General features: G+C 43.0%; 51 protein-coding genes, 2 tRNA genes and 1 pseudogene (2 of these 54 cut by a window edge). 25 read left to right on the top strand and 29 right to left on the bottom strand.

Going from position 1 to position 57,671, the window contains the following annotated elements:
* The 12 genes and pseudogenes from ABDW02_RS06045 to ABDW02_RS06100 all read right to left on the bottom strand — a co-directional run.
* A protein-coding gene (locus ABDW02_RS06045) for a DUF1015 domain-containing protein (protein WP_343633137.1) crosses the window boundary here: on the bottom strand, positions 1–486 show its beginning. It extends 750 nt beyond the left edge of the window; the window shows 486 of its 1,236 coding nt (coding positions 1–486); the start codon lies at positions 484–486; its stop codon lies off the left edge, out of view.
* A 14-nt stretch (positions 487–500) separates the two neighbouring features.
* A complete protein-coding gene (locus tag ABDW02_RS06050; RefSeq protein WP_343633139.1) occupies positions 501–1,466 on the bottom strand; it encodes a D-2-hydroxyacid dehydrogenase in 966 nt (321 codons plus the stop codon).
* Positions 1,467–1,675: 209 nt separating this feature from the next.
* On the bottom strand, positions 1,676–2,746 hold the full coding sequence (serC, locus tag ABDW02_RS06055) for a 3-phosphoserine/phosphohydroxythreonine transaminase (RefSeq protein ID WP_343633141.1): 1,071 nt from the start codon (positions 2,744–2,746) through the stop codon (positions 1,676–1,678).
* Between the two features lie 146 nt (positions 2,747–2,892).
* On the bottom strand, positions 2,893–3,156 hold the full coding sequence (locus ABDW02_RS06060; RefSeq protein WP_343633143.1) for a 30S ribosomal protein THX: 264 nt from the start codon (positions 3,154–3,156) through the stop codon (positions 2,893–2,895).
* A 149-nt stretch (positions 3,157–3,305) separates the two neighbouring features.
* Positions 3,306–3,983 (bottom strand): RNA methyltransferase, encoded by a 678-nt coding sequence (locus tag ABDW02_RS06065; RefSeq protein WP_343633145.1) that lies wholly within the window; start codon positions 3,981–3,983, stop codon positions 3,306–3,308.
* A gap of 274 nt (positions 3,984–4,257) precedes the next feature.
* Positions 4,258–5,655, bottom strand: coding sequence for a serine hydrolase (locus ABDW02_RS06070; RefSeq protein ID WP_343633147.1), 1,398 nt, complete (start codon positions 5,653–5,655; stop codon positions 4,258–4,260).
* 134 nt (positions 5,656–5,789) lie between these two features.
* Positions 5,790–8,249, bottom strand: a complete 2,460-nt coding sequence (locus tag ABDW02_RS06075) for an outer membrane beta-barrel family protein (protein ID WP_343633149.1) — start codon at positions 8,247–8,249, stop codon at positions 5,790–5,792.
* A gap of 106 nt (positions 8,250–8,355) precedes the next feature.
* Positions 8,356–9,264: an AraC family transcriptional regulator gene (locus ABDW02_RS06080; RefSeq protein WP_343633151.1), complete on the bottom strand. Its 909-nt coding sequence runs from the start codon at positions 9,262–9,264 to the stop codon at positions 8,356–8,358.
* Positions 9,265–9,809: 545 nt separating this feature from the next.
* Positions 9,810–10,085, bottom strand: a pseudogene (locus ABDW02_RS06085) (HU family DNA-binding protein); the annotation flags it as partial.
* Positions 10,086–10,261: 176 nt separating this feature from the next.
* Positions 10,262–11,215, bottom strand: a complete 954-nt coding sequence (gene fmt, locus ABDW02_RS06090; RefSeq protein ID WP_343633153.1) for a methionyl-tRNA formyltransferase — start codon at positions 11,213–11,215, stop codon at positions 10,262–10,264.
* A complete protein-coding gene (locus ABDW02_RS06095) occupies positions 11,208–12,545 on the bottom strand; it encodes an MATE family efflux transporter (RefSeq protein WP_343633155.1) in 1,338 nt (445 codons plus the stop codon). Before ABDW02_RS06095 ends, fmt begins: the two co-directional genes overlap by 8 nt.
* Positions 12,545–13,714: a class I SAM-dependent rRNA methyltransferase gene (locus tag ABDW02_RS06100; RefSeq protein WP_343633157.1), complete on the bottom strand. Its 1,170-nt coding sequence runs from the start codon at positions 13,712–13,714 to the stop codon at positions 12,545–12,547. The genes ABDW02_RS06095 and ABDW02_RS06100 overlap by 1 nt, the downstream gene beginning before the upstream one ends.
* Positions 13,715–13,892: 178 nt before the next feature.
* Here ABDW02_RS06100 and ABDW02_RS06105 point away from each other — a divergent pair, with 178 nt between their 5' ends.
* The 4 genes from ABDW02_RS06105 to ABDW02_RS06120 all read left to right on the top strand — a co-directional run bounded on the left by ABDW02_RS06105 (position 13,893) and on the right by ABDW02_RS06120 (position 17,450).
* On the top strand, positions 13,893–14,312 hold the full coding sequence (locus tag ABDW02_RS06105) for a hypothetical protein (RefSeq protein ID WP_343633159.1): 420 nt from the start codon (positions 13,893–13,895) through the stop codon (positions 14,310–14,312).
* Positions 14,312–15,250: an ATP-binding cassette domain-containing protein gene (locus tag ABDW02_RS06110; protein WP_343633161.1), complete on the top strand. Its 939-nt coding sequence runs from the start codon at positions 14,312–14,314 to the stop codon at positions 15,248–15,250. The genes ABDW02_RS06105 and ABDW02_RS06110 overlap by 1 nt, the downstream gene beginning before the upstream one ends.
* Positions 15,219–16,154: a YihY/virulence factor BrkB family protein gene (locus ABDW02_RS06115; RefSeq protein ID WP_343633163.1), complete on the top strand. Its 936-nt coding sequence runs from the start codon at positions 15,219–15,221 to the stop codon at positions 16,152–16,154. Before ABDW02_RS06110 ends, ABDW02_RS06115 begins: the two co-directional genes overlap by 32 nt.
* Positions 16,155–16,628: 474 nt before the next feature.
* Positions 16,629–17,450, top strand: a complete 822-nt coding sequence (locus tag ABDW02_RS06120) for a helix-turn-helix transcriptional regulator (protein ID WP_343633165.1) — start codon at positions 16,629–16,631, stop codon at positions 17,448–17,450.
* Here the strand turns inward: ABDW02_RS06120 and ABDW02_RS06125 are convergent.
* The gene (locus ABDW02_RS06125) at positions 17,419–19,311 is read right to left on the bottom strand and encodes an ATP-dependent DNA helicase RecQ (protein WP_343633167.1); all 1,893 of its coding nucleotides are present in this window, start codon (positions 19,309–19,311) and stop codon (positions 17,419–17,421) included. The two genes, ABDW02_RS06120 and ABDW02_RS06125, sit on opposite strands and share 32 nt — an antisense overlap.
* A gap of 62 nt (positions 19,312–19,373) precedes the next feature.
* Positions 19,374–20,522, bottom strand: coding sequence for a hypothetical protein (locus ABDW02_RS06130; RefSeq protein ID WP_343633169.1), 1,149 nt, complete (start codon positions 20,520–20,522; stop codon positions 19,374–19,376).
* 130 nt (positions 20,523–20,652) lie between these two features.
* Here ABDW02_RS06130 and ABDW02_RS06135 point away from each other — a divergent pair, with 130 nt between their 5' ends.
* Together ABDW02_RS06135 and ABDW02_RS06140 are read left to right on the top strand one after the other, a co-directional pair.
* The gene (locus ABDW02_RS06135) at positions 20,653–21,702 is read left to right on the top strand and encodes a branched-chain amino acid aminotransferase (protein ID WP_343634251.1); all 1,050 of its coding nucleotides are present in this window, start codon (positions 20,653–20,655) and stop codon (positions 21,700–21,702) included.
* A gap of 104 nt (positions 21,703–21,806) precedes the next feature.
* The gene (locus ABDW02_RS06140; RefSeq protein WP_343633171.1) at positions 21,807–23,186 is read left to right on the top strand and encodes a hypothetical protein; all 1,380 of its coding nucleotides are present in this window, start codon (positions 21,807–21,809) and stop codon (positions 23,184–23,186) included.
* A 191-nt stretch (positions 23,187–23,377) separates the two neighbouring features.
* Here the strand turns inward: ABDW02_RS06140 and ABDW02_RS06145 are convergent, their stop codons facing one another.
* From ABDW02_RS06145 to ABDW02_RS06185, 9 genes are all read right to left on the bottom strand, one after another.
* Positions 23,378–23,965, bottom strand: a complete 588-nt coding sequence (locus tag ABDW02_RS06145; protein WP_343633173.1) for a WbqC family protein — start codon at positions 23,963–23,965, stop codon at positions 23,378–23,380.
* 9 nt (positions 23,966–23,974) lie between these two features.
* A complete protein-coding gene (locus ABDW02_RS06150) occupies positions 23,975–25,843 on the bottom strand; it encodes a S26 family signal peptidase (RefSeq protein ID WP_343633175.1) in 1,869 nt (622 codons plus the stop codon).
* Between the two features lie 9 nt (positions 25,844–25,852).
* Complete coding sequence (dapB, locus tag ABDW02_RS06155) at positions 25,853–26,575, bottom strand: 4-hydroxy-tetrahydrodipicolinate reductase (RefSeq protein WP_343633177.1); 723 nt, start codon at positions 26,573–26,575, stop codon at positions 25,853–25,855.
* Between the two features lie 40 nt (positions 26,576–26,615).
* Positions 26,616–27,173 carry a DUF5683 domain-containing protein gene (locus ABDW02_RS06160; RefSeq protein WP_343633179.1) on the bottom strand — a complete coding sequence of 186 codons (558 nt, stop codon included), beginning with the start codon at positions 27,171–27,173 and terminating at the stop codon, positions 26,616–26,618.
* Complete coding sequence (locus ABDW02_RS06165; RefSeq protein WP_343633181.1) at positions 27,173–28,099, bottom strand: ParB/RepB/Spo0J family partition protein; 927 nt, start codon at positions 28,097–28,099, stop codon at positions 27,173–27,175. Before ABDW02_RS06165 ends, ABDW02_RS06160 begins: the two co-directional genes overlap by 1 nt.
* Positions 28,089–28,901 carry an AAA family ATPase gene (locus tag ABDW02_RS06170; protein WP_144331368.1) on the bottom strand — a complete coding sequence of 271 codons (813 nt, stop codon included), beginning with the start codon at positions 28,899–28,901 and terminating at the stop codon, positions 28,089–28,091. Before ABDW02_RS06170 ends, ABDW02_RS06165 begins: the two co-directional genes overlap by 11 nt.
* A 108-nt stretch (positions 28,902–29,009) precedes the next feature.
* Positions 29,010–29,321 (bottom strand): DUF3276 family protein, encoded by a 312-nt coding sequence (locus tag ABDW02_RS06175; protein WP_343633185.1) that lies wholly within the window; start codon positions 29,319–29,321, stop codon positions 29,010–29,012.
* Between the two features lie 71 nt (positions 29,322–29,392).
* Positions 29,393–30,481 (bottom strand): hypothetical protein, encoded by a 1,089-nt coding sequence (locus tag ABDW02_RS06180; RefSeq protein ID WP_343633187.1) that lies wholly within the window; start codon positions 30,479–30,481, stop codon positions 29,393–29,395.
* Positions 30,482–30,566: 85 nt separating this feature from the next.
* Complete coding sequence (locus ABDW02_RS06185) at positions 30,567–30,914, bottom strand: 4Fe-4S dicluster domain-containing protein (protein WP_343633189.1); 348 nt, start codon at positions 30,912–30,914, stop codon at positions 30,567–30,569.
* Between the two features lie 101 nt (positions 30,915–31,015).
* Between ABDW02_RS06185 and ABDW02_RS06190 the strand changes: the two genes are divergently transcribed.
* From ABDW02_RS06190 to ABDW02_RS06200, 3 genes are all read left to right on the top strand, one after another.
* Entirely contained in the window at positions 31,016–32,062 is a 1,047-nt protein-coding gene (locus ABDW02_RS06190) for an acyl-CoA reductase (protein ID WP_343633191.1), read from the top strand.
* Positions 32,063–32,231: 169 nt separating this feature from the next.
* Positions 32,232–33,233: a glucosaminidase domain-containing protein gene (locus ABDW02_RS06195; RefSeq protein WP_343633193.1), complete on the top strand. Its 1,002-nt coding sequence runs from the start codon at positions 32,232–32,234 to the stop codon at positions 33,231–33,233.
* A 269-nt stretch (positions 33,234–33,502) separates the two neighbouring features.
* Positions 33,503–35,035, top strand: a complete 1,533-nt coding sequence (locus ABDW02_RS06200; RefSeq protein WP_343633195.1) for a hypothetical protein — start codon at positions 33,503–33,505, stop codon at positions 35,033–35,035.
* Here ABDW02_RS06200 and ABDW02_RS06205 read toward each other — a convergent pair.
* Complete coding sequence (locus tag ABDW02_RS06205) at positions 35,026–36,519, bottom strand: hypothetical protein (RefSeq protein ID WP_343633197.1); 1,494 nt, start codon at positions 36,517–36,519, stop codon at positions 35,026–35,028. The genes ABDW02_RS06200 and ABDW02_RS06205 overlap by 10 nt on opposite strands.
* Positions 36,520–36,528: 9 nt before the next feature.
* Positions 36,529–37,476, bottom strand: coding sequence for a hypothetical protein (locus ABDW02_RS06210; protein ID WP_343633199.1), 948 nt, complete (start codon positions 37,474–37,476; stop codon positions 36,529–36,531).
* An 87-nt stretch (positions 37,477–37,563) separates the two neighbouring features.
* Between ABDW02_RS06210 and proS the strand changes: the two genes are divergently transcribed.
* The 7 genes from proS to fabG all read left to right on the top strand — a co-directional run bounded on the left by proS (position 37,564) and on the right by fabG (position 43,056).
* Entirely contained in the window at positions 37,564–39,039 is a 1,476-nt protein-coding gene (gene proS, locus ABDW02_RS06215) for a proline--tRNA ligase (RefSeq protein ID WP_343633201.1), read from the top strand.
* Between the two features lie 123 nt (positions 39,040–39,162).
* Entirely contained in the window at positions 39,163–39,843 is a 681-nt protein-coding gene (locus tag ABDW02_RS06220; RefSeq protein ID WP_343633203.1) for a hypothetical protein, read from the top strand.
* A gap of 69 nt (positions 39,844–39,912) precedes the next feature.
* Positions 39,913–39,987: transfer RNA gene (locus ABDW02_RS06225), tRNA-Glu, on the top strand.
* Positions 39,988–39,995: 8 nt separating this feature from the next.
* Positions 39,996–40,067, top strand: a tRNA-Glu gene (locus tag ABDW02_RS06230).
* A 29-nt stretch (positions 40,068–40,096) separates the two neighbouring features.
* Positions 40,097–40,348 carry a 30S ribosomal protein S20 gene (gene rpsT / locus ABDW02_RS06235; protein WP_294672238.1) on the top strand — a complete coding sequence of 84 codons (252 nt, stop codon included), beginning with the start codon at positions 40,097–40,099 and terminating at the stop codon, positions 40,346–40,348.
* A gap of 74 nt (positions 40,349–40,422) precedes the next feature.
* Entirely contained in the window at positions 40,423–42,132 is a 1,710-nt protein-coding gene (locus ABDW02_RS06240; protein WP_343633208.1) for a putative porin, read from the top strand.
* 177 nt (positions 42,133–42,309) lie between these two features.
* Positions 42,310–43,056, top strand: coding sequence for a 3-oxoacyl-[acyl-carrier-protein] reductase (gene fabG, locus ABDW02_RS06245; RefSeq protein ID WP_343633210.1), 747 nt, complete (start codon positions 42,310–42,312; stop codon positions 43,054–43,056).
* Positions 43,057–43,216: 160 nt separating this feature from the next.
* Here fabG and ABDW02_RS06250 read toward each other — a convergent pair whose 3' ends face one another.
* Genes ABDW02_RS06250 through ABDW02_RS06260 form a run of 3 tightly spaced genes read right to left on the bottom strand, consistent with a single transcriptional unit; the run spans position 43,217 to position 47,644 of the window.
* A complete protein-coding gene (locus tag ABDW02_RS06250; protein WP_343633212.1) occupies positions 43,217–46,294 on the bottom strand; it encodes an ATP-binding cassette domain-containing protein in 3,078 nt (1,025 codons plus the stop codon).
* 28 nt (positions 46,295–46,322) lie between these two features.
* Positions 46,323–46,745 (bottom strand): hypothetical protein, encoded by a 423-nt coding sequence (locus tag ABDW02_RS06255; protein WP_343633214.1) that lies wholly within the window; start codon positions 46,743–46,745, stop codon positions 46,323–46,325.
* Between the two features lie 11 nt (positions 46,746–46,756).
* Complete coding sequence (locus ABDW02_RS06260) at positions 46,757–47,644, bottom strand: hypothetical protein (RefSeq protein WP_343633216.1); 888 nt, start codon at positions 47,642–47,644, stop codon at positions 46,757–46,759.
* A gap of 344 nt (positions 47,645–47,988) precedes the next feature.
* Between ABDW02_RS06260 and hemB the strand changes: the two genes are divergently transcribed.
* Positions 47,989–48,963: a porphobilinogen synthase gene (hemB, locus tag ABDW02_RS06265; RefSeq protein WP_343633218.1), complete on the top strand. Its 975-nt coding sequence runs from the start codon at positions 47,989–47,991 to the stop codon at positions 48,961–48,963.
* Positions 48,964–49,015: 52 nt separating this feature from the next.
* Here hemB and ABDW02_RS06270 read toward each other — a convergent pair whose 3' ends face one another.
* Positions 49,016–49,579, bottom strand: a complete 564-nt coding sequence (locus tag ABDW02_RS06270; RefSeq protein WP_343633220.1) for a hypothetical protein — start codon at positions 49,577–49,579, stop codon at positions 49,016–49,018.
* Between the two features lie 581 nt (positions 49,580–50,160).
* Between ABDW02_RS06270 and ABDW02_RS06275 the strand changes: the two genes are divergently transcribed.
* The 8 genes from ABDW02_RS06275 to hisIE form a co-directional block, all read left to right on the top strand.
* Positions 50,161–50,421 carry a hypothetical protein gene (locus ABDW02_RS06275; RefSeq protein ID WP_343633222.1) on the top strand — a complete coding sequence of 87 codons (261 nt, stop codon included), beginning with the start codon at positions 50,161–50,163 and terminating at the stop codon, positions 50,419–50,421.
* A 512-nt stretch (positions 50,422–50,933) separates the two neighbouring features.
* Positions 50,934–51,791, top strand: coding sequence for an ATP phosphoribosyltransferase (gene hisG / locus ABDW02_RS06280; RefSeq protein WP_343633224.1), 858 nt, complete (start codon positions 50,934–50,936; stop codon positions 51,789–51,791).
* 2 nt (positions 51,792–51,793) lie between these two features.
* Positions 51,794–54,112: a histidinol dehydrogenase gene (hisD, locus tag ABDW02_RS06285; RefSeq protein WP_343633226.1), complete on the top strand. Its 2,319-nt coding sequence runs from the start codon at positions 51,794–51,796 to the stop codon at positions 54,110–54,112.
* Positions 54,109–55,245: a bifunctional histidinol-phosphatase/imidazoleglycerol-phosphate dehydratase HisB gene (hisB, locus tag ABDW02_RS06290; RefSeq protein WP_343633228.1), complete on the top strand. Its 1,137-nt coding sequence runs from the start codon at positions 54,109–54,111 to the stop codon at positions 55,243–55,245. The genes hisD and hisB overlap by 4 nt, the downstream gene beginning before the upstream one ends.
* The gene (gene hisH / locus ABDW02_RS06295; protein WP_343633230.1) at positions 55,245–55,862 is read left to right on the top strand and encodes an imidazole glycerol phosphate synthase subunit HisH; all 618 of its coding nucleotides are present in this window, start codon (positions 55,245–55,247) and stop codon (positions 55,860–55,862) included. Before hisB ends, hisH begins: the two co-directional genes overlap by 1 nt.
* The gene (locus tag ABDW02_RS06300) at positions 55,859–56,587 is read left to right on the top strand and encodes a 1-(5-phosphoribosyl)-5-[(5-phosphoribosylamino)methylideneamino] imidazole-4-carboxamide isomerase (RefSeq protein WP_343633232.1); all 729 of its coding nucleotides are present in this window, start codon (positions 55,859–55,861) and stop codon (positions 56,585–56,587) included. The genes hisH and ABDW02_RS06300 overlap by 4 nt, the downstream gene beginning before the upstream one ends.
* On the top strand, positions 56,574–57,329 hold the full coding sequence (hisF, locus tag ABDW02_RS06305; protein WP_343633234.1) for an imidazole glycerol phosphate synthase subunit HisF: 756 nt from the start codon (positions 56,574–56,576) through the stop codon (positions 57,327–57,329). The genes ABDW02_RS06300 and hisF overlap by 14 nt, the downstream gene beginning before the upstream one ends.
* Positions 57,326–57,671, top strand: partial view of a bifunctional phosphoribosyl-AMP cyclohydrolase/phosphoribosyl-ATP diphosphatase HisIE gene (gene hisIE, locus ABDW02_RS06310; RefSeq protein WP_343633236.1) — the 5' portion only. 239 nt of this gene lie beyond the right edge of the window; the window shows 346 of its 585 coding nt (coding positions 1–346); the start codon lies at positions 57,326–57,328; its stop codon lies beyond the right edge, outside the window. Before hisF ends, hisIE begins: the two co-directional genes overlap by 4 nt.

Below are 57,671 nucleotides of genomic sequence, written 5' to 3' on the forward strand. Positions count from 1 at the left end.
ATCCAGGTATTTATCCAGTTCCGGAAGATGCTTATGCGCCAAAAGGACCGGTTCTGCATTAAACCCTGTGATATTCAGGTAATTCGTAAACATGGATTCGCGGGAAGTGATCGTTGCTTCGTGCTTTTTGATCAAATTGTTTTTGTACTCATCCACGCTTACTCCCGCAATCACCCCGGTAAACTGATGCGTTCCTTTCGTTTGCCTGTAAATATAAAAAGATGCTTCCTTGTCCTGGAAAAGTATTCCCTGTTCAATAAAGGCATCGTAACGTTCTTTCACTGCTTCGAAACGTTCCACGGAGTTGGCTTTCGAATGGTGTTCTTTATCTCCTTCCGGGTGAATGATGTGCAGGAAAGTATAAGGGTTTTCGTCCAGTTTAGCGCGCAGAATATGCTTGCGATAAGCAGCCAATGGCCTTGTTGAAACCAACTGTGCTTTGTCTCTGGTAGGACGAATTGCCTTAAAGGGGTGTATTACAGACATTTATTTTTAATCACTTAAGCAGGAACCTGAACTCCAAACTGTTTAATAATCAGATCAGCCAATTCCAAACCAATCCGGTCCTGAGCTTCATTTGTCGCTGCCCCGATATGCGGAGTTGTTCCGATTTTTTCGTTGTTCAATAAATCCGCACGCGGGTTTGGCTCGTTCTCAAAGACATCTAATCCGGCGTATGCTACTTTACCGGCCGCAATTGCTTCCAATAAGTCGGATTCGTTGACAACTCCGCCACGCGCTGCATTTACCAGGACAACACCTTTTTTCATCAGATCGAATTGTTCTTTCTGAATAACAGCCGAACCATCTGCTTGTTTCGGGATATGAAGCGAAATAAAATCAGCTTCTTTCAAAGCACCGTTTAAATCGTTGGTAGACTGAACCGGAACTTTTACTTCTCCGAAACCGGGGATTTCCAATGGGATTTCAACATTAATCGCGTGATTGTTCACCGCCAGGACTTTCATTCCGCAACCCAAAGCATAACTCGCCAATGATTGCCCGATGCGACCGAAACCTACGATAGCAATTGTTTTTCCGCGCAGTTCGATTCCTTTTCCGTATTTCTTTTTCAATGTGGAAAAATCTCCTGTTTCCATTTGCTTGAACGAATCGTGCAGGAAACGCGCTCCTGCGAACAAATGTCCCATAACCAATTCCGCAACCGATTGGGAAGAAGAAGCCGGTGTATTGATCACGGTCAATCCTTTTTCGCGGGCATAAGCCACATCAATATTGTCCATTCCCACACCACCTCGTCCAAGCAATTTCAATCCCGGACAGGCATCAATCACCACTTGACGGATGGTTGTAGCGCTTCGAACCAAAATAATTTCAATGTTGTTTGCATTGACATAAGAGATCAGGTCGTCCTGGTTTACTTTATCCGTAATAACCGTATAACCTGCTTTTTCAAGTGCAGCTTTTCCTTCGTTTGAAATTCCGTCGTTTGCTAGTATTTTCATATTCTTTATTTCATTTTTGTCCTGAATCCTGAAGTTTTTATCCGGAACCGTTTTTGTTTGTTCAAATGTTCAAATGTTCAAATGTTCAAATGTTCAAATGTTCAAATGTTCAAATGTTCAAATTTCATTTAAACACCTTTCAATGGTTCCACTCTCCATTTTCAATTCCCTTGAACCCTTTGAATAATTTTGAACCTTTTGAACAATTCTTACCCGTGTTTTTTAGCGAACTCTTTCATAACATCCACCAATACCTGAACACTTGACAGTTCCAATGCATTGTACATAGACGCGCGGTATCCGCCCACACTTCTGTGTCCGTTCAACCCGATAATCCCTGCTGCTTTCCATGCGGCATCGAACTCGTCTTTCAAAGCATCATTGGTCAGTAAGAAGTTGATATTCATTTCCGAACGGTCTTCTACTGCAACTGTTCCTTTAAACAATGGGTTTGAATCAATTTCCGCGTAAATCAATTCTGCTTTTGCCTGGTTTCTGACAGCCATGGCTGTAACGCCTCCGTGAGCAAGCAAATCCTGTAAATTCAGCATTGCAACATAAACGGAGAATACCGGCGGTGTATTGAACATGGAATCTTTTTCTGCATGAATCTTCAAATCCAGGTAACTCGGCATGAAGGAAGAAGTCGATTTTCCAAGTGCTTCTTTTTTTACAATGTATAAAGTAGCTCCGGCCGGCCCTAAGTTCTTTTGAGCTCCCGCGTAGATCAGGTCGAAATCCGAAACGTTGATTTCTTTGGAGAAAATATCCGAAGACATGTCACAAACCAACGGTAGATCTGTTTTGGGATATTCCTTGAACTGTGTTCCGAAGATTGTATTGTTGGAAGTGAAGTGGATATAGTCCACGTCCGTCGGAACCTGCAGGTTTTTAGGAATGTAGCTGAAGTTCTTGTCTTCCGAAGAAGCAAACACATTTACATCAACACCCACTTTTTTCGCTTCCTTGATTGCTCCGGAAGCCCAGGTGCCTGTATTGATATACCCGGCTTTTTTGGTGGAACGCATCATATTCAACGCAGCAATTGTAAAACCAAGTGTTGCTCCACCTTGTAAATAAAGCACTTCATAATCATCTGAAATGTTCAATGCTTTTTTTACCAATTCGCGGGCATCGTGCATCACAGCTTCGTAATCTTTGCTTCTGTGGGAAACTTCAAGAATGGATAACCCGTTGAAATCCAATACAGCATCTGATGCTTTTTTAAATACGTCTTGCGGAAGAATACATGGTCCTGCGCCAAAGTTGTGTTTTTTCATTTTTTGCTTTTTTTACCCTCTAGTTTGGAAGTACACAAATTTCGAGATTTTTGAACTAAAAGAGAAGCCTTTTGGCTTAAAATATTTACAAAAAAAGCCCCGCCGATTGGCAGAGCTTTTAATATGTTGAAGGATTATTCATTCGATTATTCTTCAGTTTTTTTCGTTGCTTTTGCAGCTGGTTTTTTAGCGGCCGGTTTTTTCTCAGCTGCAGGTTTCGCAGCATCTGACGCGGCAGATTTTTTAACAGCCGGTTTTTTTGCAGCTACTTTTTTCTCCGTTGCTTCTGTTGTTTCTTTCTTAGCAGCTGCAGGTCTGGAAGTTGTAGTTGCTTTTTTTCTTTTACGGGTATTACCATAGGAACCGTTTGTACGTTTTCCCTTTGCCGTCTTGATATCACCTTTTCCCATAATAGTCTATTTGTTTTTTTAGTTCGAAAAGTCATACAAATATAACTTTCTCTTTGACTTAGGAAGTATAAATTGTTCAAAAGGTTCAAAAATGTTCAAAAGGTTCAAACTGATGGCTTTGACAAATACTCATTGAACGATTAATCGTTTTAGTCGTTTGAACCCTGTAAACGTTTTTCCAGTTCTCTTCGCACTACATCGCCATTTCGCATGTACCGCTGGCACCATTTCAGTTTGATATCGGTTTGGTCCTCTTCACTGAGTTTCCAGTCAATATCCGATTCGATCAGTCGCTGTCTCAAAGCCTGTAAAGTCAATGCCACGGAAACAGAAACATTGAAACTTTCCGTAAAACCGACCATGGGAATTGCAACCTTGTAATCGGCGATTTCACGGATTTCATCGGAAATGCCTTCCCATTCTGTTCCAAAGGAAAGCGCAACCGGCTGATCGAGCGGTAAATCGAAAATGGAAAGTTCTGCATCCGGAGTCAACGCGGCAATCTTATATCCGCGTGATTTCAATTTCGAAACCGCATCCAGTAGCGGCGCAGAGCCTTCATTGTAATTAAACAAATCGACCCATTTTCCCGCGCCGCGTGCAATGTCACGCTGAACTTTGTATTGGTTCTTGCTTTCAACCACATGCAATTCCTGTATCCCGAAACAGTCACAACTTCTCAAAACCGCACTGGCGTTGTGTTCCTGGTAGATTTCTTCCAGTAAAACGGTCAGGTAGCGTGTTCGATTGGAAGCAATTTCTTCAAATAATTGACCTTTTTCTCCCGGAATCAATTCATAAAATGCGTGAAGCAATTCGTTTTTCATGCCGCAAAGCTAACGATTTTAAAGCGAAAGCAGCGATTTGGCAAGTTAGAATAGTGAATCTGGCCATGTTGAAATTTGGGCATATCCATGAATTGAAAAACGCCCTGAAGGGATGCTGGCAGGGCGTTTTCTTCGTAAATCGAGCAGTTCTGAATTCATGCTACGGGTTATTTATCCGTTCTTTCCGATTCGTCCGCCACAAAGCCAAGGGCCCGAATCTCTTTTGCGCAACTGTAAATAAGCTGTAAATCACCTTCAGAACTTTTACAAGCGGTTACTTGAGCACTTTCACCGTTTTTGTCCAGCCGCTTTTTCCGGTGATTCGTATAAGATACACTCCGCACGGAAGCGGCTCAAGGCCTGCTAGTTGCGATTGAAAATGGGTGTCGTGTTGAGTTTGTTCCGTCCGGATATCCAGATTTCTTCCCGTAGCATCTTCCAGTGTTATGTTGACTTCACCGGAACCGGCATTGTCCCACGAAACGGTTAACTGATCACTAAAAGGCACCGGATTCACCGAAATACTATTGACCAGGTCTTCATCCAAAGAAGCAGTTTGATGATCCACATAAGTTCTAAGCAATTCACGCACCACCGGAATAAGAGTCCAGGAATTTTTGTTGTTGTCATTGGTGAAAACCGTGATGCTTTGATCCAGCGCAGGGAAATACCAGGAAGAAGCATGATAAGCCAGATCTCCGCCGTGCCCGTAAGCTTCATAGCCCAGGAAACCATTGGTTTTGCGCATTAATCCCAGTCCGTACCGTTCCATGTTTCCACCGGCCTGAACCGTTGTTTTAGCTTCGTTCATCATGGAAGTTGAGAGTAAATCCCCGCGCATGTATTTTCGCATCCATTTCGTACAATCAGTTGGAGTAGAGAAGTAGCCTCCTGCAGAACCTGCTGTGGAATTCAGCGCCATATAGCTCATGTAGAAATTGTTTGCATCATCCAGAACGCCGTCTCCGGTAATGTCGAGCCACAAATGTGCAACCGGAGCATTCAGGGCTTCAAATGCTGGAATAAAGAAGGTGCTCAGTCCCAAAGGATCAAAGAACCGGTCACGCAGTTCCGTGTAATACGCGTTACCACTTGCTTCACGAATAATCATTCCGAGGAGAAAATAGTTGGTATTGCAGTATGACCAGGAAGCTCCGGGCTGAAACAGCGGAGGAGCAATGAACCGGTCAATGAGTTCTTCAGGTGTCCAGATCCGCGACATATCTGCCATCAAAGAATCCTGGTGGTGCGGATGACTCAGCACATCATAAATTCCGCTGGTGTGATTCAATAACTGTCGAATCGTGATGTTCGTATCGATATACGGCATGGCCGGAAGCCATTCATGTAAGCTGTCATCGAGGTTCAACACGCCTTCGTCTGCCAATTGCAGGATACACGCAGCAGTAAATGTTTTTGTAACACTTCCTATCAGGTAGGCATCATCGGGAGTGACATCATTCGAAACGGAAGAAACACCGTTCGCGTGCGCCCAAACCGAACCGTCGGAAACCTGGATGGCTGCGCTCAATGATTTTGCCCCGAGAACCATGCGCATGCTGTCGAGCGTGTGCTGTAATTCCGCGTCCAACCCGGCTGATATCTGTGCTTTGGCCGGACTTGCATGAAAAAGCAGCGGAAGCGTGAAAACTAAAAAGTAGAATAGTCTCATAAACCTGATTTTAATAGTATGAGATAAAGCTACGGATGCCTGCAGCGATCTGTTTGTCGAAACCTGCTAATTTTCATTTCCCAACGGTAGTGGCGAAAAATTTTTCGCCACTACCAAATAAAATCGTTGTTCAATTAATGCGCATTCACACGCTGCTTCTCGGAATCTGACGCGCCTGATTGGCGGGCATTCAATGCTTTTCCTTTGCTGAAACGGTAAGAGAAACTTATTGTCAGAACCCGGGTGTCCAGTTTACTCAGCCAGTTTGCTTTGGAATTGGCAATGTTGCGGATATCTCCTCCCGGCTGATTCGTGTAAAGCACGTCGGAGAGATTCAATTTCACAGAACCCTGGTCTTTCAGGATTTTGTATGCTAAACCAACACGCACCGAACCAACGGGAATTGTGAGGAACTGACCAGATAAAATGCGGGTTTGATAAGATCCGGCAATATCTGCAGAGAATTTCGGGGTGATCGTGAACCGGAAAGCAGGGCCAACATACCAATACCAGCGATTTTCCACCAACGGCTGATTGTAAATCGATGTGTTGTAACCGATATTCTGTAATTCCGAATAGTATTGCACATTCCACCATTTTGTGATGTTGAATTCACCGCTGACATTCAATCCATATGAGGTTTGATTGCCATAATTTCCCGGCCTGCTGTAGTAGATGTTGTTTACCTGTTCATTGGTCTCGTTGATGAGATTGTGAACAAGGCTGTAATTCAGCGTTAAAGCAAAAACACTCTTATAAGCGTAAGTCAGGTCGAAATTATAGGAGAATGTCGGTTTCAAGTAAGGATTTCCTGCATAGTACGTATACGCATCCATCGGGTAGGTGAACGGGTTCATGTCCTGGTAATTCGGATAATCAATCCTTCTCCCGAATGACAAATTGAACTGGTGTTTTTTCAAACTGTCGGGAGAGTAGGAGAAATAAGCTGTTGGAAACAGACTGTTGTACATGCGTGTAAAACTGGAATCACTAACCAGGGCATTTCCCAATTGATGTCCGTTCATTTGGATGCTTTCAAAACGTAAGCCGAGTTGCATACCGAACTTTCCCCATTCCTGGCCATAATTGACGTAAGCTGCATTGTTGTTTTCCCTGTAAAGAAAGCGGTTGGAAAAAGTGTAATTCGGAGTGTGGTTTCCGTTTGCATCCACATCGTAGAAATCTGCCGTGTTGTCTGTGTTCACGAATGCAGTTTTGATCCCTGCTTCCAGGCGGTTATTGTTTTTAAAAGGGTTGACATAATCTATTTTGGCTGTTTTAATGTCAATATCAGCAGGCAGGGAAGAATAGAGATTCAATTGACTGAGAGGAGTTCCGTCTAAGGTTCGGACTTTATTATCCAAAGTTTGTTCCTGGCCGGATGTGTAGCGAATGTAATCCGCATTCACGGAAAGCTCTTTTCCGAGGCTGTCGATTTTCAGGGTGTAATTGACATTCGCGCTTCCGTTGTACCAGTTGTTCTCGGCCATGGTGTAAGCCGAAACGAGCGCGGAAACCGAGTTGTCAGCAGCCAAAATGGATGCCTGGCTATCGTGACTGGTTCTGGAAGGATTGTAAAACCCGGAGAATACAACGCCGATTGTGGATTTTTTACTGGCATACCAATCCATCCCGATTTTAGCGGATCTTCCGCCGTGTTCCCGTTTGATGTAGGAATTTTGCAGGAAAGAAGAGCTTGGCTGATTATCGGAAGTGTAGTAATATCGGTTGATATCCAGGTCCTGGTAAGAATTATTCTGGCTCCATCCAAGTGTTGAAAACAGGTTGATCTTATTGACCCGGTAATTGAAATTAAAACTGTTATTGGTGCGGTAATACCTTCCTTGTCCGTAACTGAGCGTAATCCCGCCGTTAAAACCTTTTTCTTTCAGCTTTTTCAGGATAATGTTGATGATTCCGGCATTTCCGGAAGCATCGTAGCGCGCCGGCGGATTGGTCATAATTTCAATGGAAGCCACCGAATTAGACGGAAGAGAACGCAGATATCCCGCTAGGTCTTCCTGTGACATGTAAGTCGGTTTGTTGTCGATAAATACCTGAACACCTGCTTTTCCTTTCAGGGAGATGTTTCCGTTGAAATCAACCGTAACTCCGGGTGCTTTTTCCAATAAATCAAGAACGGTTGTCCCGCTTGCACCAACCAATGCGTCAGGGTTGACAACTACACGGTCAATTTTCCGCTCGATGAATGGTTTTTTCACCGTGACTATCACATCATCGAGTTTTGTAACCGGGGCACTCACGGAAATCACCGGTAATTCAACGCGTGAAGTGATTGAATCCAGTTCAAATGGAGCACTTACTACCTTTTGATAATCGATCTGGTCAATGATGATCATGAATGTTCCTGTTTTCGAAATCTCCAACTCAAAATTCCCCAACGAATCACTGATGGCTGCTTTCACCAGGGATGAATCACCGGCATGGCATAAACGCACAATCGGAGGTGATTGCGGATCGATACCAGTTATTTTTCCTGAAACGGTTACATTCTGAGCAGCAATGAACTGGAAAGACTGTAGGATCAGAAATAAAAAAAATAGGATACTTGGTTTAAATCGCGTATTGGTCATAGGGTTTGGGAATAGAACTGTGTCACAAAGATGTTCTATTTCGTGAAAAGTTGCGTGTAAAAAAGTGCTAATTGGTGTAAAGGAGTTTATTCCGTGTTGAACGGTATCAGGGCGTGTTGGAACTGTAAATTGTTGGTGAAACCCCGAAGTGTTTTTTGAACATTTTACTGAAGGAATGAATATCCGCAAAACCGGTTGTGATTGCAATATCCGAAACCGAATAGTCTTTTTTCAATAAGAGTGCAGCCTTGTTTAACCTGTTGGAAAGAATGTACTGGTAAGGTGTCAGTCCCGTCATTTGTTTGAATAAACGGAAGAAATGGTACTCCGACATCCCTGCCATGCGCGCAATGGATTCGATAGATAGGGTTTCCGCAAAGTTTGAATCCATGAACTCTTTTCCCCGGAGAACGCGCCTGCACAAATCCCGTTGCGTTGCTGTTTTTACCGTTTTGATCGATTGAAGCTGTTTGAAAACCCGGACCTGGTCGCTTACCAGCGATTCTGCAAGTTGGAAGAAGAATTCCTGGTTAACCTGTTCATTGGAAAAGGAATGATTGGTTACCTGTTCGCTGATTTGCTGCAGTTTTTGTCCCAATTGCGTGTGGGAAGCCCGGTATTGATTCTCCAGGAAATCTTCGGTGTAGAAAAACTTCGCAAGATCGGGATCTGAAACAGCTGTGTCGGGTACCTGTAGCGTTGAAACAACCTCCGTGATCAGGTCATTGGAAATATTCAAACACATTCCTTTGACGGGGCGATTGCTGTCGATGACTACTTTTCCTTCTTTCTGGCCGTTCATCAGGAGATACGAGCCGGAATTAACCGTATACGAATGATTGTTAATGGTATAGCGCTCAATTCCGTCGCGCACAAATTTGATGGCAAAACAATGCGAAACCATCGAATGCTCAAAATCGGTTAAGGATGACAGGTTGAAGACATTTCCGGTATTACCGACGCGAACGATCATCTGGCCGTTTTTGTAGAGCGAAGGGTTGTCGTAATGTGTCATTGCATAGTAATAATCGGATTACCAATGTATTCAAAATCGCAGGACCGGGAAACAGAATCAGGCGGTTATTTCCTGAAGTGTAGGAATAAGCGAACGAAAGGTGCAGAATAGGAATTTAACGACTTAGGACACATTCGAATACATAGTTTTTGTCATTTTGATACGAAGGGTGATTGAAGTTGGATGTTTTCAAGGTGGAGATTTGTAGTTTCGCTCTGCTCGCGGGTTTTGAACCACATAGGACACAATAGAACACATAGTTTTTTTCCATTTTGACACGAAAGGTGATTGAAGTTAGATGTTTTCAAGGTGGAGATTTATAGTTTCGCTCTGCTCGCGGGTTTTGAACACATAGGTTATTTCCCTAGACCCCGAACGGTCGAGACATGCGAGGACAGAAGAATAGATATTAAACGTAGAAGGAATGGAATAAACTTGGATATTAAGATATTTCTTGTTGTTCGTTAATTATCCTATGCGATTATAATCAAAAAAAATCCCCTCGCCGCTAGACGAGAGGATCTTTTCTCTAAAGAATATCGTTCTTAGTTAACTGCTGAAGATAACTCAGCCCCAGCTTTGAAACGTGCTACGTTTTTTGCTGCGATTTTGATTTCTTTCCCTGTTTGTGGGTTACGACCAGTTCTAGCTTCACGCTTAGAAACTGAGAAAGAACCGAATCCTACTAAAGAAATACGTTCTCCTTTTTTCAATGCTCCAATTGTAGCACTTACAAATGCATCCAATGCTTTTTTAGCATCAGCCTTAGACAATCCTGCTTCAGAAGCAATCGCATCAATTAATTCTGCTTTGTTCATAGTTTGGTTTTTTTTGAATGATTTCTAATAATTAACACAACAAAAATATATGAATATGCTTCTCTACCAAGGCTAAACACTAAAAAGCGCCGATTTTGTTGATAAATAAACGCATTTGTTGATAAGCACCCCTGTTTTTAGGGGTTTTCCGACCAATTTGGGCTTTTGTTCGATGAAATTTAGTTGGAACTAATTGTCCAATCGGCCGCATGATTCCCCACCAGCCACTCTTTTGCGGTCATTTTTTTCTTTCCTTCCACCTGGAATTCCAAAATTTCGAGTTGCTTTCCGTTCGTGTCGACAAACAATTGGGTTTTGGTAGCCGATAAATCCACCGAGCCTGTTCCTTTCTGATCCGTAAGGCCTGTTTTGAAAATCTTTACGTTCTTGATTTCTCCTTTTGAATTTTTCCAGCTTGTCCATGCTGCAGGATACGGATTCAATCCGCGGACCAGATTATGGATCGTTTCCGGCTTGGCTTGCCAGTCGATTTGGGTATTCTCCTTGAATAATTTCGGGGCAGGACGCATTGAAGTCCCCAATTGGGATTGCGGGATCGGGTTGACTTCGTTATTTGCAATGCGGTTCAAGGTGTCCACAACCAATTCTCCTCCGGTAATAATCATGCGGTCATGCAGTTCTCCTGCGCTTTCGTTTTCAGAGATCGCCATTTCTGTCTGACCGATTACATTCCCGGTATCAATCGCTTCATCAATAAAGAAAGTGCTGACCCCAGTTTTGGTGTCTCCGTTGATGATAGCCCAGTTAATTGGTGCGGCACCGCGATAATCGGGCAGGAGGGAAGCGTGCAGGTTGAATGTTCCGTATTTGGGCATTTTCCAGACTTCTGTGGGAAGCATCCGGAATGCAACAACGACAAAAACATCTGCTTTCAGTGCTTCCAATTGCGCTAAAAACTCCGGATCTTTCAATTTCAAGGGCTGAAGTACGGGGATCTGGTTTTCAAGGGCAAATTGTTTGACCGGGCTCTCGTGCATCAATTGTCCGCGCCCTGCAGGTTTGTCTGCAACGGTAACAATTCCTGCCAGGTTCATTCCTGAAGCTTTGATCGCTTCCAGGATTCCAACTGAAAAATGGGGAGTCCCCATGAAAACAATGCGTAAATTATTCATAAGCTATTTCTTTCTCTGTCCGATTGACCCATTTCAAATATAGAAAGGAAGCAGATCCCATCGTGATAAAATAAACGTATTCAACCAGCCAAACCCATTGCACGGGCCAATTCCAGACCTTAATAAACAGGTAAGCTGAAATGATGTACAAACTGGTAGCTAAACATTCGATTAAAAAATTAATACGCGTTTTCCCGATTCCACTGATGGTTTGGAAATAAACGCTTCCCACTCCATAGATTAAAATAGAACCACTTACAACGCGTAGGATTTGTGCGCTTTTAGCCACGTGTTCTGTGTGATCCGAAACCAAACGGATCAATGCTTCCGGGTAAAGGAGTGATCCGTGGAAAGTCAGCACCAGGAATGAAATGGTAAGGAATTGCATTCTGCGCTGAATAACCGGGATCCGGTTGAATTCTTTTGCTCCGAAATATTGTGCGATATAAGTTTTGGTTGCTGCGGCAAATCCCCAGATCGGGATAAATGCCAGGAAATAAACGTAGCGAATGTTCAGGGAAACTGTCAGGTTGTCGCCACCCATTTGTTCGATCCAGATAAAGAAAATGGTCCAGATGGAAAGTGCTACCATTCCCTGGAACAATAAAGGAACTCCGATCTTCAGGTTTTCTTTCAACTGGAATTTAGTGATGAAATTCTCTTTCCAGATGGGGTAGAGCATACGCAACTTTCCGCCGAGCAACGTGGCCAGCAGGAATAACATCGCTAAAAACTCAGCGCTGGTAGATGCAATTGCTGCTCCCTCCAGTCCCAAACGCGGAAACGGCCCGATCCCGAATACCAGTAAATAATCCAATACGATATTCGACAGTGCGGCAATTAAAGAAGCAATCAGGACCAGTGTTGTTTTCCCGACCGCTAAATAAGAAGACTGGATCGTGAGGGTAATCGTAGCTGCCCAGAAAGAATAACTCCGGATCTCCAAAAAGGATTGTTCCGCTTGAGCCAGTTCATTATTGGTAACCAGGTAGCTCATCAATGCGGGCATGCAGAATTGGACCAGTATCGTCAAAACAATCGCTGCAAGGAAAAGGATCACAAAATTCGACTGGAAAACAGCGGCAAATCCTCTGTCATTCTTTTCCCCGACTTTTTGAGCCATGGCAATTTGAGCCCCGTCGCCCAATCCCAGGAAAACCATGTACATGGTAATGTACCACAATCCGGCACTTCCGGAGGCATCATAGGCCAGTTTACTGAAACGGCTCAGGAAAGCGGCGTCAGTAATGGAAATGACGGATTGAATGAATCCGCTGAGCATCATTGGAAGAGCAACTGTGAGAATGCTCCTGTAGCGTATATCCAGCATTAAATGATCTGTAAAAGCAGTCCTTTTAAATATTCTCCTTCCGGGTGAAAAGCATTAATCGGATGATCTGCCGGTTGGTGCAATTGCTCCAGGATCTTAACGGTTCTTCCGGATTCAATTGCCGCGGCAATGATCGTATTGGTAAATAATTGTTTGTCAACAACCTGCGAACAACTGTAAGTCATCAGCAATCCTCCCGGACGAATGTGCTGAATGGCCATTGCGTTCAAACGTTTGTACCCCTGAACGGCTTGGTGTCTTTTATCACGGTGTTTCGCAAAAGCAGGCGGATCCAAAATGATAATGTCATATTCTTCGCCGGTTTCCCGGATAAAGTTCATCGCATCGGCCACAATGGATTGATGGTTTTTGAATCCGTTCAGTTCCACGTTCGCATCCGTCAGTTCGATCGCTTTCTTAGAGCTGTCCAGCGAGTGAACTTCTTTTGCGCCTTGTTTTAAAGCCGCCAGACTGAATCCTCCGGAATAGCAAAATGTATTCAGGATTTTTGACCCTTCGGCATATTTTGCAAGCAATGCACGGTTTTCACGCTGATCGATAAAGAAACCTGTTTTCTGGCCTGTGATCCAATCCAATTGATATTTCACCCCGTTTTCCAAAGCTACGTGCGGCGTTTCGCAAGTGCCGTGCAAATAACCGTCTTCTACCGGAATTCTTCCCGGCAGCGTTTCTTTCGACTTGTTGTAAATAGCTTTCAGGTCTTTTCCCAAAGCGTGAATCAATGCGTTTTTGATCAGGTCGATCTGGAGATACATTCCCAAACTGTGACATTGAATAACCGCTACTCCGCCGTAATAATCAATCACCAATCCCGGCAATTCGTCTCCTTCGCCATGAACCAGCCTGCAGATCGAATTATCTTCCCGGAACAGGTGCAGTTTTTTGCGCAGTTCAACGGCATCTGAAATGCGTTTATTGAAAAAATCCTGATCGATCAGTTCCTGGTTGAAAGTCAGAATACGCACTGCAATGGATCCGTGCTGAAAATGTCCTTTTGCAATTTCATTGTTCCGTGAGTCCAAAACCACAACCACTTCACCATCCTCTATGGATTTCGGCATCTCTTTTAAAGCACCTGAAAAGATCCACGGATGTCTTCTTTCCATTGATTGCGTTTTGTGGGGAAGTAATTGAACACTGGAGTACATAAACTGAATTTTGCGCAAAGATAGCTTATTAATTACGAATGACGAATTCCAAATGACGAATTGAAAGCTTGACAGTTTTTAGTAAGTCCATCGTTAAAAACAGATCAAAACCTTTTCAATGATAGCATTCTACATTTTCAATTATCCCTATCTTTGTGTTGGACCTCAAAAAAGAAAAATGTCTTATTCAATTCAAGTATTTCTAAAAAACAATTCTTTTTCAGAAGAATATGCCCAGGAAAAGCATGAAGGAAAGGATTCTCCTGAAAATATCCGTTACGAGTGGGAAGATGAATTCCGCTTGACCGATGCATCGGATGTGTTGGAAATTGTTCGTGACCAGCCTTTTGTTCTGGCAGGAGAAATCGGTGAAGGAAAGGCTTTCCATTACGAGATCCACGATGTGATCCAGTTTATTTTCCACGGGGAAAACGGTCCTACGGCTATTGTGTTTTCAGAGAAATGCCTGGATGAATACATCATTGACCACGATCATCAAAAACTGAAAGTTTACCTGAACGATGATGAAGTGGTGGAAAACCCGGTTCCGGGAGTTTATATCGTTTTAAGTGCATTTCCCAAGGAATTACGGAATTAATGCTCTCCATCCGGCAGGTTCATTTTTCATACAGCGAACAGAAGAAAATTCTTCAGGGAATTTCTGTTGACTTACAGCCCGGTGAAATATTCGGGATTGTAGGGGCAAGCGGTGGCGGAAAATCAACACTGCTGAAAATTGCAGCAGGCCTTTTGGATGCTTCCAAGGGAAGTGTTTACTGGAATGGTGAACGCGTTCCCGGACCAAGTGAGCGATTGATTCCCGGGCATCCGGAGATCCAGTTGGTCAACCAGGATTTCAACCTCGATCTTTTTCATACGGTCAGAGAAAATGTGCGGGTAAAGATCCTGCATTTACACGAAAAAGACCGCGAGCGTTTTTGCGATGAATTGTTGGATCTGGTCGAACTGACGGGAGTTGCTTCCCAGCAGGCGCGTTACTTATCCGGTGGAGAACAGCAGCGTTTGGCGATTGCCCGCGCTTTGGCATTGGAATCGGAAGTATTGCTTCTGGATGAACCTTTTTCCCACCTGGATGCGCATTTAAGGCTGAAAATCGGTGCTTACATCAAACAATTGGTTGAAATCCGGAATACTTTATGCATTTTGGTTTCCCATGAAGGAGACGAAGTGATGCAGTGGTGCGGGAAAATTGCCTTTCTGAACAAAGGGAAATTCAACCGTATTGATACCCCGGAAGCCTTTTATTTCAATCCTTCCAGCTTCAATGAAGGAGCTTATTTCGGAGAATTAAATGAATTGAAAACAGGGAAAACTAAAATTTTATTTCGACCTTGTGAATACAAAGCCGTTAAAAAAGGTGGTTTCGAAGTGGAATTTACAGATGCCGTTTTCTTTGGTGCTTACTGGAAATCCTTTTTTAAAACACCTGATAAACAAATCATTATACTCTATGCGGATAAGCCGCTTAAAAAAGTAACACGTATTGAGCTCAAAAGTAAAAATACCAACCCTTAGCTGGAAAGAGGTCTTAATCCTCTTCAAACGGACCTTTATAGAATTCTTCCAGGAGAATTCGTTTTTTCACGGTGCCGCATTGGCTTATTATGCGGTTTTTGCTATTATCCCGATTATTTACCTGGCACTGATCAGCTTCGGGAAGATCATGGGACAAGAGGAAATCCTGCGTTTGATTAAAGTATTGTTGGAAGAGCAGGTCGGTTTGAAAGACAGTTCCGGACTCTTGTCATTTTTATCTGAAGTTCACTTCGAAAAGAGCAGTGTTATTTTGAATATTATCGGGATCATCGCCTTGATGTTCTCCAGTTCTGCCTTGATTTCTTCCCTGCGAATGAGTATCAATGAGTTCTACGATATTCATGTGAAAATCGATGACCGCCGGACAAAATTTTTCTACACGATACTCACCAAACTGATTTCCGTTTTCATGCTGGCGGTTTTCGGTGTTTCGATCGTATTGCTTTATACGGCAGAGACTATCTTTTTGTCACTCAGCGGGGAACTCTTCGGTTGGCTTCATATCGAATCGAAATGGGTCATGGAAGCCGTTGGTCAGCTGGTTTCCGTAGGAATCAATACGATTTTATTTGCATTGGTTTATAAATTCCTGCACGATGGAAGAGTGCTCTGGAAACTTGTTCTTTCAGGCGGTTTACTTACTGCCTGTTTGCTGCACGTAGGACAAATCGGCCTAAAGTTTTACCTGACCAACTTCTTTTTCGGGAGCCAGATGGGAATTGCGGGAACTTTATTGATCTTCCTGGCGTGGATGTACTATACTTCCCAGATTATCTTCCTGGGCGCGAAATTCGTGAAGGTCTATTCAGAGTTAATAGGCAGGCCGATTATTTTTGAAGTACATCAATTGCTACAAAGCCTTCAGAAACGGAAAAAGGAATAATTTTTTTTGTCAGACAGCAAATGGAAAAGCCTTCAGACAAACAACGTTACAAACCTAATTCGTATCCGCTCAATTTTCGGATTATCTGCTTGTTTGCTTCCGTTGCGCTGATAATATACGCATCGATATGTGTCTATTACGACGATTTTTCAATTCCCAGTAGGCGAAGAGGAGGGTCGCATATAGGCAAGGTTCTGCACATACACGGATATTCCGTTTGGATATTGTCGCTGGCCTGTTTAACAACCGCCGCCAATTTGTTGTCTTATTTGATCGATCATTATGACGAACGCAATAACGAGCACAAATACGAACGCTTTTCAAAACTGAGCGCAAAAGCAGGATGGTTCTTACTGTTTTCGGCCATTATACTGGAACTTACACGAGCAATTTCAAAATCGTTTTAAATTTATTTTTGTCAAAAAGTTTTGAAGATTAAAAAATAATCATACTTTTGATTAAATTTTGATCACCATGAAGTTAGGGAACAATTTAAAACTTATTCGCAAAAGCAAGAAAAAATCCCAGGAAGAAGTAGCTTCCGATTTGGGTTTGACACGCAGCAGTTATTCCGGTTATGAAAATGAGATCGCAGAACCCGGAATCGAAACACTGATTGCTTTAAGTCAGTATTATGCTGTTCCTATTGATGATTTGCTGACCAAAGATTTCTCCACTTTTACGGAAAGCGACTGGACAACCATCAGTTCCGGTTTGTACGCAGACATCAACGGAAATAACTTGCGCGTTTTGACATCTTTGGTAGATGCCGACGACAATGAAATGATCGAGTTGATTCCACAGCAGGCGAGAGCAGGTTATACAACCGGTTATGCAGATCCGGATTATTTGAAAGTACTTCCGACCTTCAGCTTACCTTTCCTGTCCAAAAACAGGAAATACCGTTCTTTCCCGATCATGGGAGATTCCATGCCGCCGGTAGACGAAGGTTCTTTCGTCGTAGCAGAATACATTCAGAATTGGGGAAGTGTCCGCAACGGAACTCCTTGTATCGTCGTTACAAAAGACGACGGGATTGTGTTCAAGATCGTAAACAACTTCATTGAAACGCAGCAATCATTCGAATTGTGCTCGACCAATCCGTTGTATTTGCCTTACTATGTAAACGTCAACGAGATTGTGGAAATGTGGAAGTTTGTCAATTACATTTCTCCGAGCCTTCCGGAAATGCGCATTGATGATTCGACACTCACAAAAAGCATCCAGGATTTACAGCGTGAAATCATTGATTTGAAACGAACGGTTACCGGGGGAGCGAAAAACGTTGTTCATTAAACACGACACGTTCTTCGGTGATCAACTCGCGCAGTACGTTTTTGATCTTTGCTGAAAAAGACGTGTCGAATTGAGCGATAATCTCGGATAAAGTTAACGCTTTGCCTTCCAGCAGGGCAACTAATTCCAGTTCCAGTCGCGGATGCTTTTCCAGCAGGTTTTGCTCCAGGCAATAGTCACACTTTCCGCAAGGATCGCTTTTTTGCCCGAAATAAGCAATGATAAACTGAGGCCTGCAGTGTTTCTCTTCAATGAAGCGTTTCATGACGTTCATGCGCTCCAAAGCACGTTCTTTCCTGAAATGATAAACTTCCGGTTTTAATTCTACGTAATCATCCGGGAAACGCTCATGCAGGAAAGTAACCATCGGAAGATCGGTTCGCCAGGTAATGTCAATAATCCCATGCTCTTCCAGGTATTTCAACTGGCGTTCCAGTTCCTGGGGCGAGATCTTCAATCGCTGACAAGCTTCTGTTTCGTCGAGTTCGCAAAAAGAATCGAAAACTTCACTGTGATTCCTGCAAACCCAGGTAATCAAAGGATCCAAAACAGGATTCTTCAACTGGAATCCGTATAAATGCGTATTGTCGATGCTGACCTTAATGCGTGATCCTTTCAATCCTTGTTCTGAAAAAAGAATACTTCCGTTCATTTCAAGTAATTTGAAAGCCGGATAGACTTCCTGGATGTTCAAATTGAACTTTTTGACAAAATCATTGAAAGGAAGCACATAGGATTCATGTTCACCGGAGCCAATGGCCACTTTCAGGTAATTGCACAAAGCGCGATAGATCAGTTTGATCCGGTCTGTAGACGGGAACTGCGCCATTACCCGCTCAGCAATTTCGTTAATATCGGCAGGTTCTATAAACGCAAAAGTCCGGGATTCATTTCCGTCACGTCCGGCTCTTCCCGCTTCCTGGAAATAGGATTCCGGATTGTTCGGAACTTCATAATGCGCTACAAAACGCACGTTCGGTTTGTCGATTCCCATTCCAAATGCATTCGTAGCAACCATGATCGGCGTTTTTTCCGAAAGCCAGTTTGCTAACGCCAGGCTCCGTTCTTTGGCATTCATTCCACCGTGATACATGTTGGCTTTGATATTCCGTGCCTGCAGGTAAATCATCACGTCTTTCACGCTTTTACGCGTTTGACAATATACAATGCCTACATCTCCCGGGTTCTTGTGAATCCATTTCGTGATCGCATCCAGTTTATTGGAGACGTGGTAAATCTCATAACTGACATTCGTACGTTCGAAAGAAGCTTCAAAAACTTCCGGGTTCTTCAGTTTCAGATGTGTAATGATGTCTTCCTTGACTTTCGGAGTTGCAGTGGCGGTTACAGCAATCATGGGCACTTCCGGATGGAATTCCCTCAATTTGGTCACTTCCATGTAAGCCGGTCTGAAATCATGTCCCCATTCAGAAATGCAATGCGCTTCGTCAACAACAAACAAACCGACTTCCATTTGCTTTACTCTTTCCTGGAATAACCGGGTTTGTATCCGTTCCGGGGAGATGTACAGGAAGTCAATCCCGCCGAATTTGGCATTGTCGAGCAGAATATCGATTTCCCGGAAAGAAAGTCCGCTGGTCAGTGCTTTTGCGCGAATTCCTCTTTTTTGCAGTTGATTCACCTGGTCTTCCATCAGAGCAATCAAAGGCGAAACTACGATCGTAATTCCTTCACGGGCAATTCCCGGAACCTGGAAACAGATGGATTTCCCACCACCGGTAGGCAAAAGCGCAAGTACATCCTTCCCGTAAATAGCAGCATCAACAATTTCCTCCTGCAAAGGACGAAACTGAGAATAACCCCAATAATTGGAAAGAATTTCAACGCTTTTGTTTGACATGCTTTATTAAATTAAAAAGGAAACTGAGCGGAGTCGAAGTGTCCTTTTTTGAACGTGTAAAATTACTGCTTCAACTTCATTAATTTGCTGTAGTATTCCGGTTTTATCACAGATTTCAGTTCCGAATAGGGGATTACAGCCCATTCCGGATCGAGGCAAGGCGCTTTGTAGTGCGGGAACAAAGGCAAAAGCCTGATTCCTTCCGAAGTAAATACAAAATTGCAATCGGTGGTCCATAATTCCTGATCATTGTACCCGCACTCAAGTACATCATCTGGCGTGTCTTCGTCAAACTCTCCGGGATTTTCTTTGGACAAATACTTGTAAATGCGTTCTTCAAATTCCGCCTCTTTTCCGGGCAATAAATAATCTTCGGATTCGATTTTTTGGTGCGTGTTTAAATGGTAGTTAATCCCGTAACTGCTCTCACCCGGATGTGCGCCTCCACAATAGAATACCTCAAAAACAGAGAAGCACAGGAGGTCATTGGAAATGGCAAGATTGGAAAAACTGTAATTTAAATCGGAGCCATAGTTTGAGTAGGAAGCACATTCCAGGCTCGTGAGAAATTCAGTGAGTTGCAAATATTCCAGGTATAAGTTGGCATCTTTCTGTTTTTCCGCCACCAGGCCCGAATCAATGCGAAACAGGCTGATCCCGGTTAATACTTCCGTAAACGGACGGATTTTCACCTGATTGACCGTACGTACCGGCCCGTCTTGCTTCAGTTTGAAAAGCCCGATTTTCACTTTTGTCAAATCATTGTCGGCATGGCCTTCTTTCACGAGATAAGGGTTGGAGCATTTCGGACTTCCTGTTTCTTTGGTGGTTAATGCAGCCAATTTAACCGGAAGTGATTTTCCATTGTGAGACCACGTTCCCTCCAGTGCCTGGTTAGGCCATTTAAATTTGAAAATCTCTGGATTCTCAGCTATTTCCCCGTAAAAATCTCTTGAATTCAATGTAACAACTCCTGCCTTGTAGCTGCCGGTTAAGGAAATATCGACCAGCTTATTTTTATAAAAGTAGTAACCTTCAGCATGACTTCCACTCACGGAGAATTGAAGGTAAATCGGATACTTTCCGATCATTCCGCTATAGGAATGCGCTTGTCCGCAAACACGGACTGAAGAGAGGAATAAAAAACAAAAGCAAAGCAGTAGTTTTCTCTTGAAATGGCTTTTCAATGAAAGTGTTGTAAGTCCTGGCATTTTTATTTGGTTACATTAAAAATACATGTTGTTGCAAATATTGGAATTACTTCCGGATTGTTCGTGGAATCGTCAACTAATTTAGGTATATTCGCAATAACTATTAGTCGTTATGATATTACAAGACAACATGAAAGTTACTCTTACTCAAGAGTCGAAACTAAATGCTGTTGATTGGAATAATTTGCCATTCGGTAAGGTTTTTTCCGATCATATGCTGATTATGGATTATAAAGACGGCGCGTGGCAAGATCCTGAGATCATTCCATTCGGACCGTTATCCATGCATCCTGCAACGTCTGTGATCCATTACGGGCAATCAATTTTTGAAGGATTGAAAGCATACCGGATGGACAATGGCGAAGTGGCGATTTTCAGGCCTGACATGAACGCAAAACGATTCGAAGAGTCTTGTGAGCGTATGTGCATGCCGGTTATTCCTGAGAATTTATTCGTTGAACTGACCCGCAAATTGGTTGAAGTTGAAAGCAACTGGATCCCTAATAAAGAAGGATATTCCCTTTACTTAAGACCGTTTTTATTCGGAACTGATGAATACATCGGTATCCGTCCGTCTGATACGTATCGCTTTGTAATTTTTGCATGTCCGGTTGGAGCTTACTACAGTGAGCCGGTGAATGTAAAAATTGAAGAGTTCTACACAAGAGCATCAGTTGGCGGAGTAGGAAGAGCAAAAACGGCAGGGAATTACGCTGCAGCTTTGTATCCTGCTAAACTGGGACAATTGAAAGGGTATCACCAATTGGTTTGGACAGACGGAAAAACACACGAATACATCGAGGAATCGGGAACTATGAACGTGATGTTTGTGATCGACGGAAAATTGATCACTCCTTCCGAAGAGAGCGATACGATTCTAAGAGGTATTACCAAACGTTCGGTTATTGAAATCGCAAATCTTTGGGGAATGCCAGTTGAAGAACGCAAGGTTTCCGTAGCAGAAGTTGTTCAGGCGCATAGAGAAGGCCGTTTGACAGAAGCATTCGGAGCAGGAACAGCAGCAACAATTGCACACATTGCCAAAATCGGATACCGTGATGAAGATTTGATTCTTCCTCCGATCGAAACACGTACATTCTCATTGAAAGTGCATGCTTATCTGGATGATATCAAATCCGGTAAAGTAGAAGACAGCTTCGGCTGGCTTTTGAAATTGTAATGTTATTATCAGGTAATAAGATAAGTGGGCATGTGATTAATCGCGTGCCCACTGTTTTTTATGGAAAATTTGATAAGCCTGCATCCTTACAGAAATTAACAGTCATGAAGCCGATTTTCTACCTTGTGTTCCTGATCCTGTTTTCCTCACAGGCATTTAGTCAGACTACCGTTCGAATCATTGCAAAGGACAGAAGTAACGGAGATCCTGTTTCCCGGGTTTACGTTCGTCAGTACCAGGGAGATTCATTGATCAACGCTCAATATACTTCCCTGAAAGGAGTTGCTTATTTCCGGGTTTCTACCAAAGAAGCTACCAATTTCGAACTGGAACATGTTGCATTCAGTGCACTTGAAGAAATTCCAACCAAAATATTCTCAGGAAAACCAACCGATACACTGACCATTCAGGTTCGTATGCATTATTTCAAAGAAAAATTGCTGGACCAGGTTGTTATTAAACCTATCGGGATCCCGGATACCGTTTTTGAATCAGAACGTGTTTCTGTCACCGATTTTGAATTCATGCCCGATAACAACCTGCTGTTATTGACTTATCCTAAAAACCTGAAAAAAGGAACAGAACTGGTTCTTTATGACGGATTTAATTTATTGGGAGAAATTCCGCTGCCTGAAAAAGGAGAGGAGTTGATCAGGGATTATCGGGGAAATCCTCATGTATTGACGGAAAACAATGTGTATGGAATCAATCAGCGAAACAAACAGATTCAAATCGCTCAAATCCAAAAGGATTATTACATGACCTACATTGCTCCGATCGTAGACACTGCTTTCACCAAGTATTATTTTTCCAATTTCAATCCTAAATACCCTGCTTTCGATTATTTCACCTTTGATATTGTAGATTCGAGTTACCGCAAGATCGCCAAAGTACAGGATGATCTGATGATGGAGCTGTATCGTTCCGAATTCAAATGGGTGGACGTACGAACAAAACTATGGGCGAAAGAAAAAGAGAACGAAACCGGGGTCGACAAGGAAGTTTGGGTCGGAATGTACTATTTCACCAATTCCATCTACTACAAAGAATTATATGCACCGATTTTTGAACGCAACGATTCTATTTTCCTGTTCGACCATTACAAGAATTTGTTGTTCAAATATTCTTACCAGGGAGATCTTGTTGACAGCATCCCGATTTATTATCACTTACAGCCCAAAGAGAACGGATGGAAAAAGCACCTGATCCAGGATTATGAGACAGGCGAGATCTATATTCATTACGAACTTGCAGGGAAAGCGCAACTCAGACACTTTGATACAAAAACCGGGAAATTAAGTTCTCCTGTTCAGCTGCATTTCAAATACCCGGAAAATATCCAGATCAAAGGAAACAGTGTGTACTACATTTACCGACCTTTCGAATCGACGCAGAAAAAGTATTTATACCGGGAAAGATTGCCCTTCGAATATCCGTCTCAAAAGACCAATAAGGGAACTTTAGTGGAGTTAGCAAAGCCCTAAAAGCGTAAATGGAGCTAAGACGGGCGTCCTAACTCCATTCACTAATCAACCTAACCTAACCACCTAAATCATAACAAAGATACTACAAGTAATTTGATATGCAACTGATCAGGCGAAAAAAAAACAGATAAAAAATCGTTAAAAAAGTCAAGATGTTAGTAATCAGTATTTTAACTTTTTGAAAAATACCGTTAAATGATCAGCTTTCTTCCCATTGGTCCTTCACAGAACAATAGATCCAGGATAGAAACCCGGGTATTAAATTGAGTTTGATTGAACAATACCTGGTTATATACTCCCTGCATTTCCAATTGCTCATAATCCGATTCGCGGTAGTCTTCCTGGTATGAGGTTTCATACTTTTCCGTCAAAGAGAAATCAACGGACAATTGATACGTATCTAAAAAGAACTGAGTGATCTCCAAATCAAAATCGATCAGAAAGCGGTGTTTTTTGAAAAGCAACTTTTCGATATCTGAAGCGTAATGCTCGAAGTAGGGAGCAGAGGCATACGCAGTTTTCAAAGCTTTCCAATGAAGCAAAGGCCAATTTTGCTGGTACGAAACCAATACATCCTTCGTTACGGTCTTCGATCCGGAAGGTTTTTCGAGCGGCATCGTCAACACCTGGGCTCCCTGTGAACCCAGAATGACCATCCGGTTGCGGAAAGTTTGTTTCGGTAAATGATCCGAATTCTCGAAAACAAGCTGTTTAAACCGCGCCAGGTCCTGGAAATAACGAACACTTCCGAAATAGGCGATCGGGAAAACTGCGGACATAGGAAATGCTTATTGAATCTTGGTAAACATACGATCCCAGCGAATACCCGTGTAGGCACTTTTCGAGAACCAAACAACCGATGCTTTTCCAACCACGTGATCTTCCGGAACGTAACCCCAAACTCTTGAATCTGCAGAGTTGTAACGGTTATCTCCCATCAACCAGTAGTAATTCATGGCAAACTTGTAAGTAGTCGCTTTCTTCCCGTCGATGTAAATTCCGTCATTCTTTTCCTGTAACTTGTGACCTTCGTAAGCTGTAATTGCTCTTCGGTACCAGGCAATATTTTCTTTCGTCAGGTTCACAACCGCTCCTTTTGCCGGGATTCTGAACTTCGTAAAATCAGTCACTGTATTGTTTACATACAAGTCTTTCGGGAAGTTATCCAGGTTCCGGATCAATTCTGAGTAAGTTGCTTTGTGAGCTTTATCATCCGAATATTGAGGGCTTAAATACAGATTAAAAGAAGATTTCGGAGACATTCTCTTCAATTCCTGCAATCTCGCATGTGTCAGGTATACAATTTCTACTCCATTTGCATTCATCACATAATCACCTTCTTCCTGAGACAAGCCCATGGAAGTTAAATAACGCTCCAACAAAGGTTCTCCTGAAATGGTATAAGCCATGTTCTGGTTCGGATAAATTCTCGCAGGTTTCCCGTTGATATACAAAATAGAGTTTTTGATTTCAATTTCGTCTCCCGGAATAGCCACACATCGTTTGATGTAGTTTTCACGCTTATCAACCGGACGGTAAATAATTCCATAATGCTCGATGTAATTCAACCCTTTTTCAGGCATTCCTCCGCGAGAGTAAGTTACACCGCTTGCAATAGCAGTACGTGCTTTATTTCTCCATTTTTCGATATTCTGAATGAACTCTCCTCCAAGGCTATCCATGATCAGTGTTTCCGCATTTTCACCTGTTGCCATGGATTTCTGCTGAAGAACCTGGAAAGCTTCCGGATGTTTTTGGGATGCATCCTGGAACCAATACCACAATGCTTCGCTGTTTACCACCTGGTGGTAATCATGTCCCATCAAACCGTTCGGTACGCGCGGATCGTAGATCGCAGTATCACCGGAAGGATAGTTGAATACCATCACATCGTAGCGGTTCACCTTTCCGAAGCCCGGTAAACGGTAATAATTAGACGTTTCAATTCCCAGGTAAGATTTCACATTGATCCACGGAATGGTATTGTGAACCAACGGGAATGAAAGGGGAGTAACGGGAACTTTCGGTCCGTAAGCCAATTTGTTTACAAACAAGAAATCTCCGACCAACAAAGTTTTTTCCATGGATCCCGTAGGAATCTGGAACGGTTCAAAAACGTACGTACGAATGATGCTGGCGGCAACCAATGCGAAAATGATCGAATCCCCCCATTCCTTGATGGCTGATTTCTTCCCGATTCTTTTGGAACGGAATGACAATACGTAAGCCACTACGTGACCCAGAACCGGCAAAGCCAAAAACAAAGCAATGTGATCGCTATTCGTGCGTTTTGCCACTTCAACCGGACTTGCCCAGTTTGTTGGAGCCAATACCGGTAAGTTTTGATCGTTTGCAATCTTCCACAAGATCAGGTACGGAAAGAAAATTCCCTGGAGCGTATCTGCAATCGAAAAGAACCCGAATCTGCGGATATAGGAAACATTTGCAACCATCCACATTACAATATGAATTCCTGGAATGAACATCAGCAATGCCCACCATGGTTTTCCTGCCCCGAACTTAAATACGATGTAATAATTGTAAACCGGTACAAATGCCTGCCAGGATTTAGCTCCCATACGATCAAACGTTTTCCACCAAAGGGAAATGATCGGGTGGACAAGAAGCAGGAATAAGAAATAATAAAATACGTTCATAGGGTAGAATTAAAATGCTAGTACATCGCGCATGGTGTAAACTCCTTTTTTTCTATGAAGGAATTCGGCGGCAATGACGGAACCCAGTGCAAATCCATCGCGGGAATGCGCTTCGTGGCTCAAGGTTAAAGTGTCTATTTTTGAAGAATATGAAATCGTGTGTGTGCCCGGAACATCCGGCTCTCTCAATGCCTGGATAGGAAGTTCATGATCGGCATATTCCGGCCAGGAACCTGTTTCGGATTTCCAGGAAGTGTAGTTGTGATTATTCTGAATAATTCCCTGTGCCAAAGAAACAGCCGTTCCACTCGGAGCGTCCAGTTTTTGGATGTGGTGAATTTCTTCGATTTGTGCTTTGTATTCCGGATGTGCATTCATCAGTGTTGCAAGCTTCTCATTGATGTTGAAAAGAATATTTACTCCGATGCTGAAATTGGATGCATGCAATAAGGAACCGGTTTTCTCAGTAACCAGGGTAGCAACATAAGGCAAATGATCTTGCCAGCCTGTTGTCCCCACAACAACCGGAGTTCTTTGCTCCATACAAGCCTCAATGTGTTTGATCGCTAATCCGGGCTGCGTAAATTCAATAGCAACATCCGCCTGGTTCAAATCAACCTGGTCGATCGTTGTTTTGGAATCTACTTTATAAGCAATGATATGGCCGCGCTCAAGAGCAATGCGCTCAATCGCTTTTCCCATTTTTCCGTATCCGATTAGTCCGATTTTCATGTAGCGCAAAAATACTGTTTTCCCCTTCCGAATTTAACTTTTAACGAAATTTAAATTGAAAAGAAACTCCGTAAGCATTCGGGAAATAAGTTGTGGGATGAATGGATAATGACAAATCTTCGCTGATATCGAAATTTACAAAATGTGCTTCAACGCCCGCATCCACAATATTGAGGATATAAACGAGTCCTAGTCCCAATATGGCAAAGTCGCGCCGGTTGCGGTGCTGAGCATACAATGAAAGCAAACTCTGATCGTCGTAATCCAGGAAATTGCCTGGTGCATTTCCTACTTTTCGCGATTCATATTCCGCCCGGTAATCGTTCTTCAACATGTTGTTCTTTACCACGAAATAAGTCGTGGCAGTCAACCCTGCATAGATCAGCGGAACTTTCCAGTAAGCTTTCTTCTTGCCCTTTGGCATGGCAATGTGATTGTAAATCTGTCCCGAACCGGGTACCACAGCGGAGAAAAGACAGGCTCTTTTCCAGGAATGTGTTTTAACGGAATCCTGAGGCGGAGCAACAGCAAGCGAATCCTGGGCGTTTACATGAAGTGAAAACCAAACCAACGTAAAAACACCAAGGATTTTGTGCATTATTTTGTTTTGTTCAATAATTCGATGATGCGATTTAAATCTACTTCGGATGAGAAGTTAATTAAGATCTTACCACTTCCTGAATGAGTCTTCTTAATCTCCACTTTCGAAGAAATCCGATCGCTCAAATGGTTTTTGAACACTTCCTGGATCGAAGATAATTCGGGAGTAGAAGCTGTTTTTGGAGCATTCGGAGCTTCTTCGCTGGTACGTGACGTATTGGTGCGGATCAACTCTTCAATCTCACGAACAGAAAGCTGGAAATCAATGATCTGACGGTATAAGTCCAATTGACGGTCTTCATCACCGGAAGATACCAATGCGCGGGCATGCCCCATTGAAATGAGGTTATCACGAACTCCTAACTGGATTTCAGCCGGAAGTTTCAGCAAACGCAAATGGTTGGTAATCGTTGTTCTTCCTTTGGAAATCTTTTGGGACAATTGGTCCTGTGTCAAACCGATCTCATCAATCAGGCGCTGGTAGGAGAGGGCAACTTCGATTGCATTCAGGTCCTCGCGCTGAATATTCTCCACCAAAGCCATTTCAAGCATCGCCTGGTCATTCGCTACGCGGATATATGCAGGAACTTCTTCCAGTCCAGCCAATTGAGAAGCTCTGAAACGTCTTTCCCCTGAAATCAGCTGGTATTTATCTTTCCCCAGTTTACGAACCGTTAAAGGCTGGATAATTCCGTGGATCGCAATGGAATCTTTCAATTCGTTCAATGCATCTTTTTCGAAATTCGTACGCGGATTGAACGGATTGGCTTCAATCGAACCGATCGGGATCAATGCCACACCACCGGAAACGGCAGTAGCGGTCGCCGCAGGCGCAGTTGTTGTTGTAATATCAGATGAGGAACCTTCCAATAAAGCTCCCAATCCTTTTCCTAAAGCTGAACGTTTTTTCGGATTAGATGTCATTTCCTACTTGAAATTGTTTGTCGTTATTACCGATTTTTGTCAAATCGTTTCGTTGAAGAATTTCACGGGCGAAATTCAAATAATTAATAGCTCCTTTGCTGGTAGCTTCGTGCATGACGATTGTTTCACCGAAACTAGGAGCTTCTCCCAATTTCGTATTTCTGTGAATCACCGTATCGAAAACCAAATCCTGGAAGTGTGTTTTCACTTCTTCCACCACCTGGTTTGCCAGGCGCAAACGCGTATCGTACATCGTCAGGACAATTCCTTCGATTTCCAATTCCGGGTTCAGTCTTCCCTGGATGATTTTAATGGTATTCAGTAATTTCCCCAAACCTTCCAGTGCGAAATATTCACACTGAACCGGAACCATTACGGAATCCGCAGCTGTCAGGGCATTTACAGTAATCAATCCCAAAGAAGGGGAGCAATCGATGATAATGAAATCGTATTGATCTTTGATTTTGTCAAGCGCCTGCTTCAGCATTTGCTCGCGGTTAGGCATATTGATCATTTCCAGCTCAGCACCAACCAGGTCAATGTGAGAAGGAATAATATCCAGGTTCGGATTGCTTGTAGGAATAATTAATTCCGACGGATGCACGTCATTGATCAGACAATCGTAGATATTACGGGAGTTTTTCGGGTCCAGACCGACTCCGGACGTGGCATTTGCCTGCGGATCAGCATCGACCAACAATGTCTTGTACTCCAAAACACCAAAACATCCACCCAGGTTAATGGCTGTAGTTGTTTTGCCAACACCACCTTTTTGATTCGCTATTGCGATAATTTTACCCATAAGAGCACTGTAAATTTGTGGATAAAGATAAGTTATTGAAATGACCTAAGCGGTATTTCCTCCTGCTATTTTTTCAACGAATAAGATGTTGAAAGATTGTTTGAAAGTTTACAGGTCGTCAAACTGAACATCGCTACTGTAAGTGGGATTCGAACTTCCCCCGGTGTTCAATTCATTTGCTTTGTTCATGACTTCCAATAAGGTCTCCGAAAATTTATCGAAATCTTCCTTGTAAAGGAATACTTTGTGCTTTTGAAAAACTTCTTTCCCGTTGACGGTTACCTTCTTGCTTTCCGTAACGGTAATGTAATGATCCTGGCCTTTTGTGGCTTTGATATCGAAGAAATAAGTGCGTTTTCCGGCTTTAACAATTTTAGTAAAGACTTCCCGCTGAGAGTCGTAATCCAGTTCGTTTTGCATAGTTTAATAAGGGTTGCAGCAAAACAAATATGAATGATTATTATTGATATACAAAATTTTGAGGCAGAAATTTACTTTTTCGGTTTTCGTTTCTTCCCGGAATTGAGCGTAGCAGATGGCTCTTCCTCTTTTTTGTGCTTCTTCTTCAACTCATATTTTTCAAGAGCGGTCATTTCTTTTTTGTCCTTCTTAACCGGCTTCTTGCTTTCTTCGGTTGTGTTCAGCGCATCTGAATCCGGTAAAACGGCTACGTGTACATCGTTTGCAGAACCTTTTCCTTCACCGGTCGGATCGATCCATTTCGATGGAGTGGAAGTCACGCTGACTTCTCCGCTTTTATCGATGGAAGCAACGGAAACAACATTGTCTTTCTTGTTGATGCCAACAACGTCCTCTTTCAATACCCAGCGATTGTTATCAAGGATGAAAGCATCGTAAGACATATCCGGAACATAGAATTCGTAGAAACCGACCATTGTAGGAGTTTCCGGCATTAAATGATCGAAAATAATACGGTTGTATTCCGGTTCGTAGCGCAAAGACATTACAGAACGCTCCGAATGTTCGTAGAACATACGTTTTGCCGTTGTAGTGCCGGATTTGAACAGGGGATAGCCCAATTTTAAACTGTTCCCGGAAAATGCGATAACATCAATCAGCTTGGTGTTGCTCATGCGTGTTCCGCCATCCCAACCAAGAACGGTGTAATAGGTTTTATTTGCTTTTTCTACCGGAATAATCTGGTAATACAAAGCTCCGTACCACATATCTGCTTCCAGCGTTTCTTCCGGTTTAGCAGTAAGTAAAAAGGATTTGTCGATTAATTCGATGACCTTGTGTTTCGTGTCTTTCAAGGAGTTCCGGTGAAGCACGTACGCATAATACTTTTGGGTTCCGTCGTCCTGTTCCACGTTCCAGTTCACAATGCGCACCAATTTATCCGGACTGTCAATCACTCCGAGTGTTTTCAATTTGGTAAATGTGATGTCGAAAACAGTAGGTTCGTTGAGCGTTTGCTCGATCAGCTTTTTAAATTGCTTATTCCAGTTTTCCTTGCCTGCATTATCCCGGGCCCCGCGAACGGAATCCAACAATACAGCCAGTTCGTTTTCCCTCGAATAGGAATCGAATTGCCCCCAGGACTGGAGCGCAGTAAACATTGTAATGATTAAACCGAATGAAACCTTCATAACTCTAGAACGTCAAAAAAGTAACCAGGTTACAATTTAAGAATAATTGAAGCAATTACAAGTGCATGAAATCCTTTTTCGCAAGCAATTCATCTTCGCTTTCACGATATTCCGGATCATCCACACAGCAATCAACCGGACAAACTGCAGCGCACTGAGGCTCATCATGGAAGCCTACACATTCGGTACATTTGTCCGGAACAATGTAGTATACATCCATGTCTTTCGGTTCGAAATTTTCATCTGCCTGAACCATTTCACCATCCAACGTTGTAATCAATCCTTTTAATGACGTACCGTCCGCATACGTCCATTCAGCGCCACCTTCATAGATTGCGTTGTTCGGGCATTCCGGCTCGCATGCACCGCAATTGATGCATTCGTCTGTAATCATGATTGCCATAAGAGACTTTTTTTGTGCAAATATACGGAGGTCTCGGATTTAAACGTTGAAATATTTCAAAAAATTAATGGAATTCCTACCGGAGGAATTAACTTTGCATCGTGGAAAAAAGAGCAATTACAGAAGTTTTCGGTCAGCTTCAAAAAGCACTCAAAGCTTTTACAAGCAACGAACAATGGCCCGGTTACGAATGCGGATTAACGGAAGATGAATTTCAAGGATTTCAGCGCTTAATCAACAAAGAAATTCAATTAAACCCGTGGTTTACCAAAGAGAATTGTATCAAGGCTTTAAATGGAATCATTCATTTAACTGAAAAAGAAGCGCTTGAAAACTTTTCCAACAGGTATTCATTTACCTCCAGTCCGAAGACGATTGCATTGATCATGGCCGGAAACCTTCCCTTCGTGGGATTCCATGATTTGCTTTGTGTGCTGATTACCGGGAACAAAGCATTGTGCAAATTGAGTAGTTCCGATACGCGCATTCCTATGAAACTGATCGAATGGATGCACGAATGGAATCCTGAACTGAAAGAATACATTCGCATTTCTTTGGGACCGATCAAAAACTACGATGCCGTGATTGCAACAGGAAGCAACAGTTCCATTGCACAATTTGAAACGTATTTCGGAGGAGTTCCCCATTTATTCCGGAAAAACAGGACATCTATTGCTGTTTTGGATGGCTCGGAAACAAACGAAGAACTGGCAAAATTAAGCTCCGATTGTTTTGATTTCTTCGGGATGGGCTGTCGCAACGTTTCCAAATTGTACCTGCCTGTAGGATTTGACCTGAACCGCATTTTTGAGAATTTCATGGACCAGGCACATTTGATCCAGCATCATAAATACGGGAACAACTACGATTACAATCGCACGGTTTATTTAATGAACCAGATTCCGTTCCTGGATAATAATGTATTTATGCTAAAAGAAGACGAAGGCATTCACGCTCCGTTATCTGTGATCTACTACGAATACTACCGGGAAGAAGGGCTGCTCCTGCATAAAATTACCGAAATGAAAGACGAGCTTCAGGCGGTTGTCGGACATGATTTCATTCCTTTCGGGAAAGCACAGTCTCCGGATATAACAGATTTTGCGGATGGAGTAGATACCTGCGCATGGCTGAATTCACTTCATTAAAGATGACTCCGGTCAGTCACCTTTGAAAAAAGCCGCCCATTCCGTTCACTGAGCGGAGTCGAAGTGACGGATTGCGGAGTTATTAACAATCGTCTTCAAAGTTTTCAACATTTTTTGTAACCAAGTTCTTACTTTTGCGTATTCTGGAAAGAATTCAATGCCTTTTAACATGATGAGAAGCTTAGCAATTGTAGGATTTGGGATTTCTTTTTCCGTTTTCGGAGGACAATCCCCGGCAAAAATGACACAGACAGATTACGTGAATATGTGGTCGAATGTGGCAGTTGAACACATGCTTACTTACCGTATTCCGGCAAGTATCACACTTGCGCAGGGTTTGCTGGAAAGTGCCAATGGAAACTCACCGCTTGCAACTGAAGCCAATAATCATTTCGGGATTAAATGCAGCGACTGGACAGGAGAGAAGATGTACTTCGATGACGATGCAAAAGGAGAATGTTTCCGGAAATATCCCAATGCAACGGAATCATACAACGATCACAGCTTATTCCTGACCAAAAAACCGCGTTATGCAGGTTTGTTCCAATTCCCGGTTGATGATTACAAGAACTGGGCGAAAGGATTGAAGAAAGCAGGCTATGCAACTCACCCGGAATATGCTGAAAAATTAATCGATTTGATCGAACGCCTGAGATTGTACGAATACGATGATAAAACTGCTCCTGATACTAAAGGAACAGAGTTGTTGGCAAGTAATGCAAAAGAAAACTCAGCTTCCGGTTCCAAATCCAAGTCCAAAGAAACGGCAAACAATAAGCCGGTTTCTTCCATGAAGATCGATGAAGCGTGTTTGAAATACCAAACTCACACCGCGAAAGAAAACAAGAACGATGTGAAATTCATTGTTGCCCGGAAAGGGGATACTTACTATAAAATTGCGAAAGAATACGATTTGGCGATGTGGCAAATGTACAAGTACAACAATTTCGTGGAGAAAAAAGACATGCTTGAACCGGGCGATATCGTTTATATCGAACCGAAAAGAAGCAGGTCCCGTTGTAAAGACGTGACTTACACTGCCAGCAAAGAAATTACATTGATCGAGATTTCCCAGGCAGAAGGGATCAAATTGAAAAGCCTTGTAAAAATGAACGGATTCACATCCGAAAAAGTGACTGTCCAGAAAGGACAAAAGATCCTTCTTCGTTAGTTATCTGCGTTGAAGTTTATTGTTGTTGTTTGTGAAAGGTTGTGTTATGCAACCTTTTTTTTTGGAAAGTTTCAAGTGAGTTCAAAAGTTCAAATGTTCAAAAACCAGCATTTGAACTTTTTTAAACTATTAAACCATTGAACGCCTTCTTAGGATTTCAATGCTGAAACTCCCAATTCCCTCTGATTCATTATGGAGCAGGTGCTAAATTGTTTTAAGAAAAATACTAGGATTAAAAGATTTTGTTAAATTTGAGAAACTCCTGTATTATGAAACCCTCAAACGAACTGTATAAGTTAATCAAGTCGTTGACTAAATCTGAAAAGCGATTTTTCAAGCTTTCTTCAGCTTTACAATCCGGTGAAAAGAACTACCTGAAGATTTTTGATTTTATCGAAAAACAAGGTGCTTACCGGGAAGAGGATTTAAAGGAATTCTTTCAAAATGAGACATTTGTAAAACACTTGCCTTCTGAAAAAAACCATTTATACCGGTTGATCCTGAAAAGTCTTCGCGTTTATTATTCGGAGCAATCAGCTTCAAGCGTTCTTAAGCAGGAATTAAAAAACGTAGAGATTTTATACAACAAAGCTCTTTACAAAGAGTGCGAAAAATTTGTTCAGCGGGCAAAAAGTTTAGCCATTGAGCACGAGGAGTTTTATTACTGGTACGAATTGATCGCCTGGGAGAAAAAGCTCCTGGAAGCAGCTTATGAGGACGGTGAGTTTTCAAGGAACCTGGATGATATCATCGAAGAGGAGGAATTGGTGATTGCGAAATTGCGAAACCTGGCGGAATACCAGGTCATTTATTCCAAGATCAATTTGATTTTCCGCTCGGGAGGATTTACCCGTAATGAAGAGGAGCGAAAAATTGTTGAGGACATTTCCAATTATCATTTGATCAAAGGAAAGAACACGGCACTTTCCACGCGGGCATCTTCCATGTGTTACTACATCAAAGGATTGTGTGCTGCAACCAACCGGAATTACGAAGATAGTTTCCAGTTCTTTAACCGCACCAAAGATATCCTCGACAACAATCCATTGATCAAAGAAGATCTGGGACAGCGTTATATCCTGACACTTTCTCATTTATTGCGTTGTTACATTGACAACAAACAGTTCAAGGAAGCTACAAACGTGATCCATGAGATCCGTTCACTGGAAGGAAGCAAAGGATTTAATTCCACCGATTTATCCCTGCGCATTTTCACCATCTCCTACAATGGGGAATTTGCTTTGAACCACGCTACCGGAAATTTCGAAGCTTCCGCTAAACTCGCCGACGAAGTACGCGTTAGATTGCGTGACCTGGATGACAAAGTTTCGAAAGAACAGAATATTTTGTTCAGCTATAACCAGGCTTATACGTATTTCGGGATCGGAGATTATAAAAAAGCGCTTTCAACCCTGAACGAAGTACTGAATGATAACGAACAGCGTTTGAGACAGGATATTTACAGTTTTGCCCGCATTTTCAACCTGATCATTCATCTGGAACTGGAAAACTATGATTTCCTGGAATATGTGATCAAATCCACGAACCGTTATTTAAGCAAACACGACCGCGACTACGAAATAGAAAATGTAGTGATCAAGCATTTGCGCAAACTGGCAAAAAGCATGAATGTGACTCAGCGCAATGAGATCCTTTCGAAAATGAAAGTGGAAGTAGCCGAGTTGATGAAAGATCAGCAGGAACGTGTGATCCTGGATTATTTCCACCTTCCGGCGTGGATCAATTCGAAACTGGATAAAGTAGATTTCTCAAAAGCAATCAAGGAGTACAATCACTTGTAATCAAACTTGTATTGCATCCCGATATTGAAAGTGGTATTTACAATATCCAGGTCTGATCTGCTTTCGAAAAATGCCTTGTAAACAGAACTTGTTGTCAGGTAACGCACAGAAAGATCCAGGTAAACCCGGTTGAAACGGAATCCGAATCCTCCGCTGACCGTTTGGCTGAATGTTTTCCCGTAGCTTCTTGCCAACGTATCTCCTTTCGGGTAGTAACCATAACCACCACGGATGAAAAACATGTTGTTAATCGCCCACTCACCACCAACACGCACATTCAAAGCATCCACCATCTGGCTTTTAATTGTTGCGTTTTCAATGGCGTAATTGTAAGGAGTATAAGCTTCGTCGGTGGTGGTTTTTAATCGTCCCCAGGCATAATTCAGATATTCCAAATCCACATTGATACAACCGTTGTCACCGAACACAAATCCAAAAGATCCGACAAACTTGGTAGGAGTCCAGATTCTGTATTTGTATTTATTAACCGGCAGAAAACTTGGATCTACGTATTTCATCCCATCGGCGTGAAGCGCCTGCATGTCAGCCGAATATTCATCCGTGATCTGGTAAAAAGTAGGTGTATGAATAGCAACTCCCACACGGAACCAATCAGCCGGCAGGAAAATAGCACCCAATTTCACATTTGTTCCGCCTCCTTTTGACCGGTAGTTGTATTGATAAACATACGACATTAAACCAAGCGTTCCTGTTGTATCGGTCAATGTTTCTTTGTGAATGATTGATTCGGAGAAATTCAGGGTATTGTAAGAAACCGAAGCTCCGAAATAGATTTTATCCAGGTAATTTGCGCTGAGCCCAAAGTAAAATTCATTGATTCCTCCACGGTTCAAAACAGTGCGATTATGAATTACATCCGCGGAATTCAATCTCGGGTAATAATTGTTATTTGCATCCGGATCGATCGCATATGTTTGATAGGCCAGGGAAGAGGTGTATGGCTGATACGTGTATAGATCTTCCGGTGCAATTCCCGAAGCCCCCGAAGCAAATACATCCAAGAGCGACTCGAACTGTTGTCCGCTGTAATTGAATGAATTATCGAAATTTGCAACACGGTTCATCCCGAAAGAGATTTGCGTGTAGATCAAACCGGAATTAGAACTGGAAACGTCACTTACAACCGTTCCGGCCAAATTAGGTATCCGCACTTTAAATGCATCCATGGATGAAGTTCCTGTTGAGACAGCCTCACCGTTCCCTCTGAAATGCGAAGTTGTTTTAACGGAAGTACCCGCTGCACCAAAAGAGAATGAACTCACGGAAGCTCTTCCGAATCCGGCCGGGTTGATACCGATACAACCGCTTTCTGCACCTAAAGCTCCGAAGGAACCTCCCATTGCATCAAACCGCGCTGATCCCTGAACGTACGTGTTTGATAACCGGTATACATCTACTTCATTCTGTCCGAACGCAAAAAAGGCTCCGGTAAAAACTGAAGCCAAAACTATCTTAGATCTCATTTATTTAATTTATCGTCTACCACCACTTCTTGATCCTCCACCTCCGGAAGGCGAACTTACGCTTCCTCCCCCGGAACCACCGCCGCTTCTCATAGTAGGAGTACTTGTTCGCGGGCTGGAATTTGTATTGATTGTTCTGTTACTAACGCCTTGGTTCGGATTTGATTCCGATCTGTTGTAAGTGCCTGTTCGCTCCGTGGTAGGATTAGAAGGACGGCCTGCAACTACAGGTCGTGCAGACTGTCGTGGGCTCACACCGGTAGCTGAAACTCTTCCGGGAGCAGGGTTCCCTGTATTAAGAACCGGTGACGGATTCGAAAGTGTATTTCTACCGACTCCGCTAAAACCGTTCGTATTCGGTTTCGCGATTAATTTGTTGTCGTAATGTACAATCCCGGAAGAGGATGATGCCATTCTTCCGGTAGAAGTTCCTGCATGTGCATTCGACATATTTCCTGCTGTATTTGGCTTACTTGAAGGTGTAAACCAGGAAGTATTCCCGTAATAAGAAGGATATCCGCCTCCGTAAGGATAATAACCGTACGGATAAGCAGTGCTGTAGCCATAATGATAAGGATTCCCGAAAGTATTGCTTCCGTATCCATAACCGTACCCCATGTTGTAATAAGGAGTATAGAAATTACTGTAGCCATAATAACCCAATCCGGTAATCGGAGCATACGGGGAATATCCGTAATAAACATATTGGGTATTGTAAAAATAATCGTAGTACTGACGCGGGGAAACATAGGTTGTGCGCTCCTGCGGAACCTCAGTTTGTTCCTTCTTCGCGACAAAAGTAGCGTAATCCGTCACGTCATTCAGGTCCGTTCCCGGAGGCATAATAGGGGTGCGCGTATTGTAAACGTCATCCTGCATGAAATGCTCGGAAGAACTACATCCTGCAAGGGATATTGCAACTCCAAAACAAACTCCGAATTTTAACACGTTATACATGATGATAAAGATTAAAAAGGTTGATTAAAGATAGCTGATTTATTTCTAATTTTACGGTTTTATTCTTAAAATTTAACATACTCAAAAATGTCACAGAAGTACGCTACTCGCGCCGAAGATTATTCAAAGTGGTATAATGATTTAATATCCAGAGCTGACCTTGCAGAACACTCGGATGTTAAAGGAATGATGGTAATCAAACCCTATGGTTATGCTATTTGGGAAAACATGCGCGACATCCTGGATGCAAAATTCAAAGAAACAGGTCATCAGAATGCGTACTTCCCCTTATTCATCCCGAAAAGCTATTTGAGTAAAGAAGCATCCCACGTGGATGGTTTTGCGAAAGAATGTGCGGTTGTAACGCATTACCGTTTGAAAAACGATCCGAACGGAGGAGGTGTTATTGTGGACCCGGATGCAAAGCTGGAGGAAGAATTAATCGTTCGTCCGACTTCCGAAACCATTATCTGGAACTCGTACAAAAAATGGATCCAATCTTACCGCGACCTGCCGATTTTGATCAATCAGTGGGCAAACGTAGTTCGCTGGGAAATGAAAACCCGTTTGTTTTTGCGCACTTCCGAGTTCTTATGGCAGGAAGGCCACACGGCGCATTCCACGAAGGAAGAAGCGATCCGGGAAACAGAACAAATGCTGGATGTTTATGCAGATTTTGCAGAACAATATATGGCGATGCCGGTAATCAAAGGCCACAAGACAGAAAGCGAGCGTTTTGCAGGAGCCGATGATACTTACTGTATCGAAGCCATGATGCAGGACGGAAAAGCTTTGCAAGCAGGAACTTCCCACTTTTTGGGGCAGAACTTTGCAAAGGCATTTGAAGTTAAATTCAGCGATGCGCAAGGTAAACTGGAATACGTTTGGGCAACTTCCTGGGGAGTTTCCACCCGTTTGATGGGAGCTTTGATCATGACCCATTCCGATGATGAAGGTTTGGTATTACCACCTGCGCTTGCACCGATTCAGGTAGTGATCGTTCCGATTTACAGAACAGAAGAAGAATTGCAATCAATCAACGAAGCAGTAGCCAAAATCTCTGCCGAACTGAAAGGATTGAAGATCAAAGTGAAATACGATGCCGACGATCAGAAACGTCCGGGATGGAAATTTGCCGAATACGAAGCAAAAGGAGTTCCGGTTCGTATGGCGATCGGGCCAAGAGACCTGGCAAATGGAGTAGTGGAGATTGCCCGTCGTGATACGAAGGAGAAATACGCCATGAACATTGACAACATCGGTGCTTCCATTACTGCTTTATTGGATGAGATCCAGGTGAACTTGCTTAAAAAAGCAAACGAATTCCGCGATCAGAACATGCACAAAGTGGATACTTACGAAGAGTTCAAAACGAAACTGGAGCAGGACGGAGGATTCTACCTGGCTCATTGGGACGGAACCAAGGAAACGGAAGCTAAGATCAAAGAAGAAACAAAAGCAACGATCCGCTGTATTCCTATTGATATTGCTTCGGAACCAGGAGTTTGTATGGTGACCGGGGCTCCTTCAAAAGGACGCGTGGTTTTTGCGAAAGCATATTAACAAATTGATAATGTAAAATTTTAAAATTGAAAAGATGGATTGTTTTTAACTGAGGCAATTGTTCAGCCTTAGAAATAACCCTCTTTTCAATTTTCCATTGTCAATTTTTCAATTCAAAAGATTATGGAAGATTCACGAAAAATCATACAGGATATTTTGATCCGGAAAGCAGGATTGAAGCAGGATATCTTTCACGATACGAAAAATCATTTTGAACGCTTTAAAACGCATTTACTGCAGGAAATCGAAGCATTGCGGGCTTCTGTTGAAGATCCCAGGATTCGTTTACACTTAGAGAACAAAGGTGAATTCCAGGTGCAGGTGTATGTGGGGAGTGATGTGCTTGTTTTTCAAATGCATACCAATGTATTCAAATTGCCCGACGAACATCCGATGTGGCAAACAGATTACCTGAAGGAAGATAAAAGCCGCGGTTTTTTCGGGATTATCAATATCTACAATTTCCTGGCGGAATCTTATCTGAAGAACCGGAGCAATGATTTGGGATACCTGATCGGACGTGTTTTCATCAATAAAGACGAACATTTTATGGTGGAAGGAAAGGGGCAATTGGGCTTTTTATTCCGTGATTTGACCAATTCGGTGCTTACGGATGCGATTCTTACGAACATCATTCACGTCTCCTTTGCCTATGCTTTAGACTTCGATTTGCTAACTCCGCCTTATGAAATCGTGTCAAAAGTGACCGTTTTCCAGATGCAGGAACTCGAAGCGAGCAGTCAAATGTCGACCGGTAAACGACTGGGTTTCAAATTTGAAGCAGAAGACACAGATTTTTTTTAGAAAAAAAGCATCGGAAAAGCTTGCAAATAGGAAAAATCCAAGTATATTTGCACTCCGAAATTCAAAAACGGCCCATTCGTCTAGTGGTTAGGACGCCAGGTTTTCATCCTGGAAACAGGAGTTCGATTCTCCTATGGGCTGCCAACTTAGTTGGCCCATTCGTCTAGTGGTTAGGACGCCAGGTTTTCATCCTGGAAACAGGAGTTCGATTCTCCTATGGGCTGCAAATTTTAGATTGTAATAAAAGAAAAAAATGGCAAATCACAAGTCAGCACAAAAACGAATTCGTTCTAACGATGTTAAGCGTTTGCGTAACAAGTACCAACACAAAACAACTCGTAACGCAGTACGCAAACTTCGTTCTTTGAAAGATAAGAAAGAGGCAAGCGAATTGTTGCCAGCAGTAGTTTCCATGTTGGATAAATTGGCAAAGCGTAATATCATTCACAAAAACAAGGCTGCGAACTTGAAATCAGGTTTGACAGTTGCTGTGAACAAATTATAAGAAATTCATTCAAGAATGAGAAGGTCTTGTCTGCCAGACGGCGATGAGACCTTTTTGTGTTTTAATAAAGTTTCATGAAGAAATGGGCTTTGTTTCTACTTGTTATCTCTTTCTGCCCGCTTATCAGTGTGGCACAATCTCCCTTTGGAAATTACTTCCAGGATTCGTTAAAGCCCGGCCACCGCATTTCCGGTAAGCTCGATTCCGTAGATGCCAACCTGGCTAATTACCAGCATACACTTCCCGGAGACTTCAATCCCTTCCTGTTCCAATTTTCATTTTCCGATCTGAATACCGTTTGGCTGAAACCCCAACAAAGGCGTTTTTCTTCCATTCCTCATATTGCGTTTGAATATTCCATGGGATCGAAATCGGCCCAATTCGGGAAGATTACTTATACCCAGGCGATTGATTCCAATACGTTCATTCAATTCGATTACATCCGCAACAGCACCCTGGGAAATCTTCGCAACTCCAGTTTTGAACGGAATTCCGCCCAATTAATGGTCATGCACCGTTCCAAATACTACGGGACCATCCTGGACGCTTCATTTTATTCCAGCAACAACCGGTTGAGCAACGGTACGCTCGGAGATTCAATCCGCGAAGGATTTGCACTCCTGTTCCAGGAAGTAGACAAACCCAACGCTGAGAATAAGATCAAGGAATTGCATATCGACTGGAAGAATTACATTTCGTTTACGAAAGATTCCCTGCAAAAGATCGGGATTATCCTGCAGCCACGACTCGATATCAAGAACATGCGTTACCTGGAAACAGATACACTGGAAGGTATTTACGGGTTTACGAATTATGACACCGCAGTTACAGCGGATTATTGGGAGTTGTCTTCTTTAAAAATGAACGGCGGGGTTTTCTACAAGAACCGTGGTTTCAACATTGAAGCGGGCTTGGGTACACGCTACTGGGACTATGACAATATGCAGGTTCACCAGGATACGACTGAAGCATTCGGATTTGCTGCTTTGGACATGAACATTCAGGGATATGCACTGAACGCAACCGCAAATTACACTTTTGCAGGAGCAAGCGGCGAAACCCAGATTCTGGCAGAAGCAAAGAAGGCTTTCCGGATCAATAAATTTTCTGCAAGCGGTGCATTTATCCACAAATACCCGGAAAATTATCAACGGGCCTATTACGGAAATACACTTTCCTACAATTGGAACGACCGGGAATTGAGCACCAAAACCTCCCTGAACCTGAGTTGGACCAATAAGAACCGGTTTGTACCTTTCTTTGCCCAGGCTTTTGTGGAGAACAATTCAAAAATGCCCGTTTTCATCCAAAACCGTTGGAGGCAAGACACTTTGACATCTTTAAATGTATTGGGAATCCAGGCAGGATTTGAATATTCCTACAAGAAATTATTGGTACAGGGAAGAGCAAGCTACCGCGAAAGTACCGGCGATTTGCTTCCCAACTGGTTGCTTTCCGGACGCATTGCCTACAACGGCGGACTGTTCAAAGCGAAAAAACTAAAAACCGTAACAGGTATTGAAATCGGTTACATCAGCCATTACCAATTGCTGGATTTTGTTCCACAGATGAACACGTATACATTTGTTTCTGCTGGAAAACAGTTCCGCGACATGATGAAGCTGCATTTCTATACCCAATTTGATTTGGGGTATTTCAGATGGTTTATCCGTGTAGAGAATATCGAGCAGACATTTGTGAAGCCTACCAATTTCGAAGGAATCGGTTATCCGGTTACACCGCTGCAGTTGCGGTTCGGGGTTTCGTGGGATTTTTTCAATTAAGGTGACTTCGACTCCGCTCAGCCACCTTTACTAATTTTCTTTTCGTTTATCAATAGTATAATGGACACTGAGCGGAGTCGAAGTGAACATTTGAACTTATCGATGGGGATAAGTTCATCTTTCATTTCATCTGTATAAGGGAAACCTTTCCTATATTTGAAAACCAAAAAACTATAGATGGGATTACTAGATAATAAAGTTGTATTAATTACCGGAGCATCCAGAGGAATAGGTAAATCGATTGCAGAGGAATGTGTAAAGCAAGGCGCAAAAGTTGCTTTTACGTATTTGTCTTCAGAAGAGAAAGCGCGTGCTTTGGAAGCTGAATTGACGGCAAACGGAGGAACGGCAGTCGGATTCAAGTCTGATGCCGCAAATTTCGACCAGGCTCAAAAGCTGGTGGATGATGTTGTGGAGAAATTCGGAACGATCGATGTTCTTGTAAATAATGCAGGAATTACACGCGACACGCTTTTGATGCGTATGACGGAAGAGCAGTGGGACGAAGTAATTAACACGAATTTGAAATCTGCTTTCAACTTGACAAAAGCAGTTCAGCGCCCAATGTTGAAGGCTCGCTCAGGATCGATCATTAATATGTCGTCTGTTGTAGGTGTAAGCGGAAATGCAGGTCAGGCAAACTATGCGGCATCTAAAGCAGGTTTGATCGGATTTACAAAATCTGTTGCACAGGAATTGGGATCAAGAAGCATTCGTTGCAACGCTATTGCTCCGGGATTCATTGAGACGGAAATGACCGGTGCACTGGACCAAAAAGTAGTGGAAGAGTGGAGAAATTCGATTCCATTGAAAAGAGGAGGACAACCGATCGACGTTGCAAACGCGGTGGTTTTCTTAGCTTCTGATATGTCAGCTTATATTACAGGACAAACAATCCATGTGTGTGGAGGAATGTTGATGTAATTTTTCGCGCTTTTATTCTTGTGGCGTAGCGGTTTTCCATGAACCACCAAGACAAGAAGAGCATAACTAATTTAAAGAGGGTTTCAAGATTTTGGAGCCCTTTTTTATATGTGAATTGAGTAGGGCCGTCCCGGATAATCCGGGACGGCCCTACTGTTTTTTATGCGTTGCTTCCGGATCCCCGGGAGAATAATTTCAGGCACTTGCGGAGCAGATCGTAGTAAAGCGTAACGATCAACAGGATTGTCATTCCCCACAACACCAGCACATTCGCCAGGAATGTACTCATTGGAATTCCGAACCAGTATTTCTTGTAAGTATAGAACGGAGCGTCCAATAAACGCGTGTTTTTCGGGTCCATGTACAACGGATCGTCTTTCTGGATCAATTCATCATCTGTTACAATGATCTTTTGAACTTCCGTGCGATTGGTCACCAAATCCTGCAAACTTTCATTGATGAATGCAGCCTGGGATGCTTCGTAATTTTTCTCACCCATTTTCATGACCAGCTGATCCAGTAATTCAGTAGTTTGATTATAAGTGAGGTTGTATTGCTTTTTCAACGTTTCCAGGAAAGCACCGATATTGAACTGGATTTCCTGCACGGAAGATTTTCCTTTTTGCAATTTGCTTAAACCGGCTACACAGTCTTTACATTCCAGGTTCCCCCAATTGGAAACTTCTTTTTCCACTTCATTGGACAGGATGCGTTTTGCTTTCTCAAAATCCTCCGGAGATGTCTTTTTATCGGCCAGGATCGTCAACTGGTTCTTCATTTCCGGAATCCAGTAATCCCGTTTCCAGCTTGCATTGCTTTGTTTCTGGTGCAATTCGAACTGGCGGCCTTCGTGCTCATTGTCCACAGCCTGCGTTACCGCCAAAGCTTCATAGGCCCAGCGCGATGCCATCGCATTCCCGATCCACGGAACTTCGTTGTTGGAAGAGAAAATCGGGTGGAGCTTATCGAATTTCACGATTACTCCGGAGAAGATCAATTGCGGGATGATCAATAATGGAACGATGATGTAAATAACTTTCGCAGAGTTGAATGCACTGGAAATATTCAATCCCAATACATTCGCCATGCAGGAAGTAGAGAAGAGGATTACCCAGTATTCCCACCACAATCCATGGATTTCAAGGATCAGGTTCCCGATCAGTACAAAAAATGCAGTCTGGATAGCAGAAACGATAAACATGATCAGTATTTTCGACCACAAATAAGAACCGAGTGATAAATTCAGGAAACTTTCGCGTTTCAGGATTTTCTTGTCTTTGATGATTTCTTCCGCTGCCACCGTTAGCCCCAGGAACAAAGCAACAACTACCGAAATGAATAAGTATTGCGGAATATTCTCGTTTTCGTAGAAGACATAATCTTCGTGTCCTTTCCCGTCTGTGTTGAAAAACTTGACGAAGAAAGAAAGGATTGCAGCCAAAACCGGCGCTTCCAGCATGTTGATGAACATATACTGACGGTTTGCCAGCTTGCTCAGCACATCTCTCAGGAAGAAAACCTTGAACTGCTTGATCTTATTGGCAATGCGGGAAGTTCCTTTGATCGGTTCCGTAATTTCTTCGATATCCGGGGTCTTGTAATTGGACAAATAGCGTTCGTTCCATTCTCTCGGAGTGACTTTACGCACCTTTGTCTGGTTCCCGTATTCATCTACCACTTTCGATTCGATGATGTTGAAAATCTGTTCCGGGTTTACGTTACCACAAATCGGGCATTCGCGCTCGTTTGCATTGACGTGATGTACGTGCGTTTTGAAATAAACGACCGCATCAATCGGGTTTCCGTCGAAAATCGGGTAACCTCCCTGGTCGAGGATCATTAATTTATCGAACATCTTGAAGATCTCCGATGAAGGCTGGTGGATTACTACAAAGATCAGTTTTCCTTTCAGGGAAAGCTCTTTGAGCATGTCCATAATATTTTCAGAATCGCGCGAAGAAAGCCCGGATGTAGGTTCATCCACGAACATCACTGCAGGTTCGCGGATCAATTCCAGGGCAATATTCAAACGCTTGCGCTGTCCTCCGGAAATGGTTTTTTCCAGTGGGCTTCCTACTTTCAGGTGCTTGGCGTCTCCCAAACCGATATCCGAAAGTAAATCCAATACTTTTTTCTTCAGCAGGGATTCGGACAGGTCGTTGAAACACAATTTCGCGTTGAAATACAAGTTTTGGAAGACGGTCAATTCCTCGATCAATAAATCATCCTGGGAAACAAATCCGATTACTCCTTCCAGTTTGGATTTCTCCCGGTGTAAGTCAACCCCGTTAATGGTTACAGCACCATGAGAAGGCGCGTAGTTTCCGTTCAGTACGTTCAGGAAAGTAGATTTCCCGGCTCCCGAACCACCCATTACACCCAGTAATTTCCCGGATTGTTCAATGAAATTGATTTCATGCAGACCGATTTTTCCACTGTTGAAGTGGAATTGCAAATGATCTACTTTGAAGGTAATCTTCTCGCGGTTCGCATCGTTGAGGAACCTGGAAATCACATCGCTGTAATAAATCGGTGCGGATTTATTGGTACGCAGGGTAGAACCCTGGTTTAAAATATGTCTGCGTTCATTGGAAACGATCTGACCGTTCAGGATTAGCTCATCGTGACCGAAATATCTGAAAAACAGGATGTTGACACTTTCCAGCCGGATTACCGAAATGGAACCGTCGAATCCTTCCATTTTAATCAGCTTTGCATGCGAAAGGTGCAGGTCTTTTTCAGTGATGTACATGAAATGCTCATCATCCAGGATCGTACTTCCATTTGCTTCGACAAAGGATTTTAGTTGCTGGTACTCAAAATCAGGAATGTTGAATGATTCGGAAACCGTGTGAACGAATTCCTGTTCCTGTTCGTGTACCTGGTCATTTGCGTGAATAAAGTCGAAAATACGCAGCAACACGATCATTTTTTGCCGCTGGGTCAATTCTTCATTGATCTGTGCACAAATACGCAACACCTTTACCGAATTAACGGATGTCCTTTTGCGCTGACCATCTTTCTTTCCGGATCCCTGGTGGTGAACTAACAGGAATTCATCAAACAGCTGAATGTACTTTTGAAGCAATTCATCGTTCAGTTCGGTACGTAAAAATGCTTCTACGATTCTTCTGCCATTGGAACTTTCAATGGCTTCGTTAGTAGGGTCTGTTACTTCATCAACCTTCGCGATAATCGCGAATAACTGCATTAGAGCGCGGAGTATGCGTTCACTCATGCTTTTCCGGTATTTATTTGACTAATTATTATCTTTTGAATCCGATCATCATAACGGCACAGCCGGTGATTTTTTTATCCATATCCAATTCCGTTTCAATAACAACGGGAATTGTTCTCGGAACTTTGAAATCCCAGTAATTGGAGTTCTTATACTTCCTGTTTGAGAAAAGGATGTTTCCATCCAGGTCTTTCACTGTAAAAATCACATACTCATCATCCGTACCTGCCGTTGCAGCGATCCGGTAAGTGGTTCCACCGAAGAAAGTGGTTTTGAACTCTGCCTTTTCACGATCGAGGAACGCCGTGTAAACCTGTCCGTCAGACACGAAGTTCTTTTCTTTTCCTTTCAGAATATTTTCGCAATCCTTTACCAGGGTTTCGCAATCCTGTGCATTTACTCCAAATCCGACGAATAAAGTAAAGATGCTGTATAGTGCTAACTTTTTCATAATGACTAATGTTATTCGATTACTTTTCCTCGAATGGCTTCGATTTTCTGATTAATAAAATTCAGGGTGCTGGAGTCGACAGTAACCACTGTTTTGTGACGCAGGGTAGTTGTTTTCGTTTTTGCATTGGTCACAGGAGCCATATACTCGTACTTGATCGTAATCTGATCGAAATAGAATTTCAAATCTTTCATGTCTGTGATCAATTCATCCCAATCGCCTTTTTTATTGTAATCCGAAAGCAAATCGATGATCGTATTCAATGTCTCAGACTGTTCTGCAATCCGGTCCAGGATCTTCTGGTTTGCATGTTCTTTATTGATATTACAAGCCAGGTACATCGATTCGATCCATCCTCCTACCAGGATCAATGCAGAAACGCTTTTGCGGTTATTTGATTTCAGGAAATTATCTGATTTCTTAAACGCATCCGAAACAATCACCATCATGGAATCCTTGTTGGTGGAGTTCTTTTCGAAACGGGACATGAAATCTTTATCGAAGGCTCCTTCCAGGCCCAATTTACTGGTTAGTTTTTCGATGGTGGAAAGGTACTTTAACGCAATGCTGTTTTGCTTGTAAATCGACACGTACCCAAGGTCTGTTCCATAAACTCCGAGGTTCATTGCTTTCTTGTATTCAGAGGTGTAATCTCCCACTTTTTCCAGGTCGTTCAACAGGAATTCGTTGTAAGGAGATTTGGACTCTTCCAGCAACATCGCCATTTGCATAGGCGAGGGAATACTGAAGATTTTGTCATCAAACTTCGCATTCAAAGAGCTATTGGGGTCGATAACTTCTTTGCTTATTTCAGGCTTTTTTTCTTCCTCCGATCCACAGGAGCTAATCATAAGTACAATCCCGGTACTTAATGTGAAAGTAGTTAATAGCTTATTCATAAGTCGCATTGTTTCTTCGTTAACGTACAGACGAAAATATACAAAAAATTGTTAATGGAACTTTGTTGTTGATAATTCTGAATCAGAATTGTTTAAAACGCCTATTTGATCGAATAGTTCCGGATTCTGATTAAATTTGCAGGAGCAATGACGTTTTTAAAACGATTCTGAAGAATAATAAGTTTAATACCTTAATAAACAGCACTTTAAGCTGTTTCACCTTCAGAAATAAATGAATTCCTGAACTCGTGTTTGCCGGTGCGAAAACCGGGAAAACGGTCTTACGGGGAGGAATTGAACGGTTAAAAACAATCTGCTATATTTTTAGTTGTAAAAAGAAAATTATGAATATTCGTCCGAGAAGAAATCGCAAAAGTGCAGCCATCAGAGCAATGGTTGAAGAAACACAATTAGGAGCACAGCACCTGATCTATCCGCTTTTCCTGAAGGACGGAAAAAACATTCGTGAAGAAGTGTCTTCTTTGCCGGGGAATTACCGCTGGAGCATTGATCAGTTGCTGCCGGAATTCGAAAAATGGATGAACCTCGGGATAAAGACATTCGACTTGTTCCCGGCAGTCGATGAACACCTGAAGGACCAAATCGGCAGTTACAGCTATGCAGACGAGAATTTTTACCTGCACACCATTCGCACGCTGAAAGAAAAGTTCCCGGAAGTGGTGTTAATGTCGGATGTAGCGCTGGACCCTTATTCTTCAGACGGGCACGACGGTTTGGTAATTGACGGGAAGATCGTGAATGACCCGACGCTGGATATCCTGGGACGCATGTCTGTTGCGCAGGCCCAGGCAGGAATTGACATCATCGGTCCTTCCGATATGATGGACGGAAGAGTAGGTTTTATCCGTGATGAACTGGATGCTGCAGGTTTCCAGGATGTTTCGATTATGTCTTACACGGCAAAATATGCCAGTGCTTTCTACGGTCCTTTCCGGGATGCGTTAAATTCAGCACCGAAGAGCGGAGATAAGAAGACCTATCAAATGAACCCGGCCAACAAGCGCGAGGCTTTGATAGAAGCGGAACTTGATATTGCTGAGGGAGCAGATTTCATTATGGTGAAACCGGCTTTGTGCTATTTGGACATTATCCATTTGCTGAAAGAGAATTTCGCGACACCAGTTACGGCTTACAATGTGAGCGGAGAATGTGCCATGGTTTACGCAGCTGCTAAAAACGGTTGGCTGGATTACGACCGGGCTGTCATGGAAATGCTATTGAGTATCAGAAGGGCAGGAGCAGATGGGATTTTGACGTATTTTGCGCCGGATGCAGCTAAACTAATTGCTAATTCTTAATTGCGAATTGCGAATGGTGACTTCGGCTCCGCTCAGTCACCATTTTTCGGAATTATTTGATTGAGAGTTTCAGTTTATTCCAAACACCTTGTTTTTTCAATTCGGAAATATACTGTTTAGAAGATCCTTGTTCCATTCCATAATCGGTTCCGCCTTCATATTTGATTGATAGAATCAATTGTGAGTTCAATTCGGAGATATTCATTGCTACATAATTTGTTTCGTGGTCCCTGACCTCCCAGGTTTCTTCCAAATCCGTTCCCGGAACCCGGATTTCAGAAACAAAGGGTGTTTGAACTTCAAGGAGTAACAAATTACCCAGTCTGCAGTATTTCCCTTTCGAATAGACATCTTCTTCCAGACAAAGTGATTCAAAAACGAATAAGGAATCGTTTACAAATACCATATTGCTTGCACAACAGTCGCAGGGAGCTAAAATTTGCATGTTTGCAGAATCAATCTCGGGTCCCAGGAAGAAATACTTCCCGCTGAAATCTGTATTGGAATGTTTTATGAAATCGTCTTTCAGAGAAATAAAGGGTATGGGCTTTCCTTTCGTACATGCTGTAAGAGCAAGTGTGAGGATAAATACGTAAACTGTTTTTTGAATCGACATGTATTAAAGATACGAATTCATTCCCACAAAGAAACATTGCCCAGTGTCGGGACAGGTGAGCACAGTTGTTTTACATATTTGAGTAGCAGGGTCCGATATTTTCACTATGTCAATAACCGAAACTCATCCTCTTGTTGGTTGACTTAACGATTTTTTAATTCGATTCGGTTAGGTTTTTCAACTGTTCGAAGCTCTGATTTGTAGTTGAACTAATTCTATATATCCCAGTTATAATAAGGGTTTGGACCTTTTAAGTTTAAAATGTTAGAAATAGTGTGATTTGTTTGAGATATAACGTTTTAATATTATATCCATACTTGACCCATACTTGACCCGTACTTGACCTATACATGACCCAGTTAAGGCGTTTTTCTATTTTTCAGAAAGCTGTTTTCCATTCTTTGTATCATGTGGAAACTTCTCAGAAGTGTTACGGAATCCTTCCAAAAGGAACGAATATTTATTCATTCCCGGCGAATATCAATTAAACACGAAGAGATTCAACTAACTGAATGACTATTAGTTATATTTATCGGAACAATAACTTAAATATCTACAGGATGAAATTAAAAATGATTTTTATGTCAATGGCATTTTTGCTGTTGGCGAACGTTGCAAGTGCGTTTACGATCCGTTACTACAACAACGATTCTCAAAAGTACACGATGGAGGTTCGTTCCAACGGGTCTACTCAGAAAATTGAATTCAGTGCTTCTACAACGAGTTCTGCTTCTGTTCAGACAAGTGCTTCTGAAGTTGAGATCAAAACAGAATGCGGTTGGGTAAAAGTGAAAGACGGTCAGAAAATCTCTATCAAGAACGGTTGTATCAAGATTGAATAATTGATTTTTGCGTAATACGAAATCCTGGTTTGCTTCGGCGGATCGGGATTTTTTTTGTTTTTAAGGCGGCCATTGATAGTTTCGCTGCGCTCGCGGGTTTCAACCACATAGTACACATAGAACACATAGTTTTATCCTGTTGGGAGGCGATTGTAGTTTCGCTGCACTCTCGGTTTTTAAAGAACATGAAAACATAGCAGATCAGCCGCGGCTGACCGCTATCTCTTTCAGTCACGAAGCTTGTGTTTTACATATTGTTACTTAGTTGTTTCGCAGGTTAGAAAATCATTCCGAAGCAAAAAAAATCCGGAATTTATTGTTGGTTTAATTATTCCACTTACATTTGTTGCATGAAAATGACACAATTACATCATCATCATCACATGCTCAGCTAAGCGCTTTGGTGAGATGATTGTATATCTATAATTCTTTAACCCGCTTGGCTTTCAAGCGGGTTTTTTGTTGTCATTTTATTTCAATACTCTTTTGAAGGCCGGGCTCTAATTAAAAACATGGAACGTTTAATTATTGCTTTACAAAAATCAGGTCGGCTCCGGGAAGGTTCCCTGGAATTGCTGAAAGAATGCGGCCTGAAAACCGATTACCGGGACGGACAACTCAAGATCGTTACATCCGATTACCCGGCAGAGCTCTTATTCCTGCGCAACAGTGATATCCCGCAATACGTATCCGACGGGGTAGTGGATCTGGGAATTGTGGGGTCCAATCTACTGGAAGAAGATGAAACTCCGGTGGAGATTATCCAGGCACTGAATTTCTCCCAATGCCGTTTGTCGTTTGCTGTCCCCAAAGCGTCTGGCATTCAAACAGCCGAAGATTTGCAGGGAAAACGCATTGCTACATCGTACCCGAATTCAGTAAGAAAGTACCTGCAACAACAGGGAATTACCGCGGAAATACACCCCATTTCAGGTTCGGTAGAAATAGCGCCATCCCTGGACTTGTCAGACGCCATTGCAGATATCGTTTCTACCGGGAACACCCTTTTTCAAAACAACCTGCGGGAAATTTTCCCTTTTCTTTATTCCGAAGCAGTTTTGATCAAAGGCCCGGATTTGGCCCCTGAAAAACAGGTGCTGCTGGACCAATTGCTTTTTCGTATTCAATCTGTTCTGGCGGGAAATGAAAACAAATACATTCTGCTCAATGCTCCGAAAGAAAAACTTTCGACAATCTGCAAGATTCTTCCGGGAATGAAAAGCCCTACCATTCTTCCTCTTGCGGTTGAAGGCTGGATCAGTATTCATTCGGTGGTGAAAAAAAAGGAAGTCTGGCAGGTCGTTCAGCAACTAAAATCGGAAGGTGCAGAAGGAATCCTCGTTTGTCCTATCGAAAAAATGGTTTCTTAAAGATGAAAACACTCATAAATCCATCCCAAACAGAATTAAAAAAAGTCCTGGAACGGGTGAAACTGGAACCCGGAAACCTGGAAGCTTTCATTTCGGAAGTGTTCCAAAAGATTGAAACAGAAAAGGACCTGGCATTGCGAAATTTTACCCTGCAATTTGACGGTACTGTCCTTGACAGTATACCGGTCGAAGAATGGGAATTCGAAGAAGCAGAAGCCCTCGTTTCAATGGAATTAAAGCAGGCCATTCGTGTTGCAGCCCGCAATATCGAACGTTTTCACCGTTCACAAGAGAACCGGGAAACAGAAGTTGAAACAACTCCGGGCGTCCTTTGCTGGAGAAAATCCGTACCGATACAAACTGTTGGACTATATGTTCCCGGAGGCACAGCTCCTTTATTTTCGACTGTTTTAATGCTTGGAATTCCTGCTAAAATTGCCGGAAACCCGACGCGTTATTTATGCACTCCTCCCGACAAAAAAGGGAAAATCCACCCTGCAATTTTATTTGCGGCAAAAACAGCCGGAATTGATATCGTATACAAAGCCGGTGGAGCACAAGCCATTGCCGCCATGAGCCTGGGAACGGAAACCATTCCAAAGGCGGATAAAATCTTCGGCCCGGGAAATCAATATGTGACGGCGGCAAAGGTATATGCCCAAAAACTCGGAATTGCCATTGATATTCCAGCCGGCCCGTCGGAAGTACTGGTTGCTGCCGACCGATCGATTCCCGCATCCTTTGTTGCCGCAGACTTACTGGCTCAAGCCGAACACGGCACGGATTCACAGGTCATTTTCCTTACGGATGAAAGTGAGTACCTGGAACAGGTATTGGAAGAAGTAAACAGACAACTGGAATTACTTCCCAGAAAAGAGATTGCCCGAGAAGCTTTGAAATCCAGTCTTGCTATTGTTTCAACGATCAAAAACTGGCCGGAAATCATCCGTTCGTATGCTCCGGAGCACTTAATTATCATGGGGAAATACGAAGACGAGATCGTTCCGAAGATCACCAATGCCGGAAGTGTATTTATCGGCAGGAATACGGCTGAGAGTTTCGGGGATTATGCTTCAGGTACCAATCACACCTTGCCAACTTCCGGTTTTGCAAATGCATACAGCGGTGTTTCCCTGGATTCCTTTGTCAAGAAAATCACCTATCAAACAGTCAGTGACCTGGGATTGAAAAACCTGGGGCAAACAGTGATTACTATGGCAGAAGCGGAAGAATTGCAGGGGCACGCTAATGCGGTAAAAGTACGTTTCGACTTCGCTCAGCGACTTTCTTCTGACACTCCGGACATTAACCATTTTATCCGGAAGGATTTGCGGGACGTGACACCTTATAGTTCTGCAAGGGATGAAAGTGCAGGTACCGGCGATGTTTTCCTGGACGCCAACGAACATGCTTCAGTCACTCCTTACAACCGGTATCCCGATCCGGGACAAAAACAATTGAAGGAAGTAATCGGGGAGATCAAAGGAATCCAACCGGAAAATTTGTTCCTCGGAAACGGGTCGGATGAAGTGCTGGACCTGATCTTCCGGCTTACCGGAACTCCGTTTCTGGACACCGTTGCGTGCTTAAATCCTTCCTACGGAATGTATGCTGTACTCGCTAAACTGAACGGCCTGGAACTGCGGAAAATCAATCTCGACAAGCAATTCCGGATTACTGCTCCACAAATCTTAGCACAGGCAGAAGGTTCGAGGCTATTGGTATTGTGTAACCCGAATAATCCGACCGGAAACCTGATCCCTAAAAAGGTTTTGCTTGAAATTATCCGGGAATTTACAGGATTGGTAGTGATTGATGAAGCCTACATTGATTTTTGTCCGGCTGATTCCTTATCCGGTGAAGTGACTCATTATCCGAACCTGATCGTGGTACAAACACTTTCAAAAGCTTACGGAATGGCGGGCTTACGCATTGGAATGGCAATCGCTTCGAAAACCTGGATTGCCGCCCTGAACCGGATAAAACCTCCTTACAACTTGAGCTCGGTGGTACAGGAAAAAGCTATCGACACTTTAAAAACAACTCCCTGGAACACATTGAAGGCTGAAATTATCGGGGAGCGGGAACGTTTGACCGTCTTTTTGAAATCCCAAGCAGCTGTTACGGAAGTTTTTCCATCGGAGGCCAACTTCATTCTTTTCCGCATTCCGGATGCTTCGGCTGTTTACCGGAAACTGCTTGAAAACGGAGTAGTCGTGCGCGACAGAAGCAGCCAATTTAATTGTTCGGATACCTTGCGGGTGAGCATCGGGACCCGGGAAGAAAACAATCAATTCATTCAAATCATGCAAACGTTATGAAACAAAAAATTCTTTTTATTGACCGGGACGGGACTATTCTCAAGGAACCAAGCGATTACCAGGTCGACTCTTATTCCAAACTCCAGTTTTTGGAAGGAGTAATTTCAGCCCTGAAAACCATTGTTTCCTGGAACGAATACGAGCTTGTATTAGTCAGTAACCAGGACGGATTGGGCACAAAAAGTTTTCCTTTGGAAGATTTCAACGGTCCACACCAACTGATGCTGGATATTTTGGAAAGCGAGGGCATTGTTTTTTCAGCAGTGTGCATAGACCGTTCTTTCCCGGAGGAACAATCTCCGGACCGGAAGCCCCGAACGGGGATGCTCACAAGGTATTTTTCCAAAGAATATGACCTGGGGAACTCACTGGTAATCGGTGATCGCCTGACAGACGTCGAACTGGCTAAAAACCTGGGTTGTAAAGCCTTTTTACTGGACGCAAACTCCATAGAAGTCGGGACTGAACTACAATTTTCGCCGGAAGAACTGGAAAAAGTCATACTCCGCAAGGTCTCGAATTGGAATGATTTGCTTGCCGACCTGCGTTTGGGAACCCGGAAAGTTGAAATACGCAGGACCACGGCAGAAACTGATTGCTGCATCAACCTGGACCTGGACGGAAGCGGCATTTCGACAATTCAAACCGGAATTGCTTTCCTGGATCACATGCTGGACCAGCTTGCGCGTCACGGACAACTGGATATCACACTAACCACGAACGGCGATTTGCAAATCGATGAGCACCACACTATTGAAGATACTGCTCTGACCCTTGGGCAGGCAATTGACCAGGCTTTGGGATCAAAACGCGGAATAGAGCGTTATGGATTTTGCCTGCCGATGGACGATTGTTTCGCAACTTGTGCTATTGATTTCGGAGGTCGCGCGGAATTGATCTGGGACGTGGAACTGAAGCGCGAATTCGTAGGAAAACTACCAACTGAAATGGTTCATCACTTTTTTAAATCATTTTGTTTTACAGCACGTTGCAATATTTATATTCAAGCAATAGGTGAAAACGAACACCACAAGGTAGAATCCATCTTCAAAGCCTTTGCGAAAGCCCTATTAATGGCCAAACGCAGAAGCGGAAATTTCGATTTTCTCCCGACAACTAAAAACGCACTCTGATGCAAGTAGCAATCATTGATTATGGAGCCGGAAACCTGTTTTCGATCCGGCAAGCATTTAAACGGTTGGGACGGGAAGTCGTTTTAACAGCTGACGAAGGAGAAATCCGCTTGGCTTCACATGTTATTTTCCCGGGGGTGGGGCATGCGGGAAGTGCTATGAATTACTTGCAGGAAAAAGGATTGGAGCGGGTTATACCCACTTTGACCCAGCCCGTGTTGGGAATTTGCCTGGGTATGCAGTTGATGTGCGGCTGGAATGAAGAAGGAAACCTGCAGGGTTTAGGAATTTTCGACGTGCCGGTTCAATCCCTCGAATCCCAATTCGGCCATCTGCAAATTTGCCAGTTTGCCAAATGGCAAACCGAAGATTTCCGGGCAAACTATCCCGTTCCGCACATGGGTTGGAACGATGTTCAGTTAAACGGAAAATCCGAAGCATTCTACTTCGTACACAGCTATGCCGCCGGAATTTGTAAAGACACCTGGGGAATTGCCGGGTATCCCTGGCCTTTTTCCGCAGCATTGAAAAAAGACAATTTCTACGGTGTTCAGTTTCACCCTGAAAAAAGCGGAACCGCCGGAGAACAATTACTCACTCAATTTTTAGCATTATGATCGCCATACCTGCAATTGACTTAATAAATAACGAGGTAGTTCGCTTATTCCAGGGGGATTACAAGCAGCAAACAGCTTATCCATTGGATCCGGTCGAATACGCCATTGAGATAATGACCAACGGATTGGAATATTTACACCTGGTAGATTTATCGGGAGCAAAAGCCGGAAAGCTCGTGCACCAATCCATCCTGGAACAAATTGTGTCCCAAACAGCCCTGAAAGTAGATTTCGGAGGAGGAATAAAAACAGAGGGTGACATTCGTCATTTATTGAAATCCGGAGCCACCCAGGTCGTAATCGGGAGCTTGTGCGTGAGAGATCCGGAAAAAGTAATGGAATGGATTGAAACATTCGGAACGGAACGCTTTATCCTGGCGCTGGACATCGACGGAAACGAACTGAAGATCAACGGATGGCAAGATGCTTCCGGAAAAACTTTGGAAGAAATCATGCGCCGGTTCAGTCGGTTCAAAGGATTAACCATTCTGACCACAGACATCCGCAGAGACGGCACAGGATCAGGCCCGAATGTGGATTTGTACGAAAAACTAGTTCGGAACTTCCCCGACCAGCGCTGGATTGCAAGTGGTGGAACAGAATCTTTACAAAACCTGGAAAAACTCCGAAAAGCAGGCTGTTACGGCTGTGTGATCGGCAAAGCATTGCTCGAAGGGAAAATAACTTTAAAAGAACTTAAATCATTCAACGATGCAGGTTTATAAACGAATCATTCCGTGCCTGGACATTCAAAACGGGAGGACGGTAAAAGGAATCAACTTCGAATCGATCCGGGACGCCGGAGATCCTGTTCAGTTAGCCAGCTACTATGCAAAACAGGGGGCAGATGAACTGGTATTACTGGATATTTCAGCAACGATTGAGAGGCGTTCGACATTTATCCCGGTAGTAGAAGCTGTTGCAGAACAGGTAAACATTCCATTTACGGTGGGCGGAGGAATTTCATCAGTTGAAGCTGCACGAATACTCCTGAGAAGCGGTGCAGATAAAATCGCTGTCAATTCATCGGTAGTAAAACGCCCGCAATTAATTGCCGAATTGGCCGATCAGTTCGGAAGGCAATGTGTAGTAGTGGCAATTGATGTACGCAAAGCGAAAGCCGGTTGGACCGTTCACACCCATGGAGGAAAAAAGGATACCGGCATCGACGCAATTGAATGGGCTGTAAAAGCTGTTTCAATGGGAGCCGGGGAATTGCTCCTTACTTCCATGGACGGAGACGGAACGAAAAACGGATTCGCCCTGGATTTTTACCGGAAAGTACAAAAGTTTGTGACTGTTCCGGTGATTGCTTCCGGTGGAGCAGGAACTGCAGCACATTTTGAAGAACTGTTTACCCAAACGTCTGTTACCGGCGGATTGGCTGCCAGCATTTTTCACTTCGGAGAAATTGAGATTCCCGAATTGAAACTTGAATTGAGTAAAAGAATTAGAATAAGGCTATGAAATACGACAAAAACGGATTAATTCCGGCAATTATACAGGATTCACAAACGAATAAAGTCCTGATGCTCGGTTATATGAATGAAGAATCGTTCGAACAAACACTGGAAACAAAATTGGTGACCTTTTTTTCGCGTTCCAGGAACGGGATTTGGGTAAAAGGAGAAACTTCCGGGAATTATTTAAAACTGGTTGACTGGAAAGCGGATTGCGACCTGGATGCTTTATTGATACGCGTCATTCCCGCGGGGCCAACGTGTCACACCGGGACCACTTCCTGTTTCGGTAAAGCAACGAGAGATCCGCTTAACATCTTGAGCGGCTTGATACAAACCATTGATGAGC

Source organism: Fluviicola sp. (assembly GCF_039596395.1).
GTDB lineage: Bacteria > Bacteroidota > Bacteroidia > Flavobacteriales_D > Crocinitomicaceae > Fluviicola.

Excerpts from the sequence above, each read along its gene's own strand:
- dapB (WP_343633177.1), bottom strand. The coding sequence starts at position 26,575 with ATGAAAATCGGACTAATCGGATACGGAAAAATGGGAAAAGCGATTGAG.
- ABDW02_RS06170 (WP_144331368.1), bottom strand. The coding sequence starts at position 28,901 with ATGGGTAAAATTATCGCAATAGCGAATCAAAAAGGTGGTGTTGGCAAA.
- ABDW02_RS06300 (WP_343633232.1), top strand. The coding sequence starts at position 55,859 with ATGATCGCCATACCTGCAATTGACTTAATAAATAACGAGGTAGTTCGC.
- rpsT (WP_294672238.1), top strand. The coding sequence starts at position 40,097 with ATGGCAAATCACAAGTCAGCACAAAAACGAATTCGTTCTAACGATGTT.
- ABDW02_RS06165 (WP_343633181.1), bottom strand. The coding sequence starts at position 28,099 with ATGACATCTAATCCGAAAAAACGTTCAGCTTTAGGAAAAGGATTGGGA.
- fmt (WP_343633153.1), bottom strand. The coding sequence starts at position 11,215 with ATGAATAATTTACGCATTGTTTTCATGGGGACTCCCCATTTTTCAGTT.
- ABDW02_RS06135 (WP_343634251.1), top strand. The coding sequence starts at position 20,653 with ATGAAAGTTACTCTTACTCAAGAGTCGAAACTAAATGCTGTTGATTGG.
- ABDW02_RS06195 (WP_343633193.1), top strand. The coding sequence starts at position 32,232 with ATGATGAGAAGCTTAGCAATTGTAGGATTTGGGATTTCTTTTTCCGTT.
- ABDW02_RS06220 (WP_343633203.1), top strand. The coding sequence starts at position 39,163 with ATGGAAGATTCACGAAAAATCATACAGGATATTTTGATCCGGAAAGCA.
- ABDW02_RS06065 (WP_343633145.1), bottom strand. The coding sequence starts at position 3,983 with ATGAAAAACGAATTGCTTCACGCATTTTATGAATTGATTCCGGGAGAA.
- hisF (WP_343633234.1), top strand. The coding sequence starts at position 56,574 with ATGCAGGTTTATAAACGAATCATTCCGTGCCTGGACATTCAAAACGGG.
- ABDW02_RS06120 (WP_343633165.1), top strand. The coding sequence starts at position 16,629 with ATGAAGTTAGGGAACAATTTAAAACTTATTCGCAAAAGCAAGAAAAAA.
- ABDW02_RS06100 (WP_343633157.1), bottom strand. The coding sequence starts at position 13,714 with ATGTACTCCAGTGTTCAATTACTTCCCCACAAAACGCAATCAATGGAA.
- proS (WP_343633201.1), top strand. The coding sequence starts at position 37,564 with ATGTCACAGAAGTACGCTACTCGCGCCGAAGATTATTCAAAGTGGTAT.
- ABDW02_RS06105 (WP_343633159.1), top strand. The coding sequence starts at position 13,893 with ATGTCTTATTCAATTCAAGTATTTCTAAAAAACAATTCTTTTTCAGAA.
- ABDW02_RS06145 (WP_343633173.1), bottom strand. The coding sequence starts at position 23,965 with ATGTCCGCAGTTTTCCCGATCGCCTATTTCGGAAGTGTTCGTTATTTC.
- ABDW02_RS06180 (WP_343633187.1), bottom strand. The coding sequence starts at position 30,481 with ATGTTTACTGCGCTCCAGTCCTGGGGGCAATTCGATTCCTATTCGAGG.
- ABDW02_RS06140 (WP_343633171.1), top strand. The coding sequence starts at position 21,807 with ATGAAGCCGATTTTCTACCTTGTGTTCCTGATCCTGTTTTCCTCACAG.
- ABDW02_RS06160 (WP_343633179.1), bottom strand. The coding sequence starts at position 27,173 with ATGCACAAAATCCTTGGTGTTTTTACGTTGGTTTGGTTTTCACTTCAT.
- ABDW02_RS06080 (WP_343633151.1), bottom strand. The coding sequence starts at position 9,264 with ATGACACATTACGACAACCCTTCGCTCTACAAAAACGGCCAGATGATC.
- hisG (WP_343633224.1), top strand. The coding sequence starts at position 50,934 with ATGGAACGTTTAATTATTGCTTTACAAAAATCAGGTCGGCTCCGGGAA.
- fabG (WP_343633210.1), top strand. The coding sequence starts at position 42,310 with ATGGGATTACTAGATAATAAAGTTGTATTAATTACCGGAGCATCCAGA.
- ABDW02_RS06050 (WP_343633139.1), bottom strand. The coding sequence starts at position 1,466 with ATGAAAATACTAGCAAACGACGGAATTTCAAACGAAGGAAAAGCTGCA.
- ABDW02_RS06070 (WP_343633147.1), bottom strand. The coding sequence starts at position 5,655 with ATGAGACTATTCTACTTTTTAGTTTTCACGCTTCCGCTGCTTTTTCAT.
- ABDW02_RS06250 (WP_343633212.1), bottom strand. The coding sequence starts at position 46,294 with ATGAGTGAACGCATACTCCGCGCTCTAATGCAGTTATTCGCGATTATC.
- ABDW02_RS06200 (WP_343633195.1), top strand. The coding sequence starts at position 33,503 with ATGAAACCCTCAAACGAACTGTATAAGTTAATCAAGTCGTTGACTAAA.
- hisH (WP_343633230.1), top strand. The coding sequence starts at position 55,245 with ATGCAAGTAGCAATCATTGATTATGGAGCCGGAAACCTGTTTTCGATC.
- hisD (WP_343633226.1), top strand. The coding sequence starts at position 51,794 with ATGAAAACACTCATAAATCCATCCCAAACAGAATTAAAAAAAGTCCTG.
- ABDW02_RS06255 (WP_343633214.1), bottom strand. The coding sequence starts at position 46,745 with ATGAAAAAGTTAGCACTATACAGCATCTTTACTTTATTCGTCGGATTT.
- ABDW02_RS06210 (WP_343633199.1), bottom strand. The coding sequence starts at position 37,476 with ATGTATAACGTGTTAAAATTCGGAGTTTGTTTTGGAGTTGCAATATCC.
- ABDW02_RS06270 (WP_343633220.1), bottom strand. The coding sequence starts at position 49,579 with ATGTCGATTCAAAAAACAGTTTACGTATTTATCCTCACACTTGCTCTT.
- ABDW02_RS06075 (WP_343633149.1), bottom strand. The coding sequence starts at position 8,249 with ATGACCAATACGCGATTTAAACCAAGTATCCTATTTTTTTTATTTCTG.
- hemB (WP_343633218.1), top strand. The coding sequence starts at position 47,989 with ATGAATATTCGTCCGAGAAGAAATCGCAAAAGTGCAGCCATCAGAGCA.
- ABDW02_RS06185 (WP_343633189.1), bottom strand. The coding sequence starts at position 30,914 with ATGGCAATCATGATTACAGACGAATGCATCAATTGCGGTGCATGCGAG.
- serC (WP_343633141.1), bottom strand. The coding sequence starts at position 2,746 with ATGAAAAAACACAACTTTGGCGCAGGACCATGTATTCTTCCGCAAGAC.
- ABDW02_RS06260 (WP_343633216.1), bottom strand. The coding sequence starts at position 47,644 with ATGAATAAGCTATTAACTACTTTCACATTAAGTACCGGGATTGTACTT.
- ABDW02_RS06130 (WP_343633169.1), bottom strand. The coding sequence starts at position 20,522 with ATGCCAGGACTTACAACACTTTCATTGAAAAGCCATTTCAAGAGAAAA.
- ABDW02_RS06275 (WP_343633222.1), top strand. The coding sequence starts at position 50,161 with ATGTCAATGGCATTTTTGCTGTTGGCGAACGTTGCAAGTGCGTTTACG.
- ABDW02_RS06205 (WP_343633197.1), bottom strand. The coding sequence starts at position 36,519 with ATGAGATCTAAGATAGTTTTGGCTTCAGTTTTTACCGGAGCCTTTTTT.
- ABDW02_RS06240 (WP_343633208.1), top strand. The coding sequence starts at position 40,423 with ATGAAGAAATGGGCTTTGTTTCTACTTGTTATCTCTTTCTGCCCGCTT.
- ABDW02_RS06095 (WP_343633155.1), bottom strand. The coding sequence starts at position 12,545 with ATGCTGGATATACGCTACAGGAGCATTCTCACAGTTGCTCTTCCAATG.
- ABDW02_RS06175 (WP_343633185.1), bottom strand. The coding sequence starts at position 29,321 with ATGCAAAACGAACTGGATTACGACTCTCAGCGGGAAGTCTTTACTAAA.
- ABDW02_RS06125 (WP_343633167.1), bottom strand. The coding sequence starts at position 19,311 with ATGTCAAACAAAAGCGTTGAAATTCTTTCCAATTATTGGGGTTATTCT.
- ABDW02_RS06110 (WP_343633161.1), top strand. The coding sequence starts at position 14,312 with ATGCTCTCCATCCGGCAGGTTCATTTTTCATACAGCGAACAGAAGAAA.
- ABDW02_RS06150 (WP_343633175.1), bottom strand. The coding sequence starts at position 25,843 with ATGAACGTATTTTATTATTTCTTATTCCTGCTTCTTGTCCACCCGATC.
- ABDW02_RS06060 (WP_343633143.1), bottom strand. The coding sequence starts at position 3,156 with ATGGGAAAAGGTGATATCAAGACGGCAAAGGGAAAACGTACAAACGGT.
- hisB (WP_343633228.1), top strand. The coding sequence starts at position 54,109 with ATGAAACAAAAAATTCTTTTTATTGACCGGGACGGGACTATTCTCAAG.